The 56694-nt window shown below is 73.2% G+C and carries 52 protein-coding genes and 1 tRNA gene (1 of these 53 running past the window's edge); 27 read left to right on the top strand and 26 right to left on the bottom strand.

The genetic code is table 11. The features are described 5' to 3' along the window. Positions 1-58 precede the first annotated feature (58 nt). Positions 59-205, top strand: a complete 147-nt coding sequence (locus J2W21_RS19815; protein ID WP_373423105.1) for a hypothetical protein — start codon at positions 59-61, stop codon at positions 203-205. A gap of 7 nt (positions 206-212) precedes the next feature. Here the strand turns inward: J2W21_RS19815 and J2W21_RS12895 are convergent, their stop codons facing one another. Beyond that, positions 213-1118, bottom strand: a complete 906-nt coding sequence (locus J2W21_RS12895) for a phosphotransferase family protein (RefSeq protein WP_307114906.1) — start codon at positions 1116-1118, stop codon at positions 213-215. Positions 1119-1409: 291 nt separating this feature from the next. Here J2W21_RS12895 and J2W21_RS12890 point away from each other — a divergent pair, with 291 nt between their 5' ends. The 4 genes from J2W21_RS12890 to J2W21_RS12875 all read left to right on the top strand — a co-directional run bounded on the left by J2W21_RS12890 (position 1410) and on the right by J2W21_RS12875 (position 7492). Beyond that, the gene (locus tag J2W21_RS12890; protein WP_066500613.1) at positions 1410-1694 is read left to right on the top strand and encodes an HU family DNA-binding protein; all 285 of its coding nucleotides are present in this window, start codon (positions 1410-1412) and stop codon (positions 1692-1694) included. Between the two features lie 95 nt (positions 1695-1789). Continuing rightward, on the top strand, positions 1790-4003 hold the full coding sequence (locus J2W21_RS12885; RefSeq protein WP_373423108.1) for a cytochrome c oxidase assembly protein: 2214 nt from the start codon (positions 1790-1792) through the stop codon (positions 4001-4003). A 182-nt stretch (positions 4004-4185) separates the two neighbouring features. Further along, entirely contained in the window at positions 4186-6279 is a 2094-nt protein-coding gene (locus J2W21_RS12880; RefSeq protein ID WP_307114905.1) for an NHL domain-containing thioredoxin family protein, read from the top strand. 289 nt (positions 6280-6568) lie between these two features. Next, positions 6569-7492: a type IV toxin-antitoxin system AbiEi family antitoxin domain-containing protein gene (locus tag J2W21_RS12875; protein WP_307114904.1), complete on the top strand. Its 924-nt coding sequence runs from the start codon at positions 6569-6571 to the stop codon at positions 7490-7492. An 81-nt stretch (positions 7493-7573) separates the two neighbouring features. On the opposite strand, the gene J2W21_RS12870 is transcribed toward J2W21_RS12875, so the two are convergent. From J2W21_RS12870 to J2W21_RS12840, 7 genes are all read right to left on the bottom strand, one after another. Then, complete coding sequence (locus J2W21_RS12870; RefSeq protein ID WP_307114903.1) at positions 7574-8563, bottom strand: hypothetical protein; 990 nt, start codon at positions 8561-8563, stop codon at positions 7574-7576. 44 nt (positions 8564-8607) lie between these two features. Further along, a complete protein-coding gene (locus J2W21_RS12865) occupies positions 8608-10224 on the bottom strand; it encodes a helicase HerA-like domain-containing protein (protein WP_307114902.1) in 1617 nt (538 codons plus the stop codon). Between the two features lie 24 nt (positions 10225-10248). Then, entirely contained in the window at positions 10249-11184 is a 936-nt protein-coding gene (locus tag J2W21_RS12860; protein ID WP_307114901.1) for an AEC family transporter, read from the bottom strand. Between the two features lie 87 nt (positions 11185-11271). Next, the gene (gene panD, locus J2W21_RS12855; RefSeq protein WP_307114900.1) at positions 11272-11697 is read right to left on the bottom strand and encodes an aspartate 1-decarboxylase; all 426 of its coding nucleotides are present in this window, start codon (positions 11695-11697) and stop codon (positions 11272-11274) included. Between the two features lie 46 nt (positions 11698-11743). Next, on the bottom strand, positions 11744-12421 hold the full coding sequence (locus J2W21_RS12850; RefSeq protein ID WP_307114899.1) for a FadR/GntR family transcriptional regulator: 678 nt from the start codon (positions 12419-12421) through the stop codon (positions 11744-11746). After that, on the bottom strand, positions 12418-13731 hold the full coding sequence (locus J2W21_RS12845) for an MFS transporter (RefSeq protein ID WP_307114898.1): 1314 nt from the start codon (positions 13729-13731) through the stop codon (positions 12418-12420). The genes J2W21_RS12850 and J2W21_RS12845 overlap by 4 nt, the downstream gene beginning before the upstream one ends. Positions 13732-13789: 58 nt before the next feature. After that, positions 13790-14653 (bottom strand): LysR family transcriptional regulator, encoded by an 864-nt coding sequence (locus J2W21_RS12840; RefSeq protein ID WP_307114897.1) that lies wholly within the window; start codon positions 14651-14653, stop codon positions 13790-13792. A 138-nt stretch (positions 14654-14791) separates the two neighbouring features. Here J2W21_RS12840 and J2W21_RS12835 point away from each other — a divergent pair, with 138 nt between their 5' ends. Continuing rightward, positions 14792-16123, top strand: a complete 1332-nt coding sequence (locus J2W21_RS12835) for an MFS transporter (RefSeq protein WP_307114896.1) — start codon at positions 14792-14794, stop codon at positions 16121-16123. Positions 16124-16269: 146 nt separating this feature from the next. Here J2W21_RS12835 and J2W21_RS12830 read toward each other — a convergent pair. Beyond that, positions 16270-16340 (bottom strand) — tRNA-Gly (locus J2W21_RS12830). Between the two features lie 95 nt (positions 16341-16435). Further along, the gene (locus tag J2W21_RS12825) at positions 16436-17440 is read right to left on the bottom strand and encodes a GlxA family transcriptional regulator (RefSeq protein ID WP_307114895.1); all 1005 of its coding nucleotides are present in this window, start codon (positions 17438-17440) and stop codon (positions 16436-16438) included. A gap of 70 nt (positions 17441-17510) precedes the next feature. On the opposite strand from J2W21_RS12825, the gene J2W21_RS12820 reads away from it, so the two are divergent. The 3 genes from J2W21_RS12820 (at position 17511) to J2W21_RS12810 (ending at position 19868) form a co-directional block, all read left to right on the top strand. Further along, positions 17511-18764 carry an APC family permease gene (locus J2W21_RS12820; protein ID WP_307114894.1) on the top strand — a complete coding sequence of 418 codons (1254 nt, stop codon included), beginning with the start codon at positions 17511-17513 and terminating at the stop codon, positions 18762-18764. Positions 18765-18857: 93 nt separating this feature from the next. Beyond that, on the top strand, positions 18858-19427 hold the full coding sequence (locus J2W21_RS12815) for a hypothetical protein (RefSeq protein ID WP_307114893.1): 570 nt from the start codon (positions 18858-18860) through the stop codon (positions 19425-19427). Between the two features lie 9 nt (positions 19428-19436). Then, positions 19437-19868, top strand: coding sequence for an SRPBCC family protein (locus J2W21_RS12810; RefSeq protein WP_307114892.1), 432 nt, complete (start codon positions 19437-19439; stop codon positions 19866-19868). Positions 19869-19881: 13 nt separating this feature from the next. Here the strand turns inward: J2W21_RS12810 and J2W21_RS12805 are convergent, their stop codons facing one another. Continuing rightward, the gene (locus tag J2W21_RS12805; RefSeq protein ID WP_307114891.1) at positions 19882-21546 is read right to left on the bottom strand and encodes a CAP domain-containing protein; all 1665 of its coding nucleotides are present in this window, start codon (positions 21544-21546) and stop codon (positions 19882-19884) included. Positions 21547-21673: 127 nt separating this feature from the next. Here J2W21_RS12805 and dcd point away from each other — a divergent pair, with 127 nt between their 5' ends. After that, positions 21674-22249 carry a dCTP deaminase gene (gene dcd / locus J2W21_RS12800; RefSeq protein ID WP_307114890.1) on the top strand — a complete coding sequence of 192 codons (576 nt, stop codon included), beginning with the start codon at positions 21674-21676 and terminating at the stop codon, positions 22247-22249. A gap of 172 nt (positions 22250-22421) precedes the next feature. On the opposite strand, the gene J2W21_RS12795 is transcribed toward dcd, so the two are convergent. Next, positions 22422-23126 (bottom strand): FadR/GntR family transcriptional regulator, encoded by a 705-nt coding sequence (locus tag J2W21_RS12795; RefSeq protein WP_307114889.1) that lies wholly within the window; start codon positions 23124-23126, stop codon positions 22422-22424. A gap of 301 nt (positions 23127-23427) precedes the next feature. On the opposite strand from J2W21_RS12795, the gene J2W21_RS12790 reads away from it, so the two are divergent. From J2W21_RS12790 to J2W21_RS12780, 3 genes are read left to right on the top strand one after another with little or no spacing between them, the layout of a single operon-like run. Beyond that, complete coding sequence (locus J2W21_RS12790; protein WP_307114888.1) at positions 23428-24285, top strand: (Fe-S)-binding protein; 858 nt, start codon at positions 23428-23430, stop codon at positions 24283-24285. Next, positions 24282-25841 (top strand): lactate utilization protein B, encoded by a 1560-nt coding sequence (locus tag J2W21_RS12785; protein ID WP_307114887.1) that lies wholly within the window; start codon positions 24282-24284, stop codon positions 25839-25841. The genes J2W21_RS12790 and J2W21_RS12785 overlap by 4 nt, the downstream gene beginning before the upstream one ends. Continuing rightward, on the top strand, positions 25838-26551 hold the full coding sequence (locus J2W21_RS12780) for a LutC/YkgG family protein (protein ID WP_307114886.1): 714 nt from the start codon (positions 25838-25840) through the stop codon (positions 26549-26551). Before J2W21_RS12785 ends, J2W21_RS12780 begins: the two co-directional genes overlap by 4 nt. Before the next feature lie 78 nt (positions 26552-26629). On the opposite strand, the gene J2W21_RS12775 is transcribed toward J2W21_RS12780, so the two are convergent. The 4 genes from J2W21_RS12775 to J2W21_RS12760 form a co-directional block, all read right to left on the bottom strand. Then, positions 26630-27463: an amino acid-binding protein gene (locus J2W21_RS12775; RefSeq protein WP_307114885.1), complete on the bottom strand. Its 834-nt coding sequence runs from the start codon at positions 27461-27463 to the stop codon at positions 26630-26632. Positions 27464-27595: 132 nt separating this feature from the next. Continuing rightward, on the bottom strand, positions 27596-28789 hold the full coding sequence (locus J2W21_RS12770; RefSeq protein ID WP_307114884.1) for a cation:proton antiporter: 1194 nt from the start codon (positions 28787-28789) through the stop codon (positions 27596-27598). A 6-nt stretch (positions 28790-28795) separates the two neighbouring features. Beyond that, positions 28796-29278 (bottom strand): cation:proton antiporter regulatory subunit, encoded by a 483-nt coding sequence (locus J2W21_RS12765; RefSeq protein WP_066500560.1) that lies wholly within the window; start codon positions 29276-29278, stop codon positions 28796-28798. A 500-nt stretch (positions 29279-29778) separates the two neighbouring features. Continuing rightward, a complete protein-coding gene (locus J2W21_RS12760) occupies positions 29779-31158 on the bottom strand; it encodes an MFS transporter (protein WP_307114883.1) in 1380 nt (459 codons plus the stop codon). Between the two features lie 116 nt (positions 31159-31274). On the opposite strand from J2W21_RS12760, the gene J2W21_RS12755 reads away from it, so the two are divergent. From J2W21_RS12755 to mnhG, 6 genes are read left to right on the top strand one after another with little or no spacing between them, the layout of a single operon-like run. Then, positions 31275-34325 (top strand): Na+/H+ antiporter subunit A, encoded by a 3051-nt coding sequence (locus J2W21_RS12755; protein ID WP_307114882.1) that lies wholly within the window; start codon positions 31275-31277, stop codon positions 34323-34325. Beyond that, a complete protein-coding gene (locus J2W21_RS12750) occupies positions 34322-34828 on the top strand; it encodes a Na(+)/H(+) antiporter subunit C (protein WP_307114881.1) in 507 nt (168 codons plus the stop codon). Before J2W21_RS12755 ends, J2W21_RS12750 begins: the two co-directional genes overlap by 4 nt. Next, positions 34825-36399 (top strand): Na+/H+ antiporter subunit D, encoded by a 1575-nt coding sequence (locus tag J2W21_RS12745; RefSeq protein ID WP_307114880.1) that lies wholly within the window; start codon positions 34825-34827, stop codon positions 36397-36399. Before J2W21_RS12750 ends, J2W21_RS12745 begins: the two co-directional genes overlap by 4 nt. After that, positions 36396-36983 (top strand): Na+/H+ antiporter subunit E, encoded by a 588-nt coding sequence (locus tag J2W21_RS12740; RefSeq protein ID WP_307114879.1) that lies wholly within the window; start codon positions 36396-36398, stop codon positions 36981-36983. The genes J2W21_RS12745 and J2W21_RS12740 overlap by 4 nt, the downstream gene beginning before the upstream one ends. A gap of 17 nt (positions 36984-37000) precedes the next feature. Then, the gene (locus tag J2W21_RS12735; RefSeq protein WP_307114913.1) at positions 37001-37267 is read left to right on the top strand and encodes a monovalent cation/H+ antiporter complex subunit F; all 267 of its coding nucleotides are present in this window, start codon (positions 37001-37003) and stop codon (positions 37265-37267) included. Then, complete coding sequence (gene mnhG, locus J2W21_RS12730) at positions 37264-37653, top strand: monovalent cation/H(+) antiporter subunit G (protein ID WP_307114878.1); 390 nt, start codon at positions 37264-37266, stop codon at positions 37651-37653. Before J2W21_RS12735 ends, mnhG begins: the two co-directional genes overlap by 4 nt. Positions 37654-38118: 465 nt before the next feature. Here the strand turns inward: mnhG and J2W21_RS12725 are convergent, their stop codons facing one another. Beyond that, complete coding sequence (locus tag J2W21_RS12725; protein WP_307114877.1) at positions 38119-38379, bottom strand: DUF4235 domain-containing protein; 261 nt, start codon at positions 38377-38379, stop codon at positions 38119-38121. A 270-nt stretch (positions 38380-38649) separates the two neighbouring features. Here J2W21_RS12725 and J2W21_RS12720 point away from each other — a divergent pair, with 270 nt between their 5' ends. The 7 genes from J2W21_RS12720 (at position 38650) to J2W21_RS12690 (ending at position 46197) form a co-directional block, all read left to right on the top strand. Next, positions 38650-39255, top strand: coding sequence for an ECF transporter S component (locus tag J2W21_RS12720; protein ID WP_307114876.1), 606 nt, complete (start codon positions 38650-38652; stop codon positions 39253-39255). Positions 39256-39257: 2 nt separating this feature from the next. Continuing rightward, on the top strand, positions 39258-40790 hold the full coding sequence (locus tag J2W21_RS12715; protein WP_307114875.1) for an ABC transporter ATP-binding protein: 1533 nt from the start codon (positions 39258-39260) through the stop codon (positions 40788-40790). After that, positions 40787-41602, top strand: coding sequence for an energy-coupling factor transporter transmembrane component T family protein (locus tag J2W21_RS12710; RefSeq protein WP_307114874.1), 816 nt, complete (start codon positions 40787-40789; stop codon positions 41600-41602). The genes J2W21_RS12715 and J2W21_RS12710 overlap by 4 nt, the downstream gene beginning before the upstream one ends. Before the next feature lie 79 nt (positions 41603-41681). Beyond that, positions 41682-42089 carry a VOC family protein gene (locus tag J2W21_RS12705; protein WP_307114873.1) on the top strand — a complete coding sequence of 136 codons (408 nt, stop codon included), beginning with the start codon at positions 41682-41684 and terminating at the stop codon, positions 42087-42089. Between the two features lie 129 nt (positions 42090-42218). Then, positions 42219-43760 carry a UDP-N-acetylglucosamine 1-carboxyvinyltransferase gene (locus J2W21_RS12700; protein ID WP_307114872.1) on the top strand — a complete coding sequence of 514 codons (1542 nt, stop codon included), beginning with the start codon at positions 42219-42221 and terminating at the stop codon, positions 43758-43760. A 178-nt stretch (positions 43761-43938) separates the two neighbouring features. Continuing rightward, positions 43939-44982 (top strand): NADPH:quinone reductase, encoded by a 1044-nt coding sequence (locus J2W21_RS12695; RefSeq protein ID WP_307114871.1) that lies wholly within the window; start codon positions 43939-43941, stop codon positions 44980-44982. Positions 44983-45072: 90 nt separating this feature from the next. Then, entirely contained in the window at positions 45073-46197 is a 1125-nt protein-coding gene (locus J2W21_RS12690; protein ID WP_307114870.1) for a hypothetical protein, read from the top strand. A gap of 9 nt (positions 46198-46206) precedes the next feature. Here J2W21_RS12690 and J2W21_RS12685 read toward each other — a convergent pair whose 3' ends face one another. The 9 genes from J2W21_RS12685 to J2W21_RS12645 all read right to left on the bottom strand — a co-directional run bounded on the left by J2W21_RS12685 (position 46207) and on the right by J2W21_RS12645 (position 55913). Further along, complete coding sequence (locus J2W21_RS12685; protein WP_307114869.1) at positions 46207-46692, bottom strand: glutathione peroxidase; 486 nt, start codon at positions 46690-46692, stop codon at positions 46207-46209. 50 nt (positions 46693-46742) lie between these two features. Then, a complete protein-coding gene (locus tag J2W21_RS12680; RefSeq protein WP_307114868.1) occupies positions 46743-47987 on the bottom strand; it encodes an MFS transporter in 1245 nt (414 codons plus the stop codon). A 54-nt stretch (positions 47988-48041) separates the two neighbouring features. Beyond that, on the bottom strand, positions 48042-49124 hold the full coding sequence (locus tag J2W21_RS12675) for a DUF2891 family protein (RefSeq protein ID WP_307114867.1): 1083 nt from the start codon (positions 49122-49124) through the stop codon (positions 48042-48044). Between the two features lie 20 nt (positions 49125-49144). Then, the gene (locus J2W21_RS12670) at positions 49145-50113 is read right to left on the bottom strand and encodes a DUF979 domain-containing protein (protein WP_307114866.1); all 969 of its coding nucleotides are present in this window, start codon (positions 50111-50113) and stop codon (positions 49145-49147) included. Beyond that, on the bottom strand, positions 50110-50847 hold the full coding sequence (locus J2W21_RS12665; RefSeq protein WP_307114865.1) for a DUF969 domain-containing protein: 738 nt from the start codon (positions 50845-50847) through the stop codon (positions 50110-50112). Before J2W21_RS12665 ends, J2W21_RS12670 begins: the two co-directional genes overlap by 4 nt. Positions 50848-51020: 173 nt before the next feature. Beyond that, complete coding sequence (locus J2W21_RS12660) at positions 51021-51698, bottom strand: GntR family transcriptional regulator (protein ID WP_307114864.1); 678 nt, start codon at positions 51696-51698, stop codon at positions 51021-51023. 36 nt (positions 51699-51734) lie between these two features. Further along, positions 51735-53492 carry an acetyl/propionyl/methylcrotonyl-CoA carboxylase subunit alpha gene (locus J2W21_RS12655; protein WP_307114863.1) on the bottom strand — a complete coding sequence of 586 codons (1758 nt, stop codon included), beginning with the start codon at positions 53490-53492 and terminating at the stop codon, positions 51735-51737. After that, positions 53485-55161 (bottom strand): 5-oxoprolinase subunit B/C family protein, encoded by a 1677-nt coding sequence (locus tag J2W21_RS12650; protein ID WP_307114862.1) that lies wholly within the window; start codon positions 55159-55161, stop codon positions 53485-53487. Before J2W21_RS12650 ends, J2W21_RS12655 begins: the two co-directional genes overlap by 8 nt. Next, the gene (locus J2W21_RS12645) at positions 55158-55913 is read right to left on the bottom strand and encodes a LamB/YcsF family protein (RefSeq protein WP_307114861.1); all 756 of its coding nucleotides are present in this window, start codon (positions 55911-55913) and stop codon (positions 55158-55160) included. Before J2W21_RS12645 ends, J2W21_RS12650 begins: the two co-directional genes overlap by 4 nt. A 236-nt stretch (positions 55914-56149) precedes the next feature. On the opposite strand from J2W21_RS12645, the gene J2W21_RS12640 reads away from it, so the two are divergent. After that, a protein-coding gene (locus J2W21_RS12640; protein WP_307114860.1) for an MFS transporter crosses the window boundary here: on the top strand, positions 56150-56694 show its start. The gene runs 718 nt beyond the window's last position; the window shows 545 of its 1263 coding nt (coding positions 1-545); it begins with the start codon at positions 56150-56152; the stop codon falls past the right edge of the window.

Here is a 56694-nt window from a genome sequence, read left to right as displayed (position 1 = left end):
ACCAGCCCGAGGTGCTGCTCATGGACAGCGCGTCATCATCCTCTCCTCCTCGCCCACCGTGGTGCAGGAGGACCTCGTGATCGACCTGCCGGCCGAGCGGGACCAGCTCGAGACGCGCGCCCTCCCGCGCTTCACCGAGCTGCGCCACCACGTGTACGAGCAGATCCAGCTCGCCAAGCAGGGGCACCGCCCGGCCGCGGTCTGAGCGCCGGTCAGGCGAACCAGTCGACGACGCGGGCGAGCATGCGCCGCCCCTCCTCCTCGAACGCGGCGTCGCCGACCTCACGGGACCAGACGATGGTCCCGAGCGCCTGCAGGATGTTGTCCAGCCGCCACGAGTCCGGTTCCTCGGCGGGGTCGCGGCCGTAGCCTGCGTAGAACGCCGCCCGCAGCCCGCCGCCGTCGTGCCCGCCGGAGCGGGGCGCCGGGTCCGTGGTCGGCTGGAACCACTGGTGCTCCAGGCGGACGAGGTCGGTGACCCAGGGGCGGTAGCCCGCCCGGCCCCAGTCGATGACGCGCAGGAGGGCGCCGGAGGAGGGAGCGCCGTCGAGCACCCAGTTCCGCGGGCTGTAGTCGCCGTGGGTCGCGGACAGCCAGCGGGGCCCGGAGCGGTGTGCGGCGGCGAGGCGCTCGGCCGCCCGCAGGTGCTCCGGCGGGGCGAGGCCGGCCGCGCGGGCGAGGAAGTCGCCGACCTTGTTCAGCACCGCAGGGTCGTAGCCGGCGGTCCGCTCCCTGGGCACGTGCACGCGCGCCAGGAGCTCGCCGGCCTGCCGGAACACCTCGGGCGAGCGCTCGTGCCCGCTGCCCTCGACGAGGCTCCCGGGGAGCCACGAGGCAGCGACCACGCCTGCCCGCGTGTCCGCGTGGAGCAGGCGCGCTGCGCGGGGCGGGTCCAGGGCCAGGAGCGGGCCGGTCATCTGCCGGTGGGCGCGGGCCTCACGGACGAGGTGGTGCCTCGTCTCGGACGCCTTGATGACCACCGGGCCCGCCGCCGTCGCGAGGCGGAGCACCGCGATGCCCTGCAGCCCCCACGAGAGGTCCTCCTCGAGGTCCCAGCCCGGGAACCACGCGTCGACGAGGGCCCGCTGGGGCGGGGTCAGGGGAGTCGCGTCCGGCACGACTCCACGCTACCGGCCGGCGAAATGATGAGTACAGCACGGTGCAGGCGCTCCGCTCTGTGCTCTCCCCAGCATTTCCGGGCGAGGCGGGCCGCCGGGGCAGCAAGTGGGACGATCACTCCCGGATTGGGGCCGGAGGAACCCCCTCGGGCCCGAAAACCGGCCAAAATCCCCGGAAACACGCGGGAATCTGCTGGCCCTGCCCGCGTTAACTGGTAAGTTGCCGTAACAGCAGCCCCCGGCGAACAGGCTGAGGGCTGACGTGGATAACCCAAACGTCCAGGAGGACACATGGCTAAGAACCGTAGCGAGCTGGTTGCAGAGGTCGCCGGCAAGACCAGCCTCAGCCAGGCTGCAGTCAACGGTGTGCTCGACGCACTGTTCGAGGTCTTCGAGACCTCCGTTTCCAAGGGTGAGAAGGTCAGCATCCCCGGCTGGCTCGCCGTCGAGCGCACCGAGCGTGCCGCCCGCACCGGCCGCAACCCGCAGACCGGCGCCGCGATCGAGATCCCGGCTGGCCACAGCGTCAAGCTGACCGCCGGCTCCAAGCTGAAGGCCGCTGCCTCCGGCAAGTAGGCACTTCGCCCCAAGACCACCCCGGGAGGGGGCAGCGGCATCCCGCCGCTGCCCCCTCCCGGCGTCTGCCCACCTCCCGGCATGTGCCCAGCGCGGTGGGGGACAATGGTGGGGTGCCACGTTCTGCCCCACCTGCCCGTCCGCCCGCCGTCACCCCCGCACCCACGGGTCTCGCGGGCCTCGGAAGGGGGTGGTCCATCGCGGCGCTCGCCGTTGCCGTCGCCGCAGCCGTGGCCGGCCTGATGTTCTCCGGGGCGGCCGCGGCGCGCCAGGTCCTCGACCCCGGCGCGCTCGTGCGGTGGGGACTCCCCGTCGCCACGACGGTGCTCAACCTCTCCCTCGCCCTGACAATCGGCGGCATCACGTTCGCCGTCGGGATCCTCCCGCACACCGCGCGGCCGCGGCGCTCCCACGGGGGGACGGACGACGCCGGCCCCACCGGCCGCGCGGCAGGCCCACCGGATGCTCCCGGCGTCGACGAGCACCCCGCATTCTCCCGCGCCCTGCGCGCGGCCACGGGCGGTGCCGTGGCCTGGACCCTGAGCGCCATCGCCGTCCTGATCCTGACCCACTCCGACCTCGTCGGGCAGCCCCTCTCCGGCAGCTCGGACTACACGAATCAGCTCGTGTACTTCATGACCAACCTCGACGTGGGCAGGGCGTGGCTGGTCACCGTGATCATCGCCGCGGTGGTCGCGACCCTCCTGTTCGCCGTCCGCTCGCTGACCGGGCTCGCCCTCACGGGCATCCTCGCTGTGATCGGCCTGGTCCCCATGGCGCTGATCGGCCACTCCGCGAGCTCGAGCGACCATGAGGGCGCCGTCAACTCGCTGTTCCTGCACCTGGTGGGCGCCTCGCTGTGGGTCGGCGGCATCGCTGTGCTGGCCGTGCTGGGCCGCACCCTCGCCGGAGGGCCCGACGGCGGGGACCGCGCCGGTGCCGCCGACGGCGGGGGCCGGGGACGCGGCGTCGTGCGTGCGGCCGACGCGACCGAGGCGACCCTGAGGCGCTTCTCCGCGCTCGCGCTCTTCGCCTTCCTGCTCGTGGTGGCCTCCGGCGTGATCAACGCGCTCATCCGGCTGCCCCATCTCGGCGACCTGTTCACGTCCGCCTACGGCCAGCTCATCCTCGCCAAGACCACCCTTGCGGTGGTGCTCGGCGGCATCGGGTTCATGCACCGCCAGTGGGTGATCCCGCAGCTGGGGCGCGGCGCCTCCGCCCGGCGCGTGCTGTGGCAGCTGATCGGGGTCGAGGCCGTGGTCATGGGCGTGGTCTCCGGCCTGGCCGTCGCGCTCTCGCGCTCTGCCCCGCCGGAGCCGACCACCTACGCCCCGGATGCCTCGCCCGCGTTCCTCCTCACCGGCTACGAGCTCCCGCCCGAGCTCACGGCCTCGCGGTGGCTGACCGAGTGGCGCGCGGACTGGCTCTGGGTCGCCGTGGCCGTGTTCGGGGCGGTCACGTACGCGCTCGGGATGCTCAAGGTGGCCCGGCGCGGGGACTCCTGGCACTGGGGGCGGGCGGTGTCCTGGTTCGCCGGGCTGATCGTCCTCACGTACATCACGAGCGGCCCGCCCGCCGTGTACGGGCGCGTGCTGTTCTCCGCACACATGGTGGACCACATGATGCTCATGATGGTCGCGCCGATCTTCCTCGTGCTCGGCTCGCCCGTGACCCTCGCGCTCAAGGCCCTGACGCCGCGGCGCGACGGCAGCCGCGGGCTGCGCGAGTGGCTGCTCGTGTTCGTGCACTCGAAGTGGTCCCAGCTCGTCACGCACCCGCTGTTCGCGGCCGCCAACTTCGCCGGCTCGATCATCCTGTTCTACTACTCGGACCTGTTCGGGTACGCGATGCGAGACCACGTGGGCCACGAGCTCATGAACCTGCACTTCACGCTCACCGGGTACATCTTCGTGCTGACCATGATCGGCTCCGACCCCCTGCCGCGGCGCTTCCCGTACCCGATGCGGCTCGTGCTGCTGCTCGCCACCATGGCGTTCCACGCGTTCTTCGGCGTGACCCTCATGGGCTCCAACGTGCTGCTGGAGCCGGGCTTCTTCGGCAACCTCGGCCGCCCGTGGGGCGCGTCCGCGATCGTCGACCAGCAGACCGGCGGCGGCGTCGCGTGGGGGATCGGGGAGATCCCGACCCTGGTCGTGGCGATCGGCGTGGCCGTCATGTGGTCCAAGTCCGACGCCCGCGAGACCCGCCGCCGCGACCGTGCCGCCGACCGCAACCACGACGCCGACCTCGACGCCTACAACGCCATGTTCACCCGCCTCCAGGAGCGCGACGAGGCCCAGGGCCACTAGCCCCGGCCCCCGCGGCCGGTGACCTGCGCCGGGAAGGCGCGCGGGCGCCGTCGTGCGCGGTGTCGCAGGGGCGGGGACACACGGCGTCATGCGCGGAAGAATGCCCGGGATAATGGGGTTGAACCCCAAGGGCGCGCATCACGCCGCTGCGCCCAGACGATGTGCCGCAAGAAGGAGTGCCAGTGACCGCAGAATCCACCGAGGAACAGCGCAGCGCGGACGCCCTGCGGACCTCCCGCCGGGTCCGGGCGAGCGAGCTCGGCGGCCGCGCCTGGCTCAACACCGGGGGCAAGGACCTGGACCTGGCCGCCCTTCGCGGCAAGATCGTGCTGCTCGACTTCTGGACGTTCTGCTGCATCAACTGCCTGCACGTCCTCGATGAGCTCCGCCCGCTCGAGGAGAAGTACAAAGACGTCCTCGTCACGGTGGGCGTCCATTCGCCCAAGTTCGAGCACGAGGCCGACCCGGTGGCCCTCGCCGCCGCCGTGGAGCGCTACGACATCCACCACCCGGTCCTCGACGACCCCGACCTGCTCACGTGGCAGGCCTACACCGCCCGCGCGTGGCCCACGCTCGTGGTGGTCGACCCCGAGGGCTACATCGTCGCCCACCTCTCCGGCGAGGGGCACGCCGGCGGCCTGGGCGTGCTCATCGAGGAGCTCGTCGCCGAGCACGAGGCCAAGGGCACGCTGCACCGCGGCGACGGCCCCTACGTGGCCCCCGAGCCGACCGCGGGCACCCTCCGCTTCCCCGGCCAGACCGTGCCGCTCGAGAACGGCAACTACCTCGTGGTCGACACCGGCCACCACCGCCTCGTCGAGCTCCGCCCCGACCTCGAGACGGTGGAGCGCGTGATCGGCTCCGGCACGAAGGGCTTCCTGGACGGGCAGGCCGAGGTCGCGCAGTTCAACGAGCCCCAGGGCGTGGCCGTCCTGCCGGCCTCGATCGCGTGGCAGACCGGCTACGAGGCCGTCGTCGCCGACACCGTCAACCACCGCCTGCGCGGCGTGACCCTCAGCTCCGGCCACGTGCAGACCCTCGCCGGCAACGGGGTCCAGCGCCTCCTGGACGCCGGGCCCGCCCGGGTCAACGGCGACGGCGCCGGCACATGGGCCAAGGCCGGCCCGGACGCTGGCGCGGCCCCCGCCGCGACGGCGGGCGAGGGGGCGGCGGACGGCGCGCCCCACGACGTCTACGCCGGTGACATCGAGGACATCGGCTACCTCGGCCACGGCACGAACGTCTCGCTCTCCTCCCCGTGGGACGTGGTGTGGAGCGAGAAGCTGCAGAAGGTCGTCGTCGCGATGGCCGGCACGCACCAGATCTTCACCTTCGATCCGCTCACGGGCGTCGTGGCGATCCTCGCCGGCTCCGGCCTCGAGGGCCTGCTCGACGGCGCCGCCCCGCAGGCCTGGTTCGCCCAGCCCTCGGGCCTCGCGGTGGACCCATCGGGGGACCTGTGGGTCGCCGACTCGGAGACCTCCGCGCTGCGCCGCGTGCGCCTCGGCGACGTGGACGCGAGCGGCCAGCCCGCGGTCACGGTCGAGACCGCCGTGGGCCGCGGCCTGTTCGACTTCGGCTTCCGGGACGGCGCCGCGGACACGGCACGCCTCCAGCACCCGCTCGGCGTCGCCGTCCTCCCCGACGGCTCCGTGGCCGTGGCCGACACGTACAACGGGGCCGTGCGCCGCTACAACCCCTCCGGCAGGAGCGGGGAGGGCGCCGACGGTACCGCGGCCGTGACGACCCTCGCGCGCGGGCTGGCCGAGCCGGCCGACGTGGTGGTGGTGACCCCCGCCGACGGCGAGCCGCTGCTGCTGGTCACCGAGACGAACCGGCACGAGCTGGTCCTCCTGCCCATCCCGAAGGACGCCCAGCAGGTCGACGAGGGCGAGCGCCAGACGCAGCGCCCCAAGACCCCCGTGGCCGCCGGGCCGCTCGCGCTCACCGTGCGCTTCGCGGCCCCCACCGGCCAGAAGCTCGACGACCGCTGGGGCGACCCCACCCAGCTCAAGGTCTCCTCCACCCCGGCCGAGCTGCTCCTCGGCGGCGGCGGCACCGCCCAGGGGCTCGCGCGCACGCTCGAGCTCAACCCCGAGGTGGCCGAGGGCGTCCTGCACATCACCGCCCGCGCCGCCGCGTGCGACGGCGCCCCCGGCGAGGAGATCCCGGACCACGCCGCCTGCCACCTGTACCAGCAGGACTGGGGGATTCCCGTGGTGCTGCGGGACGGCGCCGACTCGGATCTGGTCCTGGACCTCCGCGGCCTCGACTGAGGTCTCCCCGCGCACGACGGCGGGCCGGTCGCCTCGGGTGACCGGCCCGCCGTCGTGCGTCTGGGCGCCCGGGCGAGCCGCCCCGGCGTGCGCGGCGAATCCGACCGGCTTTCCTAGCTGAGCAGGGCTAAGGGGCGGCGTGTCGAGGCCGACACGCCCGTTCGGGCCTGAAAAGCCGGTCGGGTCCGGGACGGCGCACGACCCGCCCAGCTGCCCCTCAGAGGGCCGGTTGTCCACATGGAGGGCGCGGGGGCTGCGGGGTGCGTTCCGGCCGCCCGAGCATGAGGGGATGGACCCACACCTCGCCCGGCGGTTCGGGCAGTTCCACGGCGTGGCGCGCCTGAAGGAGCTCCGCAGCGGCGGCATCCGCGAGGCCGCTCTGCGCCGGGCGGTCGAGGCGGGGGAGGTCGAACGCCACCGGCACGGGCTCTACGCCCTGCCGACGGCTGATCCGCGGTTCGTGCACGCCCGCAGCACCCGATCACTGCTGACCTGCGTGAGCGCCGCAGACGTGTACGGGCTCTGGGTCCTCGTGCCGCCCGGGCCCGACGCACGCCCGCACCTGCTGCGGGCCACCGGGGCGGACCGCCCCGGCGCCGTGATCCATCGCGAGCGAAGGGTCCCGCCGCATCCCACCGCCCCGGTCGCGGGCCTCGCGGACGTGGTGCTCCACGCGCTGCGCTGCCTGCCAGAGCTCGAGGCGCTCGTGATCGCCGAGTGCGCCGTCACCCAGAAGGGGGTCCCGCTCGGTTTCCTCCGCGGCCTGCTGACCGGGCCGCGCAACGGGCGGGCGCGCGCCGTCCTCGATCTCGTGGACGGAGGGGCGGACTCGCTGCTCGAGACGATAGCCAGGACGCTGCTCAGGAGGGCCGGCTTCCACGTCGAGGCCCAGGTCTGGATCGAGGGGATCGGTCGGGTCGACCTGCTCGTGGAAGGCTGGATCATCGTTGAACTCGACGGAAGGACCCACGAGGAGCGCGTCCAGCGGGGCAAGGACCGGGTGCGCGACCGGCAGGCGCAGCTGCGGGGGCTCGTGACGCTGCGCTACGGGTATGCCGACGTGGTGCACCGGTCCTGGGTGCTGGTCGAGGAGGTCTCCCGGATCCTGGGCGGACGTCCGCTGCCGCCCGGGCCGAATCCGACCGGCTTTGGGCTCCGGGGTGCCGGGGCTGCCGGCGCGTCGGAGGGGGACACGCCCTCCGACGCGCGATAGCCGGTCGGATTCGGCGCCAGCGTCGCTGCCGACCGCGCCGGGTCACCGATGTGACCGGGCGTGCGATGTGACCGGGCGCGCTTATTTGAGCTGGGGGGTCACCGTGATCGCGCTGTCGGAGACGTCGAGGCGCGCCCCGAAGTCGAAGTCGACATCTGCGGACAGCGGAGAGGCCGCCCCGGTGAACAGGTCGATCGCCGTGGCCTTCAGGTGGGCCCTGCCCTTGAGCGGGGCGAGGGCCCAGCGTCCCTGGTAGGGCTCGACCGAGACCTTGGGATAGGAGGACACCGACCACGCGATCGTGCCGTCCTGGATGCGCGTGTTGGTCGCGAGGGAGAAGGGGCAGTCGGGCTGGAGCCGCTGCTGCTGGCTGGCGGCCTTGGCGCAGTCGTCGAGGTAGCCGTGGATCTTGGCGTCGATGGCCGAGACGAGCTGGGGGGTCGCCTTGGTGGCGAGGTTGAGCGGCGTGGTGGTGCCGGCGGAGGTCACGACGACGGAGCGCGGGTCGGCCTCGAACTGCTGGCCGGAGAGGGATCCGACGTAGGAGCCCGGGAAGAACACCGGGAACGTGTTGTGCCCTCCCGGCATGTTGACGGTGGCACCGTTGAGGGTGGCCCGGGTGGAGTTCACCACCGTGGCATCGATGGTGGGCAGCGTGCCGGGGGCGATGGACCAGCGTGGGAAGAAGAGCCAGTCGGTGCCGGTGCGCTCGATCGAGAACTTGGTCTCGTGCGCCTGCCCCTCGACGCTGTAGTGGACCGTGACGGCCGCATGGTCGCCGCCGGCCGAGGTCGTCTCGTAGGCGATGTCCTTGACCCGGCTCATGGAGTCCTTGAGCGGGCCGCCGTTGAGCACGGCCGCGCTCCCGGAGGGGACCTTCGCGTGCAGGAGCCCGAGGGCAGAGCCGCCGTCGCCGTCCTTGAGGGCATCGATGTAGGCGCGCACCGGCTCGGCGGGGCCGGCCGCAGTGTTCTTGACGAGGGTGACCGCCACGACCGAGGCGACGATGGCCAGCACGAGGGCCAGCAGCCAGGCGGCGGCGGTCCGGAGGAGAGCGGGGCTGGTCTGCACCGCTATACCCTACCAATGGCCTCCGCGCCGGCGGTCGTGGCTGGTCAGCGGCGGCGCCGGGGTGCGGTGCCGAAGACGCTGCGCATGAGGTCGCGCCCGAGCTGCGTGCCGGCCGAGCGGATCATCGAGCGCAGGCCGCTGCCGAGCGCACCGCCCAGGGCGCCCATCACCTCGTCGGCGACCCCGCCGCCGTCGTCCCTCCGGGACGGTGCGGGCGGCTCGAGGCGCGGGGAGGGGAGCGGCGGGGGCGGCTGGGCGGGCCCGGGCGCGGGCGCGGTGGCCTCCTCCTGCTGGAGCCTCTCGTAGGCGGAGACGCCGTCGACGGCGGTGCCGTACCTGGGCAGGAGCGGCGAGGCCTGGACCGTGGCGGCGACGAGGGCGGGGTCGGCCGGTCCCATCGCGGAGCCGGGGGCGCGCATGCGGGTGAGCGCCACTGGGGTGGGGGCACCGTTCTCGTTCATGACGGTGACCACGGCCTCCCCGATGCCCGCGGACGTCAGGACCTCCTCGAGGTCGTAGTCGCTCACGGGGAAGGTGGAGACGGTGGCCTTGAGGGCCTTCGCGTCGTCAGGCGTGAAGGCGCGCAGGGCGTGCTGGACGCGGTTGGCGAGCTGCCCGAGGACGTCCGCCGGCACGTCTTTGGGCGTCTGCGTGACGAAGAAGATGCCTACGCCCTTGGACCGGATGAGCCGCACGGTCTGGGTGATCGCGTCGAGGAACGCCTTCGTGGCGCCGTTGAAGAGCAGGTGTGCCTCGTCGAGGAAGAACACGAGCTTGGGCTTGTCCACATCTCCCATCTCAGGCAGGTCATGGAAGAGGTCCGCGAGCAGCCACATGAGGAACGTCGAGAACAGGACCGGCCTGCCCTGCAGGCTCGGCAGCTCGAGGCAGGTGATGACGCCGCGGCCGTCCGCGGCGGTGCGGAGGAGCTCGGAGGTGTCGAACTCGGGCTCGCCGAAGAACTTCTCCATGCCGGCAGCCTCGAGCCCCACGAGCTCCCGCAGGATCACACCGGCAGTTGCTTTGGAGAGACCGCCGAGCTTCTCGAGTTCGTCCTTGCCCTCCTCCGAGGTGAGGAACTGGATGACGGCGCGGAGGTCCTTGAGGTCCACCAGCTCGAGCTGGTGCTGGTCCGCGAAATGGAAGATGAGCGTGAGGCTCGACTCCTGCGTCTCGTTCAGCTCCATGACGCGCGAGAGCAGGATCGGCCCGAACGAGGTCACGGTGGCGCGCACCGGCACCCCCGCGCCGTCGCCGCCCAGGGCGAGGTACTCGACGGGGAACGAGGCCGCGGCCCAGTCCTGCCCGATGCCCCGGGTCCGGGCGAGCAGCTTCTCGCCGCCGGCGCCCGGAGCCGCGAGGCCCGAGAGGTCGCCCTTGATGTCCGCGAGGAACACGGGCACCCCCGCCGAGGAGAGCTGCTCCGCCATCATGTGCAGGGTCACGGTCTTGCCCGTGCCGGTGGCGCCGGCCACGAGCCCGTGGCGGTTCATCATGCCCAGAGGCAGCGCGACCTGCGCCTCGGACCGCACCTCGCCGTCCACGATGGCGGCACCGAGGGCGATCGTCGCGCCCTCGAACGTGTAGCCCTTCTGGAGGGCGGCCACCTTCTCCTCGGTGCTCTTCGCTGCGCCGGCCTTCGCCCCACTCGTCTCAGCCATGGGTGAAGCCTAGACGCTCCCCCGTCAGGAGAGGAGGGCCGCCATGACGGCCATGGCCGGGACGGCGACGACGGTGGTGATGAGCACGGTGTCCTTGGCCACGACGATGCCGTGCCGGTACCGCTGGGCCGCGATGTAGACGTTCTGTGCCGTCGGCAGGGCCGCGGTCACCACCGCGGCGAACAGCTCGTGGCCGCCCAGGCCGAGGGCGAAGCGGGCGAACGCGAAGGCGATGAAGGGGTGCACCACGACCTTGAGCACCGAGGCGAGGGCCGTGTCGAGGCGGCGGCCCTCGTCGGCCCGCAGCGGCCGCGACCCGTGCAGCGAGATGCCGAACGCCATGAGCATGGCGGGGATCGCGGCACCGCCGATGAGGTGGATCGGCTGCATGATGAGCTCGGGCGGAGTCCAGTGGGTCGCGGCCAGCACGAGCCCGATCATGGACCCGATGATGTTCGGGTTCGTCACGATGGGAAGCACGAACTGGGCAGCGCGGGCCAGCCCCGGCTTCGCTGTCGCGGTCGTCCCGTCGAGGACGAGGAGGTACGAGGGCGTGAACAGGGCCAGCTGGAAGATCAGCAGGGGCGCCACGAAGCTCGCGTCGCCGAGGACGAACACCGAGATCGGGATGCCCAGGTTGCCCGAGTTCGCCACGGAGGCGCTCATGGAGGCGATGAGCGCCTCGGGCGTGCTGCGTCCGCGGAGCCACCTGAAGACGATGAGGGAGACGACCCCGATCGCGGTCGAGCTGACGGCGATGACGAGCAGGTGCGTGGAGAAGACGGCCCGCAGGTCGGAGTGCGCGAGCGTCTCGAGGAGCAGCGCCGGGCTCGCGACGAAGAAGGACAGGCGGCTCAGGACCGCCTGGGCGCCGTCCCCCAGGATCCCGCGGCGGGCGCAGAACCAGCCGACGCCGATGATCGCCCAGACCACGGCGAACCCCTCGAGGACGCCTAGCACGGGCGGCCGCCGTGGCACAGGGATGGCAAACGGTTTCCAAGGGGCACGGGCCCCAGCCTAGCGCCCGCCCCTGAGAGCGCCCGCGAACTAGTTCAGGTGTGCCTGGATCGCGAACGGCGGGCGCAGCATGCCCGGGCCGTGGCCCTCGGCGGGGTCGGTGCCGAGCTCCACGATGCGGTTGTCCGCGTCGACGTGCACCACCGTGGGCACGAACTCGCGCGCCTCGGCGTCGCTCATCGAGGCATAGGTGATGAGGATGACCAGATCGCCCTCGTGGATCAGGTGCGCGGCCGCGCCGTTGATCCCGATGACCCCGGAGCCGCGCTCGCCCGCAATGGTGTAGGTCTCGAGGCGCGCACCATTGGTGATGTCGACGATGGACACGAGCTCGCCCGGCAGGATGTCCGCCGCCTCGAGCAGGTCAAGGTCGATCGTCACCGAGCCCACATAGTGGAGGTCAGCGTGCGTGACCGTGGCGCGGTGGATCTTGGACTTGAACATTGTGCGGTTCATCGCCCTCGATTCTACTCCGTGCGTCCCGGACGCACTGTGGGGTGGGTCACTGCATCCATGTGGTGCAGTAGCGGAGGTTGTCCAGGACCGTTGCGGCTGCGGTCTCCTCGTCCCGCGCGGCGATCGCGCGCACGAGGTCCTCGTGGCCCGCCTCGCGGCACGCATCGAACCCGTCCCGGAGCCTCTGCTTCATCTTGACGCCGTGGAAGACGTCGCCGAAGGTGCCGTACAGCTCGTGCAGGAGCGGGTTGCCCGAGGCCTCGGCGACCTTGAGGTGGAATTCCCAGTCGGCGGCGATCCAGCCTTCGGCGTCTCCCGCCGCCCAGGCCGCCCGGCGGCGGGCGAGGAGCGCGCGGAGGGCGGCGAGGTCGTCGTCGTCCGCGGCCCGGGCGGCCAGGCGCGCGGCCTGCGCGTCCAGGGCGAAGCGGACCTCGAAGACCTTCTCCTCGCCGTACTCGCGGTAGGCGCGCCGGGCCGTGCCGGCCATCTCGCTCGTCGAGCGGACATAGGTGCCGTCGCCGCGGCGGACCTCGAGCAGGCCGGCGTGGGCGAGCGCCTTGACCGCCTCGCGGAGCGTGCCGCGCGAGACGCCCAGCCGTCCGATGAGCTGCGGCTCGGGCGGGATCCGGGTCCCCACCGGCCAGCGGCCCGAGGCGATCTCCTGCCGGAGCTCCTCGGTGACCTCCTGGGCCAGCGGCAGCCGCCTGGGGGGCCCGGCGCTCATGCGGCACCGGCAGCCCGGGCCGGCTGCGGCCTCCGCGGGGCGCCCGGCTCCGCGCCGAGCCGGTAGGAGAGCACGAGCTGGACGACGGCGATCCCCACCATGGCACACAGCGGCACCGTCCAGTCGCCGAGAGCGTCGTGGAGGAGGCCGATGCCGAAGGGGCCCACGGCCGCGAGGAGGTAGCCGAGCGACTGCGCCAGGGTCGAGAGGGCGGTGGTCTCCGAGGCGCTGCTGCCGCTGCGGCTGATGACCACCATGACCAGGGGGAAGACGCCGAAGCCGAGCCCCATGAGCGCCACCGGGACGAGGATGTTCCACTGCGGGAACGCCACGAGCGTGACGGCGCCGAGCAGGGCGGCCGACGCCGTGAGCAGGAACGCGGGGCGCAGCAGCCCCGGCCGGGCCGCCATGGCGAGCAGCCCGGCGACGGCGCCCATGCTCACGAGCTGCAGGAGCCCGAGCATGAGGCCGCCCATGGCCGGGTCCATGCCGCGGGAGACGAGGATCGAGGGCAGCCAGCCCATGATCGTGTAGACAAGGAGGGCCTGCACGCCGAACAGCGCCGTGACGAGCAGGCCCCTCGGCGTGCGCAGGAGGGACCACGGCGAGACGTGGTGGGCTGGATCCGCGACGGCCCGGCGGCGCGAGCGCAGGGCGAGCGGGGCGAACGCCGCGAGGGCGACGGCGGCCAGCGCCGCCCACACGCCGAGGCCGAGCGTGGGGGAGCCGAGCGAGTCCGCGACGGGCACCGCCACCGCGGACGCGGTCGTGGCGCCGAGGGACATCGTCACCGTGTAGGCCGCCGTCATGCCGGACGTGCGGTGCGCGTAGTGCTCGCGGATGAAGGAGGGCATCGCGACGTTGCAGACCGCGAGCCCGCTCATGCTCACCACCGTGCCGGCCAGCAGCATGCCCTCGGCGGGAACCGACCGCACGGCGAGGCCCGCGGTGAGGAGCACGAGGGCGAGCCCGATGGCGCGCTCGAGCCCGAGGCGCGCGGTGAGCCACGCCGTGGCACCGCCCGCGACGGCGAAGCAGGCGACCGGGATGGCGGGCAGCGCCGCCGCGACGAGCGGGCCGTAGCCGAGGAACAGCTTCAGATCGTGGTACAGCGAGGACGCGCTCGCGATCCCGGCCCGCAGGTTCAGGCCGATGAGCACCACTGCCGCGACGGCGAGGACGGCGGCGCGGCGGCGGCCGGGGCCGGAGGGTGCCTCCGCCGGGACGTGAGCGTCGAGCTCGGGGGCGAGCGATTCGTCGAGGACGTCGTGGGTGCGGGCAGGCGTGAGGGTCTCGGTCTCGGGCGGCATGCTCAAAGGGTAGACGTCTGATGTTTGTCGCCGCCAGTTGGCGCGTCGGCCGTGAAGCTCAGCTGCGGCTCAGGACGCGGCCCAGGATCGCGTCCGTGAGCGCGTCGGCCGCGGCGGAGTTGGCGAGCGGATTGCGGATGAGGGTGAAGTCGACGTCCCCGACCGGGGGCAGGTCGAAGCGGTGGGTGATCACCGCGAGGTCGTCGGGCACGAGCGTGGTGGGCATGACGCCGACGCCCAGCCCGGCCCGGATGGCGGCCAGCACGCCGGCGATCTGCTTGGTGCTGCAGGTGACCTTCCACGTCCGCCCGCTGGCCTCGAGCGCCTGGATCGCCAGGCTGCGGGACAGGCTCGGGGCCGGGTACACCACGAGCGGCACCGGGTCGGCGGGATCCAGCGCGGTCTGCTCGACGCCCACCCAGGAGAACGAGTCGTGCCGCACCACCGTGCCGTCCTGGGCCCCGGCCACCCACTTGATGAACACGAGGTCCAGCTGTCCTGCCTTGAGGCGGCGGTAGAGGTCGTCGCTCTGGCTCACCGTGAGCTCGAGGTTGAGCTGCGGATAGGCGCGGCGGAACTCGCGCAGGATCTTGGGCAGGCCCGTGATCGCGAGGTCGTCCGCCGTGCCGAAGCGCAGGCGCCCGCGCATCGCCTCGCCGCGGAAGTAGCGCGCCGCGTCGTCGTGGGCCGCGAGGATGGCGCGGGCGAAGCCGGCCATCGCGTCGCCGTTGTCGGTGAGCCGCACGCCGTGCGTGTCGCGGACGAGGAGCATCCGGCCCGCGGCCTTCTCGAGCTTGGCCACGTGCTGGCTGACGGTGGGCTGGGCGAGCCCGAGCCGCTCGGCCGCGAGCGTGAAGCTCAGGTGCTCGGCCACGGCGAGGAAGCTGCGCAGGTGGGCGGGATCGAAGGTGGGGGCGGCCATGGGGCCATCCTCCGTGAGCGCATTGCACAACGCAATAGCAGTTAGAGGGGAAATAGCCTTCCACAATCCTTTTCCGCGAGCCTACGGTGGAGGAAGTCGATCGACACCGGCCCTCCCGAACGAAACCAGGACTCTTCCGTGACCTCGCCCAGCCCAGCCCTGCCGTCAGCCAGCTCGGAACCCCAGCCCTCGCTCCCCGGCTTCTCCCAGCCCTCCCGCCCTGCGTTCCCGCCCACCGGGCCCCTCGCCGTGGCCGCGGAGCGCCTGCCGTGGCGGCACACCTTCATCTCCCTCAGCGTCCCCAACTTCCGCCTGTTCGCGGCCGCCCACTTCGTGGCCGTCGTGGCGCTGTGGATGCAGCGCATCGCCCAGGACTGGCTCGTCCTCCAGCTCTCCGGCTCGGTCACCGCCGTGGGCGTCACCGTCGCGCTGCAGTTCGCGCCCGTGCTCCTGCTCGGCCCCTGGGGCGGCCTCGTCGCCGACCGGTTCTCCAAGCGCCGGCTCCTGCAGATCTGCGCCCTGGGCGCCGGCGCGTGCGCAGCGGCGCTGGGCACGCTCGCGCTCACCGGCGCGCTCGCCGTGTGGCACGTCTACGGCATCGCCCTCGTGCTCGGCCTCGTGACCGTGCTCGACCAGCCCGCCCGGCAGGTGTTCGTCAACGAGCTCGTCGGCCCCAGGTACCTCCGCAACGCCATCAGCGTGAACTCGACGAACTTCCAGCTCGGCGCGCTCATCGGCCCGGCCGTGGCTGGCTGGCTCCTCACGGCCGTGGGCGGGGGCTGGGCGTTCGTGGTCAACGCGTTCGCGTGCTGCGTCACCGCCGTCATGCTCTCGCTCCTGCGCAAGGACCAGCTCGTGGTCGCCCCGCCCACCCCGGCCGCGCGCGGCATGCTCCGCGAGGCCGTGGCCTACGCCTGGCGCAAGCCCACCATCCGCTGGCCGTGGGTCATGGCCGGCGTCGTGTCCCTCTTCGCGATGAGCCTGCCGGTCCTCCTCGCCGCCTACGCCGACCACGTCTTCGGCATCGGCGCGAGCGGGTACGGACTGCTCAACACCATGGTCGCCGTCGGGGCGCTCACCGGCGCGATCGCCTCGGCCCGGCGCCTGCAGCTGCGCCTGCGCACCGTGGTGGGCGGGGCCGGGCTGTACGGCGCGATGCTCGCCGTGGCGGCCTTCGCGCCCTCGCTGCCGCTGTTCTGCGCGCTCGTCGCGGTCTCCGGGTTCTGCGCCCTGACGTTCCTGACCTCGGCCAACCAGATGGTGCAGACGAGCGCCAACGTGGGCATCCGCGGCCGGGTCATGAGCCTGTACACGATGGTGCTCATCGGCGGCCAGGCCCTCGGCGGCCCCATGCTCGGCGGCCTCGCCGAGTACCTCGGCGCGCACCTGGCCATGCTCGTCTCGGGCGCGGTGCCGGCCCTGGCCGCGCTCGGCCTCGCGCTCTGGCTCCGGAGGCGCCCGGCGGGGTGAGCCGGGCCGCCCGAGGCAGCAGGCCGGCGTCGTGCGTCCCCCCACGCACGACGCCGGCCTGCCGCCTTCTGCGCGGAGCCCGCCCGCCGCGGGGCGGGAGGCCGGCACGGAAAAGCCCCCGGTCCAGTGAACCGGGGGCGGAAGAGAGCGGCCGACGGGAATCGAACCCGCGTATCTGGCTTGGGAAGCGAGCGCTCTGCCATTGAGCTACGGCCGCGTTGCCCCGAAGGGCTTCACCCAGCTTACAACACGCGCGCGGGTGGTCCGCGCACCGCTGCCCGGAGGCGTCAGCCCCTGGCCGGGCCGGACGCGTCAGGCGGCGCCGCGGCGTCGTGCGTCCCGGCGCTGCGCCTCGCGGTAGGCGGAGGGCGACATCCCCACGATCCGCGCGAAGTGCGCGCGCAGGTTCGCCGCGGAGCCGACCCCGGCGCGCTCCGCGACCCGCTCGACGGGCAAGTCGGTCTCCTCCAGGAGCCGACGCGCCGAGTCGATGCGCCGCTCGAGCAGCCACTGCGACGGCGACGTGCCCGCGGCCGCCTCGAACCGCCGGTAGAGGGTGCGGCGGCTCATCCGCGCCCGGCGCGCCATCGCGTCCGGGCCGATCGGGGCGTGCAGGTTCTTCTCGGCCCAGTCCATCGCGTGCCGGAGCGGGTCGGGGGCGAGCGGCCGCGCCACCGACTCGAGGTACTCGGACTGGGCCGCGCCGCGCCGCTCCGCCACGACCATGCGCCGCGCCACGCTCGCAGCGACGGCCTCGCCGAAGTCCTCCCGCACGAGCTGCAGGCACAGCTCGATCCCGGCCGCCGTGCCAGCACTCGTGTAGACGCCGGCGTCCGAGGTGAGGAGGACGTCCCGCCGTAGCCGGACCCGCGGGAAGGACGCCTCGAAGTCCTCCCAGTTCATCCAGTGGGTCGTGGCGTCCCGCCCGTCGAGGAGCCCGGCCTGGGCCAGCAGGTACGCGCCCGAGCACAGCGACGCGATCCGCGCCCCGCGCCCGGCCGCGGCGCGGAGCTCGGCAAGGAGCGGGGCATGCGTGGCGCCCTCCACCTGGAGGCTGCGCTCGCACGCGGGGACCACGATGGTGTCCATCTCCCGCAGCGCCGCGAGCGGAGCGGCGGACGACGGCGCGAGGCCGCCGGCCGTCGCGATCTCGCCGGGCTCGCCGCGCACCATCGTGAGCTCGTACCACGGGTCGTGGAGGTCCGGGCGGGCGATGCCGAACACCTCGCACGGAACCGCGAGCTCGAAGATCGGCAGGTTGTCCGTCAGGACGAGGCCCACGCGGTGGGCGGCGGGCGACGCTGAGATCGGTGCCATGGCACAAATCTAGCGCTCCGCGGCACGGAACGCACTCGTGAACCGGGGCGCGGATTCCTAGCGTGGGGGCATGAGCGCTGACACCGCAGTCCGCACCGCCGGAGCCGGGACCCTCGGCCGGGTCCGGGGCCTCGCCTACTACCTTGGGGCGGTCCTCGGCACCGGGGTGATCGCCCTCCCCGCGCTGTCCTACCGCGCCGCCGGGCCGGCGAGCCTGCTCGCGTGGGCAGGACTCGTGCTGGCCTCGGTGCCCATCGCCTGGACCTTCGCGTCGCTCGGGCGGAGGCTGCCGGACGCCGGGGGAGTGTCGACGTACGTGCGCCGCGCCTTCGGGGACTATTGGGCGACCGCGTCCGGCTGGTGGTTCTACCTCACGATCCCGTTCGGGATCCCCGCCTCCGCCCTGTTCGCGGGCCAGTACGCGGCGCACGCCCTCGGGGCTCCGCGCTGGGCGGCCCTGGCCGTGGCCGGCGGCATCACCGTCGCGGTGCTCGGGGCCGTCTGGGCGGGCGTGCGGACATCGTCGGCGCTCCAGCTGGTCCTGGCTGGCACGATCCTCGCGGTGATGGTCGTGGCGATCGCGGCCGGCCTGACGCGGGCCGACCCGGGCCGGCTCGAGCCGTTCGCGACGCACGGCTGGGGAGCGGTCCCGTCCTCGGCGGCGTTGATCGTGTGGGCCTTCGCCGGCTGGGAGGCGATGAGCTACCTCGGCGGCCAGTTCCGGAATCCCGAGCGCGACCTCGGCGTCGTGACGGCGCTCGCCCTGGCCCTGGTCGGTTCCCTGTACCTCGCCCTCGCGGCCGTGTCCGTGCTCGCGCTCGGGAGCGGGGCCGGCGGCGACGCCCCGCTGGCGGCCCTGCTCGGGTACGCCCTCGGACCGGTGGGCGAGGCGCTCACGGCCGCGCTCGCCGTCGTGCTCACGCTCGGCACGCTGACGAGCTACGCGACCGGCGCCGCGGAGCTGGGACGGTCCCTCGGGCAGACGGGGTCGCTGCCGGGCTGGTTCGGGCGGGGGCGGAACGCACTTCTGGCTGTGACGGCGCTGAGCACGGCGGGGCTCGTGGTCCTCGGGGGCGGAACGGACACGACCGAGGTGCTCGTCCGGCTCGTGACGGCCGCGATCGTCTCGGTGTACGTCGCCGGGCTTGCTGCGGCGCTGCGGCTCCTGCCCGGTCGCGGCCAGCGGGCCGTCGCGGCCGCGGGGCTCGCCGCCGTCACGGCCATCGCCGCGACCTGCGGGTGGTACCTCGCGTGGCCCGCGGCGCTCGGAGCCGGCGCGGCCCTGTGGGCCCGGGGGCGGCGGGCGGCCGCGCGTGCGGGGTGACGTCGGGGTTCCACGGGGTGACGTCGGGGAATCAGCCGAAGGGACGACCCCGGGCCCAGCCGCCGCACAGTCCGCGGCGCTAGCGTTGATGCCATGCCTGAACTGCGCATCCTCGGCGTCGACATCGACAGGACCTTCGGCGGCCGCCACGGCCACTTCATCGTGGACCGGCACGAGCTCGAGCACCCCAAGACCCAGCGGGCGTTCCAATGGGTCTACTGGATCCTGCTCGCCGAGGTCGCCGTCGGGCTCGCCGCGGTGGCCATCGCCGTCGTGCTCCAGACGGGCGGCACGGACGTCGGGTTCGCGGCCTGGTTCCGCGGCGTGGTCGTGCTCCTGATGACCCTGACGCTGTTCTTCTTCGCCTGGCGCGCCCGCCACGGCTACTACTGGGGCTACCAGCGCCTGCGCCTCTTCAGCCAGATCTTTCCCGTCGTCTCGCTCGTCGTCGCCACCATCCCGGGCCTGTACCCGTACTGGATGGTGGTGGAGCAGATCGTCTTCGCGGTGCTCATGATCGGGGTCGCGGACGTGCTGACCAACGACCACATGCGCGCCGCGTTCATGTCCCCCAGGCGCCGCGCGGAGCTGCGCGAGGAGCTCGGCGGCGGCGCCTCGGACACCGCGCCGGGCTCCCAGCCGAATCCCAGCTCACCGGCCTAGCGTTCGCCCATGGCAGCGGCCGAATACTCCGTCCTGGTCCGGCGCACCCCCGAGGATGTGTACGCCTTCCTGGCCGACGGCCTCAACAACACGGTGTGGCGCCCGGGCGTCCGTTCCGTCACCCACGCGTCGGGGCCTGCAGGCCGCGAGGGCGCGGTGTATGCGCAGCGGATCGCGGGTCCCGGGGGCCACGAGATCGACGGGGACTACGAGATCACCGAGGGGCGCCCCGGCGAGGTGCTCCGCTTCCAGGTCATCGCCGGGCCCGCCCGGCCGCACGGGGTGTTCCTCCTGATGCCGGAACCGGGCGGGACCAAGGTCTCCTTCGCCCTCTCCCTCGAGCCGACCGGGCTCCTCAAGCTCATGGGCGCCATGGTGCAGAAGACGATGGACCACGAGGTCGCCCAGCTCGAGAACCTCAAGGCCGCGCTCGAACGGTAGCCCGCGCCGTGCGTCAGCCCAGGCGCAGGCCGGACCAGCCGGTGGCGAGCACGCGCGGGGCGCCGAACTTGCCGCTGGCGACGGGCCAGTAGGCGAGCGAGCCGTCCGTGCGCAGGGCTGCGATCCCCACGCTCCCGGCGCCGTCGAGGTCGCGCAGCACCCGGATCGGGCCGGTGGTGCCCGCGGCGGTGGCGACCACGGGGCGCGCCTCGTTCACGAGCTGCTCCTGCCCGAGCGAGCGGTACAGCACGAGCGCGCCGTCCGAGCGCTGCACCACGAGGTCCTCGAGGCCGTCGCCGCTCGCGTCGAGGATCGCGAGGCGCCCGGCGGGCACCCCGGTGGCGAGCAGGGCCCGCTCGTGGACGTCCCCGGTCCCGCGGTTCGGGTAGAGGTACAGGTTGCCCGAGGGGTCCAGGGCCAGGAGCTGGGGGAGCCGGTTGGCGGCGCACCACAGCCCCGTCGCGAGCGTCATGGTGTTCCAGCCGGACTGGCCGAGGGTCGTGGGCGCGCCGTACGAGCCGCCCGCGAGGCCCGGGTAGAGGACCAGGCGCCCGTCGCCCCACTGCACGAGGAGGTCCAGGATGCCGTCGCGGTCCCAGTCCACGCTCTGCACGGACGTGGCGCCGCCGAACCCTGTGCCGAGGGTGGTCGGCGCGGTGCCCAGCTTCCCTGCCGTGGCCGGGTAGGCGACGATCGACCCGCCCGAGTTCAGCGCCACGACGTCCGCCGCGCTGTGGAGCGAGGCGCGGGAGGTGTCCTGCGTGGTGGGCTGGAAGCGGCCGGGGGGGGCACACAGCTCAGCGCCGCCGGGCGTCACCGACCCGCCGGGCGGCGGGTTGACCGGAACGGGCGCCGGCGTCGTGGGGCTGGGGGTCGGCGTAGGCGTTGGTGTCGGGGTGGGCGTCGGGGTCCCCCCGGTCGAGCCGCCCGGCGCCGCCGTGGTCCCGGCCGGCAGCGTCGTGTAGCCGAAGAAGTCCACCACGCCCCACATCGCGTACCGGTTCGGCGTGGCCGGGTACGTGCCGTTCGTGAAGGTGATGCCGATGCCCACCACGCTCATCCGTGGGTCGAGCAGGATCGCGTTGTGCGCCGGCGAGTTCTTCCACCACTCCACGAGCTGCGCGGCGTCCCGGTCCCAGCGCACCGCGATGACCTCGCCCGCGCCGTTGTCCGGGTTGAGGGCCCGCGGGTCCGTCCAGAAGCTCGCCCGGTGCTCGATCACCTCGCGGCTCGCGATGCTGTCGCTCCACTCCTGGGCGAGCCCCTGGATGCTCAGGTGGTAGCGGACGGGCTTGAGGCCGTTCTGGGCGCGCCATGCGTTGATCGCGTTGAAGACGGCGAGGACCTGGGACGAGTTGCTGTCGCGGACCAGGTTGGACGTGTCGCCCATGGGCGCCGCGAGCGGGTTCACCGAGGTCACGGACGGGTCGAGCGCGGCCGGGCCGGTGGCGGGGCCGATGGAGGCGACCGGCGGCGGGGCGGCCTGGGGCCGGGCGGCCGGCTTCGCGAGGCGCACGTCGAGGCTGTCGGACGTGACGGTCCCGGGCGAGGGGGAAGCGGTGGGTGGGGGGCCGGCGTCGTGCGTCGCGGCGACGGGCGACGGCGGTGCGGCAGCGGGTGCGAGCACGGCGGCGGCCGCGGCGGCCAGCACGGCGACGGCCATGACGAAGCGTCGCATGAGTTGTTCCTCCCCGTGGCGGGCGCAGAATCCCACCAACCCCGAGGGTCACCCTAGTCTCACCTGTCTCAGCCCGGCAATGGCTGCGGCAGCGGGATGGGGCGGCCGCTGCGGTACTTTTGGAGGCGTGCTCCTTTCAGACCGCGACATCCGTGCCGAAATCGACGCCGAGCGCATCCGGCTCGACCCCTACGAGCCCGTGATGGTGCAGCCCTCGAGCGTCGACGTGCGGATCGACCGGTTCTTCCGGCTCTTCGACAACCACAAGTACGCGCACATCGACCCGTCCCAGGAGCAGCCCGAGCTCACGCGCCTCGTCGAGGTGGACTCCGACGAGGCGTTCATCCTCCACCCGGGCGAGTTCGTGCTCGGCTCGACCTACGAGACGGTGACGCTGCCCGAGGACATCGCCGCCCGGCTCGAGGGGAAGTCCTCGCTCGGGCGGCTCGGGCTCCTCACGCACTCGACCGCCGGGTTCATCGACCCCGGGTTCTCCGGGCACGTGACGCTCGAGCTCTCCAATGTCGCGACCCTGCCGATCAAGCTCTGGCCCGGGATGAAGATCGGCCAGCTGTGCTTCTTCCGGCTCTCCTCGGCGGCCGAGCACCCCTACGGCTCCGGCGACTACGGCAACCGGTACCAGGGCCAGCGCGGGCCCACCGCCTCGCGCAGCTACCTGAACTTCCACCGCACCCGGATCTAGCGCCGTCCTCGGCGGGCGCCGGGGCCGCCGCGACCTCGCGCTGCGGTCTGTGCAGAAGTGCACTTCTCGCCCAGGAGTTCCCCGAACGGGCGCTTGTCGGCGAGAAGTGCACTTCCTGCCGCCGCTGGCCGCGGGCGCCGTCCCCGAGAGCGGCGTCAGGGCCCGGTCCGCCTCAGAGGGCCTGGGCGTAGAACCACTCGATGTGCTCGCGCACGAGCCGGGCCGAGCGCTCGCCGTCGCGCGCCTCGACGGCCTCGAAGATCCCCCGGTGCTGCTCGCGGAGGGTATCCACGGCCTCGTCCCAGCCGCCGCGGCGCTCCACGGCGTCGTCGATGTAGCCGCGGATGGCCTCCCGCATGGACTCCATCATGGTGCTCACCACGACGTTCCCGGCGAGGGCGCTCAGGGCCACGTGGAACTGGGAGTCGAGGAGGGTGAAGACCTGGGACGGCAGCGCGTCGTCGTCCATCGCCTCGAGGAGGCGCCGGGCGTCGTCGAGCTGCTCGCGGCTCCACGGGGCGGAGGCCGCGTGCTCGAGCGACCAGGTCTCCATCATGATGCGCGCCTCGACCACGTCCTTGACCGGCAGGTGGTGGCTCGCCACGTGCATGCGCAGCGCCACCCCGAGCGCGGAGGACGGGTCCGAGACCACGATCGTGCCCGAATTGGGTCCGGAGCCGGTGGCGGAGCGGACTACGCCCATGACCTCGAGGGAGCGGATCGCATCCCGCACGGACGCCCGCGAGATGCCGAACTGCTCCGCCAGGGCGCGCTCTCCGGGCAGCCGGTCGCCGAGCTTGAGCTCGCCCGAGCGGAGGCTGTCCTCGATGTGGCGCAGCACGGCGTCGTGCGCCCGGCCGGTGGCGGATTCAGGCATGGGTCCATCTTGCCGCACGCGGGCGCCGCGGACGGACGACGCCGGCCCCCGCCCGCGGCGCGCCGGGCGCCGGAGCGGGGCCCCGCCGCTGTGGCCACCGCCCGTCCCTACCGGCATATCCTCGAGCTCCTCGCGGAGGGGACGAGGCCCTGAGGCCGCCCGCGCCCGGAGTACGCGCAGGCAGGGGCCTTCCGGGACATCACCTTCCCGTTCCGCCGGGGCATGGTGTGACCGCGCACACCTTGCTAGAGTATGGTCAGACCACATGGCCGGGCGATTCCCCGGCCTGGAGAGGACGCCCATGAGAATCGCGCTGTTCGCGACCTGCATCGTCGACGCGATGTACCCCCGGGTCGCCCAGGCCACCGTGGAGGTCCTGGAGCGGCTGGGCCACGAGGTCGTGTTCCCCGCCGGCCAGGCCTGCTGCGGCCAGATGCACGTCAACTCGGGCTACTTCCCCGAGGCGCTGCCCGTCGTCGCCAACCACGTCCGCACGTTCGAGGCCGGCTTCGACGCCGGGGAGTACGAGGTGGCGGTGGCGCCGTCCGGCTCGTGCGTCGCCTCGGTGAAGCACCAGCACTCCCTGGTGGCGGACTGGGCGGTCGAGCACGGGCTCAAGGGCGCGGACAGCACCCTCGCCGGCCGGGCCGATGCCGTCGGCGCCCGGACCTACGAGCTCGCGCAGCTCCTCACGGATGTGCTCGGCGTGACCGATGCCGCTGCCCAGCTCGGCTCCTACCTGCCGGGCACCATCACCTACCACCCCTCGTGCCACGGCATGCGCCTGCTCCACCTCGGCGACCGCCAGCGTTCGCTGCTCGCCTCGGTCGAGGGGCTCGAGGTGGTGGACCTGCCCGAGGCCGAGCAGTGCTGCGGCTTCGGCGGGACCTTCTCGATCAAGAACGCAGACGTCTCCTCGGCGATGCTCGCCGACAAGGTCGCGAACATCTGCGGTACCGGCGCCGGCGCGTGCGCGGGCGGCGATGCCTCCTGCCTCATGCACATCGGCGGCGGCCTCCACCGCGAGAAGCGCACGACGCCGTCCGGCCGCCCCGTGCGGACCGTCCACCTCGCGGAGGTGCTCGCCTCCACCCGCGAGAAGCCGCTCACCATCGACGGCGAACTGGCCCTCGCCGGGACCCCCGGCGGTGCGCGATGAGCGCGGTGTCCCTCGGCATGCCCGCACTGCCGCCCCGCGGTTTCGGGAACATCTCCGAGACCGAGCCGTTCCCGAGCTACGCCCGCCGCGAGCTGCAGAACGGCCAGCTGCGCGCGAACCTGCGCCACGCGACCCACACCATCCGGGACAAGCGGCTCAAGGTCGTCTCCGAACTGCCGGACTGGGAGGAGCTGCGCGAGGCGGGGTCGGCCATCAAGGCCGAGGCGATGGACCGCCTGCCCGAGCTGCTGGTCCAGTTCGAGGAGCAGTTCACCGCGCGCGGCGGCACGGTCCACTGGGCGCGCGACGCGGCCGAGGCCAACCGGGTCGTCGAGGGCCTGGTGCGCGCCGCCGGCGCAGACGGGGAGAGCATCGGCGAGGTGGTCAAGGTCAAGTCCATGGCCACGCAGGAGATCGGCCTCAACGAGTACCTCGAGGAGCGCGGCATCTCGGCGTTCGAGACCGACCTGGCCGAGCTCATCGTCCAGCTCGGCCACGACAAGCCCTCGCACATCCTGGTGCCGGCGATCCACCGCAACCGCACCGAGATCCGCGACATCTTCCTGCGCGAGATGCCCGGCGTCGACCCCGCGCTGACCGACGAGCCCCGCCGGCTCGCCATGGCCGCCCGCGCGCACCTGCGCCGCAAGTTCCTCTCGGCCAAGGTGGCGATCTCCGGGGCCAACTTCGGCATCGCCGAGACCGGCACCCTCGGAGTGGTCGAGTCCGAGGGCAATGGGCGCATGTGCCTGACCCTGCCCGAGACCCTCATCACCGTCATGGGGATCGAGAAGGTCCTCCCGCGCGCCGAGGACCTGGGCGTGTTCATGCAGCTGCTCCCGCGTTCCTCGACGGGGGAGCGGATGAACCCGTACACGTCGCTGTGGACCGGCGCGTCGGCGGGCGACGGACCGAAGGACGTGCACGTGGTGCTGCTGGACAACGGCCGCACCCGGGCGCTCGCCGATCGCCACGGCCGCTCCGCGCTGCACTGCATCCGCTGCTCGGCGTGCATGAACGTGTGCCCGGTCTACGAGCGGGCCGGCGGCCACGCGTACGGGTCCACGTACCCGGGCCCCATCGGGGCGATCCTCTCGCCGCTGCTCACGGGGGTCGAGGCCGAGGAGAACAACTCCCTGCCGTACGCGTCCTCGCTGTGCGGGGCGTGCTACGACGCGTGCCCGGTCAAGATCAACATCCCCGAGATCCTCGTGCACCTGCGCGGCGAGGACGTCGAGTCGCGCCGCTCCAGGCCGGGCGCGCGGCGGCTCCCCTCCCAGTTCGACCTCGCCATGTCCGGCGCGTCCTGGGCGATGTCCGACGGCGCGCGCATGGGCCTGCTGGAGCGCGGGCTCCCGCTCGGGAAGGCCGCCGCGGGGCGCGACGGCGTGATCTCGAGGCTGCCCGGCCTCGGCGCCGGCTGGACGCAGAGCCGGGACATCCCAGCCCCGCCCGCCGAGTCGTTCCGGGCCCAGTGGGCCAAGCGCGAGAAGGCCCAGAGGAACACCGACCAGAAGCACACCGACGAGGAGCACGCCGACGAGGAGCAGCAGTGAGCGCACGCGAAGACATCCTGGCGAGGATCCGCGCCGCCCTCGGCACCGCCCCCGCCGAGGTCACCCCGAGTGAGCGCGAAGTCACCCCGAGTGAGCGCGAAGTCACCCCGGGGGTGCGCGAGGTCACCCCGGGGGTGCGTGAGGTCGGGGCTTCGGTCCCGATGTCGGGCTACCGAACGACGTCGGGCCTCACCGAACGCGAGCTCGTCGACCTTCTCGTCGACCGACTCGAGGACTACAAGGCCCGGGTCGAGGTCGTGGGCCCTGCCGATCTGCCTGAGGCCATCCGCACTCGGCTCGAGGGCAAGACGTTCGTGGCCCCCGCTGGGCTGCCGGCTGACTGGCTGCACCCGAGCCTCGCCGAGCGCAGGGCCACCGACTCGCCCGAGGAGCCGCTCGGCGTCGACCGTCTCGATGCAATCGACGCGGTGGTGACGGGGTCGGCGGTGAGCATCGCCGAGACCGGAACGATCGTGCTGGACGGTTCCGCGGACCAGGGTCGGCGCGCGATCTCGCTCGTCCCCGACCATCACGTGTGCGTGGTGCCCGTCGAGACGATCGTGGGGATCGTGCCGGAAGGCTTCGCGCGGCTCGACATCACCCGGCCGCTCACGCTCATCTCTGGCCCGAGCGCCACGAGCGACATCGAGCTCGAGCGCGTCGAGGGCGTCCACGGGCCGCGGACGCTGGATGTGCTGATCGTCCGCTAGGCCCGACCTCGCGCGTCCACGGGGTGACGTCGGGCTCCTGGGGGGTGACGTCGGGCTCCTGGGGGGTGACCTCAGCGGTCAGGAGGCGGCGCGCTGGCGTTCCACGACCTCGGCCAGCTCGGCGAGCCGGGCCGCCCGTGCCTCCTCCGCCGGCGTGAACGGCACGCCAGGGCGGATGAGCACGAGCGGCGCGTCCCACGGCGTGGGCACCTTGAGCACGGTCCTGGCGGCATGCCATGCGTCGGGCAGGGCCTTCTCGGCCGCGACGCGCTGCGCCCCGAGGAGCTCCGCGGCCGCGTACGGCAGCTCGGCGGGCGCGGCCGCGACCCGTGCGGCGAGCGAGAGCGCCCGCGTGGGCGCGTCGGCCAGGGCGAGCGGGGTGGTGGGCCAGACCCGCGGTCCCGCCCCGCCCCCGTCCGCGAGCGCGTCGAGCAGATCGGCCTCGGTCAGGCCGCCGGGGGCCGAGAGGACCAGCTCGTCGACCACCCCGCCGCGCACGGGCTGGGCCTGGATCGAGAGGATGTTCACCCCGAGCCCGGCCAGCGCGTGCGTGAGGTGCTCGAGCGCCCCCGGCATGTCCGCCAGAGTCGCCCGGGCGCGCCACAGCGCGGGTGCGACGTCGAGCTCGCGCCGCCGCCGCAGCGCCGGGGCGTGCAGCCACGAGCGGAGCAGCCGCCGCGCGCCGGGCTCCGCGACCCAGATGACCAGGGCCGTCGAGACCACCGCCAGCAGCACCACCTGCACGGCGAGCGGCCAGTGCGTGCCGACCAAGAGCGCGTTGGCCGCGAGCTCGATCGGGAGCGTCGCCGCGACATTGGCCAGGAGCAGCCTCAGCTTGGGCGGCTCGGGGTACCGGCCGCACACGTCGCAGGCCAGCTCGGACGGAGGGGGCGTGTGCGTGAAGATGCTCATGCACCCATCCAAACCGGGCGGTGTTTCGCCCCGGTTGCGGGGGCGTTTAAGTCCGACGCCGCGTGGTCGCCACGGGTGGGCGGCCCCGCCCGGGCGAGTGGCCGGCGTCGTGCGCCGTGCCGCCGGGCACGCTCAGGAGGACGCCTCCGCGGCGGCCTTGCGGGCGCGGGGACGGCGGACCGCCTTGACGACCGGCTCGACGAAGCGGGCCGCGAGGGGTCCGAGGACCGCCATGAGCAGCACGTAGGCGGTCGCGAGGGCCGCGAGCTCGCTGTTGACCGCACCCGCGGTGACGGCGAGGCCCGCGATGACGATCGAGAACTCGCCGCGGGCGATGAGTGCCGCCCCAGCGCGCGCCCGCCCCGGCACCGCCACCCCGGCCCGGGCCGCGGCCCACCAACCGGTCGCGAGCTTCGTCGCCGCGGTGGCCAGCGCAAGCAGCAGCGCCCAGCCGAGCACCGGCGGGATGGTGGCCGGGTCGGTGTTGAGGCCGAACGCGACGAAGAAGATCGCGGCGAACAGGTCGCGCAGGGGCTCGAGGAGGCGGGAGGCGAGGTGCGCCGTGGTGCCCGAGATCGCGATGCCGAGCATGAACGCGCCCACGGCCGCGGAGACCTGCATCGCCGACGCCAGGCCTGCCACGAGGAGTGCGAGGCCGAGGACGTTGAGGAGGAAGACCTCCGAGTTCTCGCTGTGGACGGCCTTGGAGACGTGGTGCCCGTGCCGCAGCGCGACCATGAGGACCACGGTCACGACCACGAGGGAGATGCCCACCGTCTGCAGCCCCCCGAGGAAGCTGACCCCGGCGAGGGTCGCGGTGAGGACCGGCAGGTAGATGGCCATGGCGAGGTCCTCGAACACGAGGATCGCGAGGATGGTGGGCGTCTCGCGGTTGCCGAGCCGGCCGAGGTCGGTGATGACTTTGGCTGCGATCCCCGAGGACGAGATGTAGGTGACCCCGCCCATGACGAGGGCTCCGACGCCGCCCCACCCGAGGAGCAGGGCGACCGCCGCCCCGGGCAGCGAGTTCAGCACGAGGTCCATCACGCCAGCCTGCCACGACGTCTTCAGGCCGGTGACGAGCTCCTGCGCCGTGTACTCCAGCCCGAGCATGAGCAGGAGCAGGATGACGCCGATCTCCCCGGACAGGTGCGCGAACTCCCGCACGCCGCCCAGGTCGATGAGGCCGCCGGCGCCGAACACCAGGCCGCCCACGAGGTAGAAGGGGATCGGGGACATGCCGATCCGGCCGGCCAGGCGCGCCAGCAGCCCCAAGGCGAAGACGACCGCCCCCAGTTCGATCAGCGTCAGTGCGATGGGGTCCATCGCGGCTCAGCCGTTGCGGAGGATCTGGGCTGCCCGGTCGAGGCCTTCCTCGGTGCCGACGGCCACGATCAGGTCGCCGGTCCGGAGCACGACGTCGGGCCCCGGCGCCGCGAGCACCTCGCCCTCGCGCATGATCGCCACGATCGAGACGTTGGTGCGGGTGCGGACCGCGGCCTTTCCCATGGGCAGGTCCCGGTAGGGGGACTCGGCCGCGACGTGGAACTGGCGGGTGGAGATGCCCGGGACCTCGCGGTGCTCCTCGGTGAGCTGCATGACGATCCTCTGGCCGCCGAGCAGGTTGCCGAGGGTGGTGGCCTCGTCGGCCGTGAGGGGGATGCTCGCCTGGCACGTGTCCGGGTCGTCCCACGCGGAGACGATGAGCTCCGTGCCTCCGTCGCGGTGCGTGACAACTCCGAGCCGGCGGCCCGACTGGGTCATGAAGTCCTTGCGGACCCCGAACCCTGGGAGGTCGGTCTCGTCAACGTTCATGGGTCAACTCTAGTGGCCGGGCGGTTCCGGTTGTCTGGGGAACCGTGCTGTTCGTGGGTGGGGGCGGGGGTGTGCGGGGCTGCGGATCCATGGGCGATCGCGGGCAGGAGTGCCGGTCCCGTCGAGAAGTGCGTGTTCCGGGCACTTCTGGGCGAGAGGCGGACTGCTCCCCGGAAGGCCGAGCTGCGGAAGTGCACCTTTCGCCCTGCCGTGCGCGTCGGGTGGACTTCACGGCGAGAAGTGCACTTCTGCACCGACGTCCTGGGCGGAGGGTGCCAACCAGGGCGACCGGCCGGCGTCGTGCGCGGTGTGACGGAGGCGCGTCCACGGGGTGACCTCGGGCGCCGACGGCCCGATCTCGCGCGCCCACGGGGTGACCTCGCGCTCCTACGGCCCGATCTCGCGCTCCCACGGGGTGACCTCGGGCGCCCACGGGGTGACCTCGGCGGGAGGCGGGAGGGGGACGGGAACACGAGGCGGGAGGGGCGGGCGGGGAGGCGTCAGGCCTCCGGGACCACCGCGGTGGCCACGCGCGCCGGCGGTCGGACGGGCAGGAGCACGAGCAGCCCCGCGAGGAGGACCACCATGATGCCCGCGATGCCCCAGCGCTGGGCCTGTCCGGCGGGGACGAGGGGAGTGGCGATCGTGATGCACAGGCTGAACAGCGTGGGCGCGAGGAAGCTCACGGCCCGGCCGGTCGTGGCGTACAGGCCGAACAGCTCGCCGGCCTCCCCGTCGGGCGCCAGGCGCGCGAGGTAGGCGCGCGCGGACGCCTGCGCCGGCCCGACGAACAGGCACAGGAACAGCCCGAAGATCCAGAAGGTCAGCGGCCCGGTCCAGGTGAACCCGCCCACCGGATAGGCCCCGTTGCCGAGCACGAGGATGGCGGCGGCCGCGACGAGCAGGCCCCCGAGCGAGCCCGTGATCACGCGCTTGGGCCCCACGACGTCGTCGAGCACCCCGCCGAGCAGCGCCCCCGCCGCGGCCACCACGTTGCCGAAGATCGCGAAGAAGATGACCTGGGAGAGGGAGAACCCGAACGTCCCGGCGGCGATGACCCCGCCGAACGTGAACACCGCGGCGAGCCCGTCGCGGAACACCGCGGAGGCGGCCAGGAAGTAGATCGTGTGCGGGCTCGTGGCCCAGATCGCCCGGATCCGCCGCCACAGCAGCCCGTAGGAGGCGAAGAACCCGAGCCGCGCGGCCGGGCGCTGCGGGACCTCCGGGACGGCGAACATCACCGGCAGCGAGAACGCGATGATCCACAGCATCGAGAAGACCGCCACGAGGCGGATGTTGAGCGAGCCCTCGGTGGAGGCGCCGAACCAGTCGAATGCGGGCTGGACGAACAGGGCGAGCACGGCCAGGAGTGCGACGATCCCGCCGAAGTACCCGGCGGACCAGCCGATGCCCGAGACCCGGCCGATCGTCGCGGGGCTGGCGATCTGCTCGAGCATCGCGTTGTAGTTCACCCCGGCGAGCTCGCTGAACACGTGGCCGGCCGCGATGAGGGCCGCCCCGTACAGGAGGAAGTCGGGGCTCGGGAACGCGAAGAAGCACAGGCCGGTCAGGAGCGCGACCACGCCCGTGTGGACCCCGAGCCAGAGCTTGCGGCGCCCGCCGGCGTCGGAGCGCTGCCCGGAGACGGGGGCGAGCAGGGCGATCCCGAGTCCCGCGGCGCCGAGGCACGCGCCCAGCACCGCCGAGCCGTGGTCCTCGCCGCCGAAGGCCTTGGACGTGAGGTAGACGGTGAAGACGAAGGTGGTCATGACGGCGTTGAAGGCCGCGGACCCCCAGTCCCACGCGGCCCACGCGAGCACCTGCCGCCGCCGCACGGGCGTGGTGTGCCGTTCGAGTTCGGAGACGCCGGACGCCTGCATACCTGAACTCTAGCGGCCGGGCTCGGCGCGATTGATAGACTGGCCGCTCCGAACCCAACTGATCTGCCGCCACACCCAACGTTTGACAATTGAACCTTCAACCGAGCGGAGTCCCTGTGCTGCCAGTCCTCGCCCTGCACTTCACAGTGGCGGCTGGCGCGCCGTGGATCTTCCGGCGCATGGGGCGGGCGGCCTTCTTCCTCCTCGCCGCCATCCCGGCCGGCTCGCTCGTGTGGCTGGCCCTCCAGGGGCCCTCGGCGTACGACGCCGGCCCGGTCGCCGCAGCCGCGCACGGCGCCTCCGCTCCGTCCCCGGCGCCCGGCATCCTCGAGTCCTGGGACTTCATCCCCACCCTCGGCGTCCAGATGGCCTTCCGGCTCGATCCGCTCGCGTGGGTGCTGTGCCTGCTCGTGCTCGGGGTCGGCGCGCTCGTCCTGCTCTACTGCGCCCGGTACTTCAAGCGGGACGACGCGGGCCTGGGCGGCTTCGGCGGCCAGATGCTCGCGTTCGCCGGCGCCATGTTCGGCCTCGTCACCGCGGACGACCTCATCGCCCTGTTCATCTTCTGGGAGCTGACCACCGTCCTCTCCTACCTCCTCATCGGCTACGCGAACGTCCGCCTCTCCGCCCGCCGCTCGGCCCTGCAGGCCCTCGTGGTCACGACCGCCGGGGGCCTGGCCATGCTCGTGGGCCTCATCCTCCTGGGCGACGCGGCCGGGACCTACCGCATCTCGGCGCTGCTCGAGAAGGCACCGGCCCTCGTGGCCGACCCGACCACGGCCGTCCCCGTCGCCGTGGGCGCGGTGCTCACGCTCGTGGGGGCGCTGAGCAAGTCCGCGCTCGTGCCGTTCCACTTCTGGCTTCCCGCCGCGATGGCGGCCCCGACCCCCGTCTCGGCGTACCTGCACGCCGCCGCGATGGTCAAGGCCGGCGTGTACCTCGTGGCCCGGCTCGCCCCGGCGTTGGCCGCGACCGCCTACTGGCAGCCGGTGGTCCTCGGCTTCGGGCTCGCGACCATGCTGCTGGGCGGGTACCGCTCGCTGCGCCAGCACGACATCAAGCTCATCCTCGCGTTCGGCACCGTGAGCCAGCTCGGGTTCATGATCGCGGTCGTGGGCCTCGGCACCCCCGAGGCCGCGCTGGCCGGGCTCGCGATGGTCGTGGCCCACGCGCTGTTCAAGGCCGCCCTGTTCCTCGTGGTCGGGATCATCGACCACCAGACCGGCACCCGCGACCTGCGCCGCCTCTCGGGCGTGTTCCGCCGGTCCCGCGCGCTCGCCGTGGCCGGGACGCTCGCCGCGGCGTCGATGGCGGGGCTGCCGCTCTTCGGCGGCTTCGTGGCCAAGGAGGCCATCTTCGAGGCCTTCGCCCACACCCCGCTGCCGGCCGCGTGGGAGGCCGTCCTGCTGGTCGGCTTCGCCGTCGGCTCGGCGCTGACGGTGGCCTACAGCGCCCGGTTCGTGTGGGGGGCGTTCGCCCGCAAGCCCGGCGTCGCGGACACCCCCTTCACCCCGATCACGCCGCTGTTCGTCCTCTCCCCGGCGCTCCTCGCGCTCGCCGGCCTCGTGTACGGCCTGTGGCCCGCCCCGGTGGACGCGTGGGCCGGGCCGTACGCGGCGTCGGTCGCCGCCGGTGCCGCCGCCGCGCACGACGCCGGCCCCTCGCCCGCGCAGCTGCCTCACCTCGCGGCGTGGCACGGCCTCGGCCTGCCCCTGGCCCTCTCGGCGGCGGGGTGGATCCTCGGCGCGGCCCTCTTCGCGGGGCGCGGCGCCGTAGGCCGAGTCCAGGCGCGCGTGGGCGCGCCCGTGGACGCGGAGCGCGGCTACCGGGCGCTCATCGGCGGGATCGACCAGGCGGCCATCTGGGTCACGGGCCGGACCCAGCGCGGCTCCCTGTTCTTCTACCTGGCCGTGATCCTCGCGGTGGCCGCGGTCGTGCCGCTCTCGGTGCTCCTGGCCGGCGGCGTGCCCCTGCCGCCGCCCGAGCGCGTCACGCTCGTGGACCCCGGCTCGCCGCTCATCCCCGTGATCGCGGCCGCCATCGCCGTCGGCGCCCTCGCGGCGGTGCGGGCCAACAAGCGCTTCCTCGCGGTCCTCATGGTCTCGATCACCGGATACGGGATCGCGCTCATCTTCGCGCTCCAGGGCGCCCCGGACCTGGCGGTCACGCAGATGCTCGTCGAGACGATCGTGCTCGTCGCGTTCGTCCTCGGCCTGCGCAGCCTGCCCCCGCAGCTGCGGGACCGCACGGGCGGCAGGTACCGCGCGGCGCGCATCGTGATCGCCGCGGCGTTCGGCACGGCCATGGTGCTCGTGGGCCTCGCGGCCATGGGCGCCCGCGTCGCCGAACCCATCTCGCTGCAGTTCCCGGACCTGGCCTACAGCGGCGGGGGCGGGCTCAACGTCGTCAACGTGACCCTCGTGGACCTGCGGGCCTGGGACACGTTCGGCGAGATCTCCGTGCTCGCCCTCGCCGCGACCGGGATCGCGAGCCTGATCTTCATCCGGCACCGCGGGCGCGCCCTCACGGCCACCGCGGACGTGCCCACGGGCAGCATCGGCCGCGTGCGCGGCATCGAGGCGCGTTCCCGCGGGGCGGCCGAGCTCGCCGTGGCCCGCACGTTCGCCACCGTGGAGCGGGACCCCTGGCTCGTGGCCGGACGCACCCTCGCCCCCGAGCGCCGCTCGATCATCTTCGAGGTCGTCACCCGGCTCCTCTTCCACTCGATGATCGTGTTCTCCGTCTACCTGCTCCTGGCCGGGCACAACTTCCCGGGCGGCGGGTTCGCCGGCGGCCTCGTCGCCGGTCTCGCCCTCACCGTCCGGTACCTCGCGGGAGGACGCTTCGAACTGCACGAGGCCGCGCCCGCGAGCCCGGGAGCGGTGCTCGGGATCGGCCTCGCCACCGCGGCGCTCTCCGCGGCCGTGCCGCTCGCGGCCGGGGCAGAGGTCTTCCAGAGCGCCATCCTCCAGATCTGGCTCCCGGTCTTCGGCGACGTGAAGTTCGTGACCTCGACCATCTTCGACGTCGGCGTGTACCTCGTGGTCGTGGGGCTCGTGATCGATGTGCTGCGCAGCCTCGGCTCGGGCATCGACGTGCAGATCGAGGCCGCCGGGAAGGCCGAGGCGCGCCGGGCCCGGGCCGAGCATGAGGAGGCGGCGCGATGACCGTCAACCTGACCCTGGCCGTCCTCGCGGGCCTGCTCTTCGCGACCGGCATCTACCTCCTGCTCGAGCGCTCCCTCACCCGCGTGCTCCTGGGCCTCATGCTGCTGACCAACGGCGCCAATGTCCTGCTGCTGGCCACCGCCGGCGGCGCCGGCCTCGCCCCGCTCATCACCAAGGGCACCGACGCGGCCTCCTACAGCGACCCGCTCCCGCAGGCCCTCATCCTCACCTCGATCGTCATCTCGTTCGCCGTGACCGCGTTCCTGCTCGCCCTCGTCTACCGGACGTGGCAGCTGGGCCGCGCGGACGTCATCGCGGACGACATCGAGGACCGCCGCGTCGCCTCCCAGCCCAGCTGGGACGCCGAGGACGACGCCGACGTCCCCGACGATCTGTCCGAGTTCCCCAGCCCCGAGGCCGCGGCCGCCGCCGACCAGGCCGCGCTCGCCGCGCCCGATCCCCGCTCCCATGCCGCGCAACGGAAGGAGGCGGAGCGAGAGTGAACATCGCCAGCCTGGCGCCGCTCGCCGTCGTCCTCCCCATCTTCGGGGCCGCCCTCGCCTTCGTGCTCCTGCGCCAGGAGCGCGCCCAGCGCACCGCGACGATCTCCGTCCTCGCGCTCACCCTCGCGCTCGAGTGCGTGCTCCTCGCCTCCGTGTGGGACGGGGGCACCACCGCGGTGACGATCGGCGGGTGGGCGCCCCCGTTCGGCATCACGATGGTGGTCGACCAGTTCTCCTCGCTCATGCTCGTCATCTCGACCACGGTGAGCCTCGCGGTGCTCGTGTACGCGACCGGGCAGGGCATGGCGGACGGGGACAAGGACGGCCCCATCTCGGTCTTCCACCCCAGCTACATGATCCTCGTCGCCGGGGTCTCCAACGCGTTCCTCGCCGGCGACCTGTTCAACCTCTACGTCGGCTTCGAGATCCTCCTGACCGCCAGCTACGTGCTCATGACCCTCGGCGGCACCGGGCCCCGCATCCGCGCCGGCGTCACCTACGTGGTGGTCAGCGTCGTGTCCTCGCTGCTGTTCCTCATCGCGATCGCGATGGTCTACGCCGCCACGGGCACGGTGAACATGGCCGACCTCGCGGTCAAGCTCGGCCAGCTCGAGCCGGGCACCCAGACGCTCCTGCACGCAATGCTGCTCGTGGCCTTCGGGATCAAGGCGGCCGTGTTCCCGCTGTCGTTCTGGCTGCCGGACTCCTACCCGACCGCGCCGGCGCCCGTGACGGCGGTGTTCGCGGGCCTGCTGACGAAGGTCGGCGTGTACGCGATCATCCGCACCGAGACGCTGCTGTTCCCGGGGGACACGCTCAACGTCCCGCTCATGGTCGTCGCCCTGGCCACCATGGTGGTCGGCATCCTCGGCGCGATCGCCCAGACGGACATCAAGAGGCTGCTGTCCTTCACCCTCGTCAGCCACATTGGCTACATGGTCTTCGGCGCGGCCCTCAGCTCGGTCCTGGGGCTCGCCGCCGCCGTCTACTACGTGGTGCACCACATCACCGTGCAGACCTCGCTGTTCCTCGTGGCCGGGCTCGTGGAGCGCCGGGCCGGCTCATCCTCGATCGACCGGCTCGGCGGCCTCGCCAAGCTCTCGCCCCTGCTGGCCCTGCTGTACTTCCTGCCGGCCATGAACCTCTCCGGGATCCCGCCCCTGTCCGGGTTCCTCGGGAAGCTGGGGCTCCTGCAGGCCGGCGTGGCACAGGGCACGCCGCTCGCGCTCGTCCTCGTGGCGGCCGGCGTGGTGGTGAGCCTGCTGACCCTGCTCGCGATGGCGCGCGTGTGGAGCCGCGCCTTCTGGCGCAGACCCGAGGACGCCGAGGCGCCCGACCGGGCACTCCTCGCCCCCGCCGCGGCCAACGCCCTGCCCAAGTCGATGGTCGGCGCGACGGCGGGGCTCGTCGCCGTCGGCCTCGCCCTGACCGTCTTCGCCGGCCCGCTGTTCCGGCTCAGCGCGCAGTCCGCGCAGGAGATGCTGGACCGCACCGGCTACATCTCGGCTGTCCTCGGCACCGATGCCGCCGCGGCCGCCCACGCCCAGCCCACTCCGGGGGGCCGCCGATGAGCCGGTCCAGGACCTCGCTGCGCACCGAACTGCCCCTGCTCGCGTGGCTCGTGATCGTGTGGGGCGCCCTCTGGCAGGACTTCTCGCCGGGGAACGTGCTGTTCGGCGTCATCGTGGCGCTCGTTGTCACGCGCCTGTTCTACCTGCCGCCGGTCGAGCTGAGCGGCCGGTTCAGCGTGCTGCATGCCGTGCGGTACGCCTTCGTGTTTGTGTGGCAGGTCATCGTGGCCAGCGCGCAGCTGCTCTGGCTCGCCGTCGCGAAGGGGCCCCGCGTGCGCAGCGCCGTCGTCGCCGTCCCGCTGCGCAGCCATGCCGACCTCATGGTCACTGCCACGGGCCACGTCATCTCGCTCGTGCCCGGCTCGCTCGTGGTCGACGTCGACCGCGCCAACGCCACCCTCTACGTGCACTACGTGAACGTCGAGGACGAGGCCGGCGCCGAGCGCGTACGCCGCGAGGTGCTGGCCGCCGAGGCCGAGCTCATCCGCATCATGGGCACCAAGGAGGAACTCGCACTCGTGAACGAGGAGGCGCACCTGGACCGCATGCTCTCCGCCGAGAAGGGCGAGGGGGGCCTGGGATGACCGGGGCCGCCGCGCAGATCATGCCCGCGGTGCTCGCCGTCTGCAGCGTGCTGCTGTCCCTCGCGGGCTTCGGCGCGATCCTGCGGATGATCAAGGGCCCCGCGCTCCTGGACCGCGTCCTCGCGGCGGACGTGCTCCTCGTCGTCGTGGCCAGCGCGCTCCTGCTCGACATGGCCGCCAACCGGCACACGAACCACCTCGCCCTGGTCGCGGGCATCACCCTGATCGGCTTCATCGGCTCCGTCACGGTGGCCCGCTTCGTGCAGGAGAGGAGGCGCCCGTGAGCCCGGAAACCCTCGACACCGTCCTCACCTGGGTCGCCGCCGTGCTCATGGTCCTCGGCTCGGCCCTGTCCCTCGGCGCGGCGATCGGGCTCCTGCGCTTCCCCGACCTGCTCACCCGCATGCACGCCGCCACCAAGCCGCAGGTGCTCGGGTCCCTCCTGCTGCTCACGGCCGTGGGGCTGCAGTGGCGGGCCTGGGCGCTCGTGCCGCTGCTCGCCGTCGCGTGGATCTTCCAGCTGCTCACCGCGCCGGTCTCGGCCCACATGGTCGGCCGCGCCGGCTACCGGACCAAGCACTACGACCGGTCGAAACTCTCCGTCGACGAGCTCGACGACGTCGTGGCCCGCGTCGAGCGGGAGCACGGCACCGACGGCGACGCCCCCTAGCCCGGCCCGACTGGTGGTCACGTTCTGGGGGTCACGTCCAGTTGGCCACCTTCTGTGGGCCGGATCCTGTGGGTCGGCCGGTTGGTGTGCGCGCAGGTCTCCCCAGAGCCGACGCCTCTGCGCGGGCGACGCGCCGACCGCTCCCCATGACTCGCCGTGGAGCGGGATACGGCTCTGGGGAATCCTGCTCATCGGCGGCCAGCGGGCCGGAGGGGAAGACCCGGTCGCGGCGGGAGGCGGCCCGGACGCACGACGGCGAGTGCCCGGCGTCGTGCGCGTCCCTCACCGCCGCGGGCTCGCCGCAGCGACCGAAGTCGACCGGCTTTCCCCCGGCGCACACGGGGACACGCCGCCTTTCCGGGGGACCCGCGGGAGGGCGGCAGGCAAAGCCGGTCGGACTCACACGCGCAAGAAGGGACCCCACAAGGTGGCCCCCAGTAGCTGGCCCCCAGAAGGGGGCGGCGCTCAGGTGAGCTCGGGGGTCTTCTTGAAGTTGGCGATGGCGCGCTGCGTGTAGCGCTGGGTGAGGGTCTGGATCACGGCGCCCACCCCGGCGGAGACGAGGGCGAACACGAGCGTGTCCCGCAGGCTCTCCTCGAGGTTGGTCGCGTCCTTGGGCGGCGCGTTCCCGGTGCTCTTCTCCCAGACGAAATCGACCAGCTTCGTCGCCACGATGCCGGCGCCGATGCTGATGGCGGTCCCGAGGAGCTTGATGAGGATGCTCATGGTGGCCAGCCTAACGTGCGCTGGCCGCGGCGCCCCGGGTTTGGGCCGCCGCGGCGGGCGCAGGGTGCCCCGGACCGCGTAGACTGGGCGCACAAACGACAGGGGAGCGTCGCCCCCGCACCGGCACGGCTGCCGGGCGGGAGCACAGGGCGCTGAGAGTGCGGGACACCGCAGACCCTCGAACCTGCTCCGGCTAGTACCGGCGAAGGGAGTCGAGTTCTCAAGGCAGCCGCGGCTGCCCTCCCCTCCTGAAGCACAGGAGGACAACCAATGTCTGGAACCACCCGCAACGCACCCGCCAAGGCCGCCTACAGCTGGCGGGTCGTCGACATCGTCGTGGCCGCGGTCGTCTCCGTGGCCTGCGGCGTCATCTTCTGGCTCTGGGACCAGGGCTACGTGGGCGTGCAGGCCGCCACGGCCGCCTTCGCGCCGCTCGGCGGGATCTACGCGGGCGGCTGGGTGATCGCCGGCGTGCTCGGCGGCCTGATCATCCGCAAGCCCGGAGCGGCGCTGTTCTGCGAGATCCTCGCAGCCGTGGTCGAGGCGCTGCTGGGCTCGCAGTTCGGCCTCGCGGTGCTGCTCTCCGGCCTGGTGCAGGGCGCCGGCGCCGAGGTCGCCTTCGCGGCCTTCCGCTACCGCCGCTGGAACCTCGGGGTCGCGCTGCTGGCCGGAGCGCTCTCGGGCCTCGCACTGGGCGTGTCCGAGGTGATCATCTACTTCCCCGAGTGGGAGTTCGGCTGGCAGGCCGTGTACACAGCCCTCGCCGTCCTCTCCGGCGCGGTCATCGCTGGCCTGCTCAGCTGGCTCGCCGTGCGCGGGCTGGCCCGGACGGGGGCGCTCTCGGCGTTCGCGGCGGGCCGCGCGGCGGACGTCTGAGCATGACGCAGGGAGGCGCGCGGCGAGGGCCCGCGGGCGTCAGCGCCCGCGGCTGGGGCTGGCGGCACGCGGGCCGGAAGGCGTTCGCCGTCAAGGACCTGGACCTGACGATCGCACCTGGGGAGCGGGTCCTGCTCCTCGGCGCGTCCGGGGCCGGCAAGTCCACCCTCCTCCACGCGCTCGCCGGCGTGCTCGGCGCGGCGGAGGAGGGCGAGGAACTCGGCGCCCTCACGGTAGACGGCGTTCCCGCGCCCCTCGCGCGCGGCCGCGCCGGGCTGGTGCTCCAGGACCCGGACGGGCAGATCGCCATGGCCAGGGTCGGCGACGAGGTCGCGTTCGGCTGTGAGAACCTCGCCGTGCCCCGGGAGGAGATCTGGCCCCGGGTGCACCGCGCGCTCGACGACGTGGGCCTCGCCGTCCCCCTCGACCACCCCACCTCCTCCCTCTCCGGCGGCCAGAAGCAGCGCCTCGCCCTCGCGGGCATCCTCGCGATGGAGCCCGGCCTCGTGCTCCTCGACGAGCCCACGGCCAACCTGGACCCGGCCGGGGTCGAGGAGGTCCGCGAGGCCGTGCGCCGCAGCCTCGACCGCACCGGCGCGACGCTCGTGGTGGTCGAGCACCGGGTCGCCGTCTGGGCCGGCCTCGTGGACCGCGTCGTGGTGCTCGACGCCGCCGGGGGGCTCCTCGCCGACGGCCCACCCGACGCCGTGCTCGCCGACACGGACGCACGACGCCGGCTGGCCGCCGCAGGCGTGTGGGTCCCGGGCTGGCACCCGCTCACCGGAGACACGCCGGTGAGGCCGCTGCGCCCCCAGCCCGGGCCGGGCGGCGCGCCCGGTGAGCTGCTGCTCGCAGGCGAGGGGCTCGCCGTCGGGCGCGCGAGGAAGGCCCCGCCCGTGGTGACCGGGATCGACCTGGCCCTCCGCGCGGGCCAGTCGGTGAGCGTGACCGGCCCCAACGGCGCCGGGAAGTCCACGCTCGCGCTGACCCTCGCGGGCCTGCTCCCCGCGGCCGGAGGCCGGCTCGAGGCGCTCCCGGCACTCGCCGGCGGCGCTGGCCCCAGCCCGGCGCGGTGGCGCTCGAGCGAGCTCGTCACCCGGATCGGCAGCGTCTTCCAGGAGCCCGAGCACCAGTTCCTCACCCCGCGCGTTCTCGACGAGCTCGAGTTCGGACCCCGCCGCGTGGCCCGGCTGGGCGAGGCCGAGGTGCGGGCCGCCGTCGACCCCCTCCTCGAGCGGCTCCGGCTCACCAGGCTCGCGGGCGCCAACCCCTTCACGCTCTCGGGCGGGGAGAAGCGGCGCCTCTCCGTCGCGACGATGCTCGCCACCTCCCCGCGCATCCTCATGCTCGACGAGCCCACCTTCGGCCAGGACGCCCTCACGTGGGCCGAGCTCGTGCGGCTGCTCGCCGAGCTCCTCGACCAGGGCACGTCCCTGCTTGCCGTCACCCACGACGAGGACTTCACTGCCGCACTCTCCGACTCGGTGCACCGGGTGGACGGCGGCCGGGCGGCTCCGGTGGGGGCGGCGGCATGAGCGCGGACATCCTCACCCCCGAGGTCGCCAACTCGGTCCTGGCCCGCGCCAACCCCGTCGCGAAGCTCGCCGCCGGGCTGTGCATCACCGTGGCGCTCCTGTTCAGCGTGGACCCGGTCTCGGCCTCGGTGGCGCTCGCGTGCGAGCTCGCCCTCGTGCCCCTCCTCGGCGTCCGACCGGCGACCCTCGCCAAGCGCACCTGGCCGCTGGCCGTCGCCGCGGCTCTCGCGGCCTACTCGACGGCCCTCCTCGGCGCCAAGACCGGACCGGTCTGGGTCCACCTCGGGCCCGTGGTGATGACCGAGCACTCGGTGCTGGCCGGCGCCGCGATCGGGCTGCGCGGACTCGCGATCGCCCTCCCAGGGGTGTTCCTCCTCTTCTCCACCGACCCCACCGACCTCGCCGACGGCCTCGCCCAGAAGCTGCGCCTCCCGAGCCGGTTCGTCCTCGGGGCCCTGGCCGGGATGCGGCTCGTGGGCCTGCTCGTGGACGAGTGGCGCACCCTGGGGCTCGCGCGGCGCGCCCGCGGGGTCGGCAGCGGGCACAGCCCCGTGGCCCGGGCCCGGGCCTTCCTCGGCCAGGCCTTCGCCCTCCTCGTCCAGGCGATCCGGCGGGCCACCCGGCTCGCGGTCGCGATGGAGGCCCGGGGTTTCGGCGGCAGCGTGGACGGCCGCCCCGCCCCCCGCACCTGGGCCCGCGAGTCCAGCTTCTCCCGCCTGGACGCGTGGGTGCTGGCCGCCGGAGTGGGCATCGCCGCGCTCGCTGTGACGGCCGCCGTCGTGCTGGGCACGTGGAACGTGGTCTGGGGCTAGCGCGACCTCTGGCGCGCCGCGGGCCGGACGTGCGATCGTGGCCGGGGGAGGAGCCGGCACCACCTCCAAGGAGCCCACCATGTTCCAGCCCACCGCCTCGTTCTCGAGCTTCAGCGTCGACGACGTCGAGAAGGCCCGCGCCTTCTACGGCGGCACCCTCGGCTTCGACGTGGCCGACACGATGGGCGGCCTGCTCGTCACCGTCCCCGGCGGCCAGACCGTGTTCGCCTACCCCAAGCCCGACCACACGCCCGCCACGTTCACCGTGCTCAACTTCGAGGTCGGCGATCTGGAGGCCGCGATCGCCGAGATCGAGGGGCTCGGCGTGCACCTCAAGCACTACCCGAGCACCCCCGAGATGCCCGTGGACGAGCGGGGCGTGCTGCGCGATCCCGAAAGCGGCATGGGAATTGCTTGGTTCACCGACCCGGCGGGTAACGTGCTCTCGGTCCTCTCGCGAGGGGGCGCCGCAGCCGCGCGCCCATGATCGCGCGACGGACCGCGCGACACGCCGTTATCTCACCGGACGAGGATCAGGGCCGGTCTAGACCTCCAAAACGCCCGGGCGGGGCATCGATTTGCCCTCCCGTATAGCACCTGTGATATTTTCGACCGCATGGCACAACAGACTGCTGAAACCGTCGGCGTCCTCCTGCGCGAGGTCCGCTCCCACCGGGGCTGGACCCAGGGACAGCTCGCCTCCGAACTGGGAACCAGCCAGAGCGCCGTCGCGCGTATGGAGCAGGGCAAGCAGAACCTCAGCCTGAAGATGATCCAGCGGATCGAGGACATCCTCGGCCAGCGGATCGTCAACATCGGCGCCCCCAAGATGACCCACCTGCGGGTCGAGGGCGGGCACCGGCTCTCCGGCGCCGTGGACGTCAACACGTCCAAGAACGCGGGCGTGGCCCTCCTGTGCGCCTCGCTCATCAACCGCGGCACCACGACCTTGCGCAACCTCGCCCGGATCGAGGAGGTCAACCGGATCGTCGAGGTCCTGACCTCGATCGGCGTCGAGTGCGCCTGGCTCCCCAGCGAGGACGGCGAGCAGGCCCGGGACCTCCTGATCCGCCGCCCCGCCACCCTCAACCTGGACGGGATGGACGTCGAGGCCGCCCGGCGCACCCGGAGCGTCATCATGCTCCTCGGGCCCCTCCTCGACGAGCGCAGCGAGTACCGGCTGCCGTACGCGGGCGGCTGCGACCTCGGCACCCGCACGGTCGAGCCGCACATGCAGGCCCTGCGCGAGTTCGGGCTCGCCGTCGAGGCCACCGCCGGCTTCTACACCGTCCGCGCCCCCGAGGCAGACCGCGCCGACCGCACGTTCGTGCTCACCGAGCGCGGCGACACCGTCACCGAGAACGCGATCATGGCCGCCGCGCACCGCGAGGGCGTGACCGTGATCCGCAACGCCAGCCCGAACTACATGGTCCAGGACCTGTGCTTCTACCTGCAGGCGCTCGGGGTCGCGATCGACGGCGTCGGCACCACGACCCTGCGGATCCGCGGCAAGGCGCGCATCGATGCGGACATCGACTACTGGCCCAGTGAGGACCCGATCGAGGCGATGAGCCTCATCACCGCAGCGATCGTGACCAACTCCGAGGTCACGGTGCGCCGCGTCCCGATCGAGTTCATGGAGATCGAGCTCGCGACCCTCGCCTCGATGGGCCAGAAGCTCGCGGTCTCCGGCGAGTACATGGCCCGCAACGGCCACACCCGCCTCGTGGACGTGACCGTGCTGCCGTCCACCCTCCACGCGCCGACGGACAAGATCCACCCCATGCCGTTCCCGGGCCTGAACATCGACAACCTGCCATTCTTCGCGGTCATCGCCGCGAACGCGACCGGCCAGACGATGATCCACGACTGGGTCTACGAGAACCGGGCCATCTACCTGACGGAGCTCAACCGGCTCGGCGCCCACGTCCAGCTGCTGGACCCGCACCGCATCTACGTCAACGGCCCGACCAAGTGGCGCGCGGCCGAGGTCGGGTGCCCGCCGGCGCTGCGTCCGGCGGCCTGCATCCTGCTGGCCATGCTCGCCGCGCGGGGCACGAGCGAGCTGCGCAACATCTACGTGATCGAGCGGGGCTACCAGGACCTCGCCGAGCGGCTCAACTCGATCGGTGCCAAGATCGAGTACTTCCAGGACTGACACCCACTCCCGCTGAGGGGTCATGTCCCTAGGTTGAGGAGTCATGTCCCTGCGGTCGGCATCGCCCGGCCGCAGGGACATGACCCCACAACGCTGGGAGATGACCCCACAACGGAGGGAGATGACCCCACAACGCTGGGAGATGACCCCACAACGCTGGGGAGGGCAGGATGGGCCCATGGCTGAGAACGACAGCAAGACCTACACCGCGGTCCAGTACAACGCGACCGGCCCCTCCTCCGTCCTGACCCTGCGCGAGCGCGACCTCACCGAGCCCGGCGCCGGCCAGGTGCGCGTCCGCATCGCGGTCGCGGGCGTGAACCCCACGGACTGGAAGGCCCGCGCCGGCGGCACATACCCCGGCGCCCTCGACGGCTGGCACGTTCCTGGCCAGGACGCGGCGGGGACGGTCGACGCCGTCGGGCCGGGTGCCGCGGGCCTCGAACCGGGGCAGCGGGTCTGGCTGTGGGACGTCGCCTACGGCGGGGCCGAGGGCACCGCCCAGGAGTACGTCATCGTCCCGGCCGCGCACGCCCAGCCGCTGCCGGACGCAGAGTCCTTCGAGACGGGCGCCTCCCTCGGCATCCCGGCCCTCACGGCCCACCGTGCGCTCACGGCGAGCGAGCAGGGCCCGTCACGGCTCGCCCCCGGCGCCCTGGCCGGCAGGACTGTCCTCGTCACCGGGGGCGCGGGTGCGGTCGGGCACGCCGCGATCCAGCTCGCCCGCTGGGCCGGGGCGCAGGTCGTCGCGACGGTGAGCAGCGACGCAAAGGCGGCGCTCGCCCGCGCGGCGGGGGCCGGCGTCGTCGTCAACTACCGCGAGCAGGACGTCGCCGCCGAGCTGCGGCGCGTGGCCCCGGGCGGCGCGGACGTGATCGTGGACGTCAACGCCGCCGCGAACATCGCCGCCGACCTCGACGCCCTCGCCCCCGGCGGCACCGTCGCGATCTACGCCGGCACCGGCGACGAGGCCGTCTCGGTCCCCGTCCGCGGCGCCATGGGCAAGAACGCGCGCCTGCAGTTCATCCTCACCTACACCGTCTCGGACCAGCAGAAGCACGACGCCGTCGCCGCCGTCGGCGCGGCCCTCGCCGACGGCGCGCTGCGGGTCGGCGAGGAGCACGGGCTGCCGCTGACGCGGTTCCCGCTCGCTGAGACCGCCGCCGCGCACGACGCCGTCGAGGCCGGCACCGTGGGCAAGGTCCTCCTCGACGTCGGCTAGGCACGCCTGTCCTCGAGCCGAGGTTGCCGTCGTCGCGGCGCGACCCGAGACTTGAGGGCATGCTGAGGTGTCGGCGACGAGGGAGGCCCCGTGCCTGACGTGCTGGTCTGGACGGCCTTCGCGGCGGGCGTCTGTCTGGTAGTCGGGACTTCGATGAGCATCGTCGGGGCCCTCGTGGTTCCCCGACGCGTCGATTCGCGGCTGACCGGGGTGATCGAGGCCCTGCTCGATCGGGCCTTCCTGCTCGCCCTCGGCGGCGTTCGGTCCTATGGCCAGCGCGACCGAGCCCTCGGCTGGCAGTCACCGCTGACGCTCGTGGCCCGCCTGGCCGCCTGGATGGCGATGCTCGTGCTCGGCTTCGCGCTCGTGATGCTGCCGGACACCGATGACCTCGGCGCGGCACTCGAGGATGCGGGGTCATCCGTGTTCACACTGGGCTTCGCCGTCCCACACGGGGGCGGCGGCCAGTTCGCCGCCTACCTCGCGGGATTCGCCGGCATCGCCGTCATCGGGCTTCAGGTCGGGTACCTGCCGACCGTGTACGCCGCGTTCAACCGTCGCGAGACGGAGGTCACCCTCCTCGTTGCCCGGGCCGGAGCCCCCGCGTGGGGCCCGGAGATCCTGGTGCGCACGCACTGGGGCACCGGCGGAGGCGACTCTGGCCCCGTCCTCGGCGACCTCTTTGTGCGGTGGGAGCGTTGGACGGCCGAGGTTGCCGAGTCCCACACCACGTACACGTCGCTGCTCCGCCTGAGGTCGCCGAGGACCAACTCCCACTGGCTCACGTCCCTGATCGCGGTGATGGATGCCGCAGCCCTCCATCTCGCCCTCGCCCCCGGTTCCGACCCCAAGATCACCGCACGGCTCATGCTCCGCATGGGCTTCGAGACGCTCGCCGGCATGGCGAAGGCCATGAAGCTGCAGGTGCCCGACCTTGCCGACATCTCCGTGGACCCGATGCCGATCTCGGTCCCGTTCGACGACTTCGCCCGCGCGGCGGAATCGCTCCGCGCCGTCGGCTATCCCGTCACCGAGACTGATGAAGACGCGTGGCCGCACTTCGTGGGATGGCGGCAGAACTACGACCGAACGGCGCTGGCGCTGTGCCGCGAGCTCGACGCGCCGCCTGCCCTGTGGACCGGGCCCCGGAGGTGGCCGTCGCAGCCTACGCCCCCTCAGAGGCCCAAGCTCGGGCAGTCGAGGCCGCCGCAGTGATGTGCTCAGTCAGGCCGCGGCGAGCGCATCCTCGATGAGGGCCACGATCGCCGGGTCGTCCGGCCGGGTCTGCGGGCGGAAACGGTGCACCGCGCCGTCGGGCAGCACGAGGAACTTCTCGAAGTTCCACTGCACGCGGCCGGCGCGGCCTGCGGCGTCCGGGGCCTTGGTCAGCTCGCGGTAGAGCGGGTGCTGGCCGCGGCCGTTCACCCACGCCTTGGCCAGCATCGGGAAGGTCACGCCCCATGTGCCGGAGCAGTACGCGGCGATCTTGTCCGCGTCCCGGTACTCCTGCAGGAACTGGTTGCTGGGGACGCCGAGCACCGTGAAGCCGCGCCCGGCGTACCGCCGCTGGAGCTCCTCGAGCTGCTCGTACTGCGGGGCGAGCCCGCACCGGCTCGCCACGTTGACCACGAGCCGGACCCTGCCCGCCCACTCGCCGAACGTCGTGGTGCGCCCGTCCAGCATGGTGACCTCGATGCCGTCGAGTCCCATTCTCGTCCTCCCTCTCCCACGGGGGACAACGAACATCGGCGCCGGCGGGTTCACGCGGGCCGGCGGCGGACGACGAGCGCGAGGAGCCCGGCCGCCGTGACGGTTCCGAAGCCGACGATCGTCGCCGCGATGCCGAACGCGTCCGCTCCCCAGCCCAGCAGCGTGGCACCGATCGGGGTACTGCCGGCCATGAGCAGCACGAACAGGCTCATGACCCGCCCGCGCAGCCGGTCGGGCACCTCGCGCTGCAGCGTGCTGTTCGCGGTGGTCGTGTAGACGGTGCCGCTGATCCCCGCGAGGACCATGAGCGCCAGGCTCACCGGGTACGAACGGGAGACCCCCAGGGCCACGAGCACGACGGCGAGGACGGCCGCCGCGGCGACCATGCGGCGTCGTCCGCCCACCCCCAGGACGATCAGCCCGGCTCCGGCCAGCAGCGAGCCGGCCCCGAACGCGCCCATGAGCGCGCCGAAGCCGTCCGCGCCCACCCCGAGGAGATCCTGGGCGATGAGCGGGCCGGCCACGGGCCAGTTGAACCCGAAGGTGCCCACCACGGCCAGCGACGCGAGGACGAACAGCACCGCCGGGGTGCGGAACGTGTAGGCGAGCCCCTCCCGCAGGGCCCGGCGGCCGGGACGCTCTCCCGCCGGCGGATGCAGCGCGGAGCCGCGCAGGAGCAGGAGCGCGGAGAGGGAGGCCAGGAAGCTCGCGGCGTTGAGGAGGAACACTGCGGCGGCCGAGGACTGCGCGAGCACGAGGCCGCCCAGAGCGGACCCGACCATGCGGGTGCCGTTGAACTGGATGCTGTTCATCGTGACCGCGTCGGGCAGCAGGGAGCGGCCCACGAGCTCGGGCAGGAACGCCTGCTGGGTCGGGTTGTTGAACGCGTTGGAGAGCCCGAGGACGAACGCCATCACCGCAAGCACCCCCACCTGCGGCGTCCCGACCAGTGTCAGGGCGCCCAGCACCACCGCCTGCAGCGCCGCGAGGCCCTGCGTTGCCAGGAGCAGGCGGCGTTTCGGCACCCTGTCGGCCAGGACGCCGGCCGGGAGCGTGAAGAGCATCATCGGCAGGAACTGCAGCATGGTCACGGTGCCGAGGATGCCGGGGGAGTGGCTGATCTGCAGCACGAGCCAGGCCATGGCCACCGTCTGCATCCATGTCCCGGTGCCCGAGACGAGCTGCCCGGTCCAGAACAGCGCGAAGTTCGGCACGCCCAGCACGCGCACCATGTCCTTGGGCCGACGGTGCGCGGGCGGCGGGGCCTGCCAGCCGTTCGTCTCGGGCCCGCTCACGCTCGCATCCTACGGCCGGGCGCCGCTGAGCGGCGCCCGGCACCGCGAGGGCGGTCAGGCCGGCTCGTGCTCCCCGAGCACTTCGATCGACTCGGCCGCGTCCCACGCGAAGCTCGCGAGCCAGTGGGTGGACATGAAGTCCCCGCTGTCCAGCCCCCTGAGCCCGGCGGCGAAGAGGGGCTGCACGGCTGCTGCGAGCACCGGCTCGGGCGAGCCTGCCGCGGACGGCGAGCCGGCGGCGTCGTGCGCGGTGCGGAGGGCCGCGACGATGCGGGCGAGCTGCCCCGCGCGGCTGAGGTTCAGGCCGTGCAGGTGGACCATGTAGCCGTCGGTCTCGTCGGCGACGCCGACGGGCGCGAGCATGCGCGAGCCCGTGGCGAGGTCCGGGAGGAACCAGCCCAGCCAGGCGGCGAACTCCTCGGGGGCCAGGACGCGGGCCATGAGGTCCGCCTCGGACAGCCCGGCGGAGAGGAAGTCCTGGCCGGACAGCTCCCACTCGGTGGCCCAGCCGGCGTCGTCGGCGAACCAGCGGCGGGCGGCCGCCTCGCAGGCCCGGGCCGCGCCGGTGCGGCCCAGGGCCCGGAACGCGTCGACCATCCAGGCCAGCCCGAACGCGGAGTTGGTGTGGAGGCCGTGCCGGACGGGGTACTCGGCGGTGCCGAGCCAGGCGGTGGCCAGGCCCGCGACCGTGTCGACGCAGCCGGCGAGGTTCTCGCCCCAGGCGCGCAGGCCGGCGTCGTCCGAGCCGGAGCAGGCCGCGGCGAGGCGCACGAGCCAGGCCCACCCGTACGGCCGCTCCCACGAGGGGTTGGCGGCCAGGTAGGCGGCCTCGACGGCGAGCTTCTCCGCGGTGAGGTTCTCGCCGAGGGCCGCGCGGAGCTCGGCGGCGGCCTCCTCCGGCAGGGCGCCGGAGTCCAGCACGCTGACCCCGAGCCAGTGCATGTGCACGCACGAGTGCCAGTCGAAGGACGTGCCGAACGCGGGGTGCAGCTCGTGCGGCATGGCCGTGTCCTCGGCGGAGCGCCGCACATGGTGCGCCGCATACGGGTAGGGGCGGCCGAGGTTGTCCAGGACGATCTCGGCGCACCGCCGTGCGGCGTCGGGGAACGGGGCTGCGGGGAAGGGCTCGTGGTCCATGGGGTCCTTTCTTGGTGCGCCTAGAACGCGAGGAAGTACATGAGGGCGGTGTTGACCACGAGCAGCGGGATCGCGGTCCCGACCTGAGCGGTGATCACGCCGTACTTGTTCTTCATCTCGAGCAGCGCGGACGGGACGAGGTTGAAGTTCGCGGCCATCGGGGTGCACAGGGTTCCGCAGAAGCCCGCGAGCATGCCGATCGCGAACACGATGGCCGGGTTGCCGTGGAACTGCTGGACGAGGACCGGCCAGCCGATCGCAGCCGTCATGATCGGGAACGCCGCGAAGCCGTTGCCCATGAGGATGGTGAAGATGAACATGCCCAGGCAGTAGACGATCACGCCGGCGATGAGCGAGCCCTTGGGCATCACGGCCGTGGTGAGCGTGCCGACGGCGGTGCCGACGCCGGCCTTCGTGAAGAGGATGCCGAGGGTGGAGAGCATCTGCGGCAGGAGCGCGGCCCAGCCGATCGACTCGAGGATGCGGCGGCTCTCGATGATCGGGTTCAGCTTGTTCTTCGGCTTCAGGAGCACGACGGCGAGGACGGCCGCCACGATCGCGCCGATGGCCAGGGCCACGAGGGTCGTGTTCTTGGGATCCAGGATGGGGGTCTTGCCGATGGTCAGGACGGGCGCCAGGAGGACGAGGACCACGGTCACGACCGGGATGGCGAGGGCCGGGACGAAGAGCCGGTTGCCGAACTTCGCGGCGTACTGCACCCTCTCCTCCGGGGTGGAGGTCCTGGTCTGGCCGTGCTTGAGGCGGCCGGTGGCGGCGAGGGCCACGAGGACCAGGACCGCGACGCCGAGGACCCACGCGGGGGCGGTCCCGGCGGACACCCAGGTGCCGTAGAAGAAGCAGAGGCCGAGAAGGCCCCAGAAGGAGGACGCGCCCACGCGGTGCGGGTGGTTCTCGTCGCGGGCGATCAGCGAGGCCCAGGCGATGAAGAGGGCCCCGATGAGCCAGTAGACGGCTTCGACGTTGATCACTTGGCATCTCCCAGCTCGGTGGTGGCGTCGACGGCCGCGGTGCTGTCCGCGTCGTCGCGGGTGGCGCCGGCGTACTCGCGGTCGAGCGCCCGGTCGAGGCGCAGCAGCCGGAAGCCGTGGATGAGGAAGGCCGCGATCGCCGTCGGGATGGCCCAGAGGGCGAGCTGGAGCGGCTCGAGGTGCAGGTGGTAGGTGGTGTCCACGAAGGTGGTGATGAGGAGGATCGAGCCGACGGCCACGAAGACGTCCTCGCCGAAGAACACGCCCACGTTGTCCGCGGCGGCCGAGTGGCCCTTGATCTTCTCCTTGACCTTCTCCGGCACATGCCCGTAGCGGCGCATCGCCGCGCCCTCGGCCATGGGGAACACGAGCGGGCGGACGGTCTGCGCGTGGCCGCCCACGGTGGTCAGGCCCACCGCGGCGGTGAGCTGGCGGATCGCGAGGTAGGCGAGGAGCACGCGGCCCGCGGTGAGCTTGGCGAGCTTGCCGATGAGATTCTTGGCCTGCTCCTGGAGGCCGGAGTACTCGATGATGCCGATCACGGGCAGCACTGCCGCGAAGATCGTCACCGAGCGGCTGCTGGCGAATCCGGAGCCGAAGGCCTCGAGGATCTGGAGGGGGTTGAGGCCGCCGAGCAGCGCCGTGACGATGCCCGACACGGTGACGACGACGAGGGGGTTCAGTCGGATGGCAAAGCCAACGATGACCAGGAGTACCCCGATGAGTACAAGCATGGTGGTCCGTTCCGGTGGGGGTGCACGAGCCCTGCGACAGGGCCCCGATGAGTGCGCGCCGACGGCGCTGTGAGCTAGAGCATATCGGGTTGTTCAACAATCAAGCAAGGGGTTTGTTGAACAATCTGTGGGTGATCCCCTCCGGCGGGGAGACGGCGGCCGTGCGGGCTCCGTCAGCCGCCGACCGCGTCGAGGAGCTGGTGCTCCGCACGGTCGAGGTAGCGGGCCATGGCCTCGGCCGCCTCCGCGTTCCGGCCCGCCTCGAGGAGGGCGAGGATCCTGGCGTTCTCCTCGACGTACGGCTCGTGGAAGCGCGGGTCGGCGCCCATCGTGGCGAACACGAGGCGCATCTCGGCGAGGACCTGCTCCATGAGCGCGCTGAGCCGCTCGCTGCCGGCCCTGGCGACGATGCCGCGGTGGAACTCCTGGTTCGCGCCCGCCATCGCGGCCACGTCGCCGGCCGCCGCCGCGGCCCGGGCGGCGCGGACGACGCCGGCCAGCCCGTCCGTGGGCTGCGCCGGAGACCACAGCAGCGCCCCCGGCTCGACGAGCCGCCGCACCCGGTAGATCTCGCGGATGTCCTCCGCCGTGGGATGCGAGACGAAGACGCCCCGGTTCGGGATGCGCGTCACGACCCGCTCGGTGGTCAGCGTCGCGAACGCCTCGCGCAGGGTGTTGCGGGAGACCCCGAGGGCCTCCCGCAGCTCCTCCTCGGCGAGCTTGGCGCCGGGGGCGAGGCGGCCATCGGCGATCGCCTGCCGCAGCTGCGCGGCGACCCACGAGCTCGTCTCGGCGTGCTTCGTGTTCCCCGCGGCGCGGCGCAGGCTCGTCAGGACCCCCTCGGACGTCATGCTGCCAGCCTATCGGCGCCCGAGGGGGCGTTGCGCTCAGCCGGCGATCGTGGTCAGCACGGTCCCGGGCACGACGGCGTCGCCCGCCGCCGCGGCCCGCTCGCCGACGGTCCCGGCCCGGTGGGCCTGCACGGTGGTCTCCATCTTCATGGCCTCGAGCACCACGACGCCGTCCCCGGCCTCGACCTCGGTGCCGGGCTCGACGAGCCACTTGACCACGGTGCCGCCCATCGCGGCGGTGAGGTCCGCCGCGGAGGGGGCGGCGGCGTCGTCCGCGGAGTCCCGGGTTTGGTGGGCGCCGGGAGCGCCGGCGCCGGCCGCGAGCCCGGCGAGCAGGGACTCGGGCAGCCCGAGGGTCATGCGGCGGCCGTCGAGGTCGATCGCGAAGGTGCGGCGGCCGGAGTCGTGCGCGGTCGGGGCGGTGAACTCGGGGCTGGCCGCGAGCTCCTCGGCGAACTCGGACTCGATCCACGTCGTGTAGACGCCGAACGCGCCGTCCTCGGCGGCGAAGGCGGGGGAGTCCACGACGGCGCGGTCGAAGGGCAGGACCGTGGGCAGGCCGCGGATCTCGAACTCGCGCAGCGCGCGGCGGGCCCGGCGCAGCGCCTGCTGCCGGTCTGCCCCGGTGACCACGAGCTTGGCCAGGAGGGAGTCGAACTGGCCGGGGACGGTGATGCCGTCCCGCACGCCCGCGTCCACGCGGATGCCCGGACCGGCGGGCGGGGCGAAGCGCTCGATGGTGCCGGGGGCGGGGAGGAAGCCCCGGCCCGGGTCCTCGGCGTTGATGCGGAACTCGATCGAGTGGCCGCGCGGCTCCGGGTCCTCGAGGGTGGGCAGCACGTGGCCGTCGGCAACCGCGAGCTGCGCCGCGACAAGGTCGATCCCCGAGGTCTCTTCGGTGATGGGGTGCTCGACCTGCAGGCGCGTGTTGACCTCGAGGAAGCTGATGGTGCCCTGGCTGTCGAGGAGGTACTCGACCGTGCCCGCCCCGACGTACCCGGCCTCGCGGCAGATCGCCTTCGCCGAGGAGTGGATGCGCTCGCGCTGCTCGGGGGTGAGGAACGGCGCGGGGGCCTCCTCCACGAGCTTCTGGTGGCGGCGCTGGAGGGAGCAGTCGCGGGTGCCGACCACGATCACGTTGCCGTGCGTGTCCGCGAGGACCTGGGCCTCGACGTGCCGGGGCCGGTCGAGGAACTTCTCGACGAAGCACTCCTCGCGCCCGAAGGCCGCGCGGGACTCGCGGACCGCCGAGTCGAAGGCCTCCTCGATCTCCTCCATCGCGCGGGCGACCTTGAGGCCGCGGCCGCCGCCGCCGAACGCGGCCTTGATCGCCACCGGGAGTCCGTGCTCCACCGCGAAGGCGCGCACCTCCTCGGCGCTCGCGACGGGGCCGTCGCTGCCCGGGGCCAGCGGCGCACCGGCGCGCACGGCGACCTCGCGGGCGCTGACCTTGTCCCCCAGGAGCCGGATGGTGGCGGGGGACGGGCCGATCCAGGTCAGGCCGGCGTCGAGGACGGCCTGGGCGAAGCCGGCGTTCTCGGAGAGGAACCCGTAGCCGGGGTGCACGGCGTCGGCGCCGGAGCGCTCCGCGACGGCGAGGAGCTTCTCGATGTCGAGGTACGTCTCGGCGGGTGCGGTGCCGCCGAGCGCGTACGCCTCGGTGCACGCCTCGACGTGCAGGGCGTCCGCGTCCTGGTCGGCGTAGACGGCGACGCTGGCCAGCCCGGCGTCGTCGCACGCGCGGGCGATCCGGACGGCGATCTCGCCGCGGTTGGCGATGAGGACCTTAAGCATGGGCATTTCCTTCTGGGGTCGTGGGGGCGCCGGGCTGGCGGACGAAGCGCACCATTGCGCCGGGGGGAAGCTGGGCCGCGAGGTCGAGGTCGGCGCTGACGACGACGCCGATCACCGGGTACCCGCCGGTCACCGGGGCGTCGGCCAGGAACAGGACGGGCAGGCCGCTCGCGGGGACCTGGATGGCGCCGCGCGCGGTGCCCTCGCTCGTGAGCTCGCCGTCGCGGGCGCGCTCGAGCGGGGCGCCGTCGAGCCGGACGCCCACGCGGTTCGACTGCGCCGTGACCGTCCATTCCTGCTCGAAGAAGGCCCGCACTGACGCGTCGGTGAACCAGTCCTGCCGGGGCCCGGGGAGCACGCGCAGCTCGGTGGGCGTGGCGGGGTCCGGGAGCCGCGGGGGGACCTCGGGCAGCCCCACGACGTGCGCGCCGCGGGGCGGGGCCACGGCGAGGGCGTCCCCGGCCGCGAGCGGGGCGGGGCCGATCCCGGAGAGCGTGTCGGTGGAGGCGCTGCCGAGCACGCGCTCGGCCTCGAGGCCGCCGCGTACGGCGACGTAGGTGCGCAGCCCGCGGGTCGGCGCGCCGACGGCGAGGGTCTCCCCGGCCAGGAGGGCGAACGGGGCATCCAGCGGCGCCTCCCTCCCTCGTGAGGGGTCATGTCCCTGCGTTGAGGGGTCATGTCCCTGTGCGCCATCGGGCGGGATGATGCGCAGCGGGACGCGGGCGCCGGTCACGGCGAGCACCTGGTCCCGCTCGGCGCGCAGCTCGAGCCCGCCGAGGAGCACCTCGAGCCCGGCCGCATCCGGGGTGTTGCCGGCCATGCGGTTGGCACGCCGCAGCGCACCGCGGTCCAGCGCCCCAGCGGGGCTCACGCCGAGCGCCGCGCGGCCGGGGCGCCCCGCGTCCTGCACCGTGGTCTGCAGGCCAGGGCGCACGACGACGAGCCCTGCCTCCGCGCGCGCCCTCGCCTCCGGTGCGTTCCCGCCGGCGGCGGACGAGGGTGAGGCGAGGGCGGCGGACGCCCGGACCGGCACGAACTGCACGCGGTCGCCGGGCGCCACGAGCGCGGGGTCCTCGCGGGAGAGGTCCCACATCACGGCGTCGGTGCGCCCGATCAGCTGCCACCCGCCCGGCGACTCCCCGGGGTACACGGCCGAGTACGTGCCCGCGAGGGCCACGGATCCTGCGGGGACCACGGTGCGCGGCGAGGAGCGCCGCGGGACGGACGGGGCGCCGTCGTGCGTCAGGTAGGCGAACCCGGGCGCGAAGCCGCCGAACGCCGCGTCCCACACGGCCCCGCTGTGCGCGGCCACGAGCGCCTCCGGCGAGAGCCCGGTGAGGCGCGCGGCCTCCTCCAGGTCGGCGCCGTCGTAGACCGTCTCGATCTGCACGAGCCGGCCGGGCGCGCGCTCGGCGTCCTCGAGGTGGAGGGCCCGCACGTAGGCGGCCGCCCGGGCCACGGCGTCGGGGGAGGCGGCGACGATGAGCACCGTGGTCGCGGCGGCGACCACGTCGACGACCTCGAGGTCCCCCGCGTGCTGGGCGGCGGCGAGCTTGGAGGTCAGCGCCAGGACGGCGCCGAGGGTGCGCAGCTCGACGAGGACGGCGCGGTCGCCGGCGGGGCGGAGGCCGAGGACGGGGTTCTGGACCGCGGCCGCGTGGGCGGTCATGCGAAGCTCGCGATCCCGACGCCGGCCTCGGCCACCGCCGCCCGGACGCGGGCGGCCATGGCGACGGCGCCCGGGGTGTCCCCGTGGACGCAGATGCTGTCCGCCGCGATGCGGACGATCGAGCCGTCGATGGCCTGGACCTTGCCGTCGAGGATGCGCAGCACGTGGTCCACGATTCCGTCGAGGTCGTGCAGCACCGAGCCCGGCTCGCGCCGCGAGACGAGGGTGCCCTCGGGGGTGTAGGCGCGGTCGGCGAACGCCTCGGTGACGGTGCGCAGGCCCGCGGCCTCGGCGGCGCGCTGGATCTCGGAGTTCGGCAGGACGAGCAGCGGCAGGCCCGGGGCCGCCTCGGCCACGGCCTTCGCGACCGCCTTCGCCTGGGCCTCGTGGTGCACGATCGTGTTGTAGAGCGCGCCGTGCGGCTTGACGTAGCGGACCTCGGTGCCGGCCGAGCGGGCCAGGGCCTCGAGGGCGCCGATCTGGTAGATGACGTCGTCGATGAGCTCCTTCGGCGCCACGTCCATGAAGCGCCGGCCGAACCCCGCGAGGTCGCGGTACGCGGGGTGCGCGCCGATCACGACGCCGGCCGCGGCCGCCGCCTCGCACGTGGCCCGGATGCCGCTCGGGTCGCCGGCGTGGAAGCCGCAGGCGACGTTGGCGCTCGAGACGCTCTCGAAGATCGCGGCGTCGTCTCCGAAGGTCCAGTTGCCGTAGGACTCGCCGACGTCGCTGTTGAGGTCGATGCTTGCCATGGTGATCTCCGTCTCACGAGGTGGTGATCCAAGCATGCATCATGACAGCAGATTGTTCAACAATCTTTCCCAGCTCGTTCCGACTCCCCCGCCGCTCGAGCGTGAGCTGGGTCACGAAAACCTCTGGACAGATTGTTGAACAAACCTCTACTGTGGTGGGTACCTCGGGCGATGACGCAGTGGCGCCGCCCGGCACAGTCTCCGGGCGTCCGCCCCTCAAAAATCGTGAGGTTGCCATGTCAGATGTCGAGAACCAGGTCAGCGACGACACTGGGCGCTTCGCCTGGTACCGCACCCTCGGGGAGCGCGGCCGGAAGGCGTGGATCGGCGCCTTCGGCGGATACGCCCTCGACTCCTACGACTTCCAGGTACTGCCCCTCTCGCTCGTCGCGATCGGCGCCTACTTCCACCTCTCGACCGGCCAGGCCGGCCTCCTGACGACCGTCACGTTGGTCGTGTCGGCCATCGGCGGCGCGCTGGCTGGGGTGCTGGTCGACCGCATCGGGCGCACCAAGACGCTCATGATCACGGTGGGCACCTTCGCGTTGTTCACAGTCCTGTGCGGCTTCGCCAGCAGCTTCGAGCAGCTGCTGGCCTTCCGCACCCTCCAGGGACTCGGCTTCGGCGGCGAGTGGGCCACGGGAGCGATCCTCGTGGCCGAGTACGCCAAGCCGAAGTACCGCGGCCGCGCGGTGGCGTTCATCCAGAGCTCGTGGGCGGTCGGCTGGGCCCTCTCGGTCCTCGTCTACACCCTGGTGTTCAGCTTCGTTCCTGCGGCCAC

It is taken from the genome of Sinomonas atrocyanea, from assembly GCF_030811715.1.
In the GTDB taxonomy this organism is placed as follows: domain Bacteria; phylum Actinomycetota; class Actinomycetes; order Actinomycetales; family Micrococcaceae; genus Sinomonas; species Sinomonas atrocyanea_A.
Note: the sequence above shows the minus strand (reverse complement) of the source record. Positions and strands in the feature narration are given on the sequence as shown.

Bases quoted from the DNA above. Each gene is read 5' to 3' on its own strand.
- J2W21_RS12890 (WP_066500613.1), top strand. From the start codon at position 1,410: ATGGCTAAGAACCGTAGCGAGCTGGTTGCAGAGGTCGCCGGCAAGACC.
- J2W21_RS12875 (WP_307114904.1), top strand. From the start codon at position 6,569: ATGGACCCACACCTCGCCCGGCGGTTCGGGCAGTTCCACGGCGTGGCG.
- J2W21_RS12865 (WP_307114902.1), bottom strand. From the start codon at position 10,224: ATGGCTGAGACGAGTGGGGCGAAGGCCGGCGCAGCGAAGAGCACCGAG.
- panD (WP_307114900.1), bottom strand. From the start codon at position 11,697: ATGAACCGCACAATGTTCAAGTCCAAGATCCACCGCGCCACGGTCACG.
- J2W21_RS12850 (WP_307114899.1), bottom strand. From the start codon at position 12,421: ATGAGCGCCGGGCCCCCCAGGCGGCTGCCGCTGGCCCAGGAGGTCACC.
- J2W21_RS12845 (WP_307114898.1), bottom strand. From the start codon at position 13,731: ATGCCGCCCGAGACCGAGACCCTCACGCCTGCCCGCACCCACGACGTC.
- J2W21_RS12840 (WP_307114897.1), bottom strand. From the start codon at position 14,653: ATGGCCGCCCCCACCTTCGATCCCGCCCACCTGCGCAGCTTCCTCGCC.
- J2W21_RS12825 (WP_307114895.1), bottom strand. From the start codon at position 17,440: ATGGCACCGATCTCAGCGTCGCCCGCCGCCCACCGCGTGGGCCTCGTC.
- J2W21_RS12820 (WP_307114894.1), top strand. From the start codon at position 17,511: ATGAGCGCTGACACCGCAGTCCGCACCGCCGGAGCCGGGACCCTCGGC.
- J2W21_RS12815 (WP_307114893.1), top strand. From the start codon at position 18,858: ATGCCTGAACTGCGCATCCTCGGCGTCGACATCGACAGGACCTTCGGC.
- J2W21_RS12810 (WP_307114892.1), top strand. From the start codon at position 19,437: ATGGCAGCGGCCGAATACTCCGTCCTGGTCCGGCGCACCCCCGAGGAT.
- J2W21_RS12805 (WP_307114891.1), bottom strand. From the start codon at position 21,546: ATGCGACGCTTCGTCATGGCCGTCGCCGTGCTGGCCGCCGCGGCCGCC.
- J2W21_RS12795 (WP_307114889.1), bottom strand. From the start codon at position 23,126: ATGCCTGAATCCGCCACCGGCCGGGCGCACGACGCCGTGCTGCGCCAC.
- J2W21_RS12790 (WP_307114888.1), top strand. From the start codon at position 23,428: ATGAGAATCGCGCTGTTCGCGACCTGCATCGTCGACGCGATGTACCCC.
- J2W21_RS12785 (WP_307114887.1), top strand. From the start codon at position 24,282: ATGAGCGCGGTGTCCCTCGGCATGCCCGCACTGCCGCCCCGCGGTTTC.
- J2W21_RS12775 (WP_307114885.1), bottom strand. From the start codon at position 27,463: ATGAGCATCTTCACGCACACGCCCCCTCCGTCCGAGCTGGCCTGCGAC.
- J2W21_RS12770 (WP_307114884.1), bottom strand. From the start codon at position 28,789: ATGGACCCCATCGCACTGACGCTGATCGAACTGGGGGCGGTCGTCTTC.
- J2W21_RS12765 (WP_066500560.1), bottom strand. From the start codon at position 29,278: ATGAACGTTGACGAGACCGACCTCCCAGGGTTCGGGGTCCGCAAGGAC.
- J2W21_RS12760 (WP_307114883.1), bottom strand. From the start codon at position 31,158: ATGCAGGCGTCCGGCGTCTCCGAACTCGAACGGCACACCACGCCCGTG.
- J2W21_RS12750 (WP_307114881.1), top strand. From the start codon at position 34,322: ATGACCGTCAACCTGACCCTGGCCGTCCTCGCGGGCCTGCTCTTCGCG.
- J2W21_RS12740 (WP_307114879.1), top strand. From the start codon at position 36,396: ATGAGCCGGTCCAGGACCTCGCTGCGCACCGAACTGCCCCTGCTCGCG.
- J2W21_RS12725 (WP_307114877.1), bottom strand. From the start codon at position 38,379: ATGAGCATCCTCATCAAGCTCCTCGGGACCGCCATCAGCATCGGCGCC.
- J2W21_RS12720 (WP_307114876.1), top strand. From the start codon at position 38,650: ATGTCTGGAACCACCCGCAACGCACCCGCCAAGGCCGCCTACAGCTGG.
- J2W21_RS12715 (WP_307114875.1), top strand. From the start codon at position 39,258: ATGACGCAGGGAGGCGCGCGGCGAGGGCCCGCGGGCGTCAGCGCCCGC.
- J2W21_RS12710 (WP_307114874.1), top strand. From the start codon at position 40,787: ATGAGCGCGGACATCCTCACCCCCGAGGTCGCCAACTCGGTCCTGGCC.
- J2W21_RS12705 (WP_307114873.1), top strand. From the start codon at position 41,682: ATGTTCCAGCCCACCGCCTCGTTCTCGAGCTTCAGCGTCGACGACGTC.
- J2W21_RS12700 (WP_307114872.1), top strand. From the start codon at position 42,219: ATGGCACAACAGACTGCTGAAACCGTCGGCGTCCTCCTGCGCGAGGTC.
- J2W21_RS12695 (WP_307114871.1), top strand. From the start codon at position 43,939: ATGGCTGAGAACGACAGCAAGACCTACACCGCGGTCCAGTACAACGCG.
- J2W21_RS12685 (WP_307114869.1), bottom strand. From the start codon at position 46,692: ATGGGACTCGACGGCATCGAGGTCACCATGCTGGACGGGCGCACCACG.
- J2W21_RS12675 (WP_307114867.1), bottom strand. From the start codon at position 49,124: ATGGACCACGAGCCCTTCCCCGCAGCCCCGTTCCCCGACGCCGCACGG.
- J2W21_RS12665 (WP_307114865.1), bottom strand. From the start codon at position 50,847: ATGCTTGTACTCATCGGGGTACTCCTGGTCATCGTTGGCTTTGCCATC.
- J2W21_RS12660 (WP_307114864.1), bottom strand. From the start codon at position 51,698: ATGACGTCCGAGGGGGTCCTGACGAGCCTGCGCCGCGCCGCGGGGAAC.
- J2W21_RS12655 (WP_307114863.1), bottom strand. From the start codon at position 53,492: ATGCTTAAGGTCCTCATCGCCAACCGCGGCGAGATCGCCGTCCGGATC.
- J2W21_RS12650 (WP_307114862.1), bottom strand. From the start codon at position 55,161: ATGACCGCCCACGCGGCCGCGGTCCAGAACCCCGTCCTCGGCCTCCGC.
- J2W21_RS12645 (WP_307114861.1), bottom strand. From the start codon at position 55,913: ATGGCAAGCATCGACCTCAACAGCGACGTCGGCGAGTCCTACGGCAAC.